This is a genomic window from Kribbella sp. NPDC048915, from assembly GCF_040649595.1.
In the GTDB taxonomy this organism is placed as follows: domain Bacteria; phylum Actinomycetota; class Actinomycetes; order Propionibacteriales; family Kribbellaceae; genus Kribbella.
In genome coordinates, this window is sequence record NZ_JBEZFT010000065.1 from 1 (window position 1) to 41,149 (window position 41,149).

General features: G+C 68.5%; 40 protein-coding genes, 2 tRNA genes and 1 riboswitch. Of the genes, 13 read left to right on the forward strand and 29 right to left on the reverse strand.

The window, feature by feature from the left end; translation table 11 throughout:
- Positions 1-596 precede the first annotated feature (596 nt).
- From AB0B82_RS26385 to AB0B82_RS26395, 3 genes are read right to left on the reverse strand one after another with little or no spacing between them, the layout of a single operon-like run.
- Entirely contained in the window at positions 597-1,523 is a 927-nt protein-coding gene (locus AB0B82_RS26385) for an aminoglycoside phosphotransferase family protein (RefSeq protein WP_360173890.1), read from the reverse strand.
- Complete coding sequence (locus tag AB0B82_RS26390; protein ID WP_360173893.1) at positions 1,520-2,521, reverse strand: NAD(P)H-dependent glycerol-3-phosphate dehydrogenase; 1,002 nt, start codon at positions 2,519-2,521, stop codon at positions 1,520-1,522. The genes AB0B82_RS26385 and AB0B82_RS26390 overlap by 4 nt, the downstream gene beginning before the upstream one ends.
- Positions 2,518-3,303, reverse strand: coding sequence for a lysophospholipid acyltransferase family protein (locus tag AB0B82_RS26395; protein ID WP_360173896.1), 786 nt, complete (start codon positions 3,301-3,303; stop codon positions 2,518-2,520). Before AB0B82_RS26395 ends, AB0B82_RS26390 begins: the two co-directional genes overlap by 4 nt.
- Before the next feature lie 16 nt (positions 3,304-3,319).
- Here AB0B82_RS26395 and cofC point away from each other — a divergent pair, with 16 nt between their 5' ends.
- Both cofC and AB0B82_RS26405 read left to right on the forward strand, forming a co-directional pair.
- Positions 3,320-3,991, forward strand: coding sequence for a 2-phospho-L-lactate guanylyltransferase (cofC, locus tag AB0B82_RS26400; RefSeq protein WP_360173898.1), 672 nt, complete (start codon positions 3,320-3,322; stop codon positions 3,989-3,991).
- Between the two features lies 1 nt (position 3,992).
- The gene (locus AB0B82_RS26405; RefSeq protein WP_360173901.1) at positions 3,993-4,199 is read left to right on the forward strand and encodes a hypothetical protein; all 207 of its coding nucleotides are present in this window, start codon (positions 3,993-3,995) and stop codon (positions 4,197-4,199) included.
- Between the two features lie 122 nt (positions 4,200-4,321).
- Here AB0B82_RS26405 and AB0B82_RS26410 read toward each other — a convergent pair whose 3' ends face one another.
- From AB0B82_RS26410 to leuC, 4 genes are all read right to left on the reverse strand, one after another.
- Complete coding sequence (locus AB0B82_RS26410) at positions 4,322-4,894, reverse strand: HU family DNA-binding protein (RefSeq protein WP_360173904.1); 573 nt, start codon at positions 4,892-4,894, stop codon at positions 4,322-4,324.
- A gap of 181 nt (positions 4,895-5,075) precedes the next feature.
- On the reverse strand, positions 5,076-6,257 hold the full coding sequence (corA, locus tag AB0B82_RS26415; protein ID WP_360173907.1) for a magnesium/cobalt transporter CorA: 1,182 nt from the start codon (positions 6,255-6,257) through the stop codon (positions 5,076-5,078).
- Between the two features lie 310 nt (positions 6,258-6,567).
- Positions 6,568-7,167 (reverse strand): 3-isopropylmalate dehydratase small subunit, encoded by a 600-nt coding sequence (gene leuD / locus AB0B82_RS26420; protein WP_360173910.1) that lies wholly within the window; start codon positions 7,165-7,167, stop codon positions 6,568-6,570.
- Between the two features lie 14 nt (positions 7,168-7,181).
- Complete coding sequence (gene leuC / locus AB0B82_RS26425) at positions 7,182-8,606, reverse strand: 3-isopropylmalate dehydratase large subunit (protein ID WP_360173913.1); 1,425 nt, start codon at positions 8,604-8,606, stop codon at positions 7,182-7,184.
- A gap of 167 nt (positions 8,607-8,773) precedes the next feature.
- On the opposite strand from leuC, the gene AB0B82_RS26430 reads away from it, so the two are divergent.
- Both AB0B82_RS26430 and AB0B82_RS26435 read left to right on the forward strand, forming a co-directional pair.
- Entirely contained in the window at positions 8,774-9,493 is a 720-nt protein-coding gene (locus AB0B82_RS26430; protein WP_360173916.1) for an IclR family transcriptional regulator, read from the forward strand.
- Positions 9,494-9,644: 151 nt separating this feature from the next.
- On the forward strand, positions 9,645-10,208 hold the full coding sequence (locus AB0B82_RS26435) for an HdeD family acid-resistance protein (protein WP_360173919.1): 564 nt from the start codon (positions 9,645-9,647) through the stop codon (positions 10,206-10,208).
- A 3-nt stretch (positions 10,209-10,211) separates the two neighbouring features.
- On the opposite strand, the gene AB0B82_RS26440 is transcribed toward AB0B82_RS26435, so the two are convergent.
- The 16 genes from AB0B82_RS26440 to AB0B82_RS26515 all read right to left on the reverse strand — a co-directional run bounded on the left by AB0B82_RS26440 (position 10,212) and on the right by AB0B82_RS26515 (position 24,653).
- A complete protein-coding gene (locus tag AB0B82_RS26440) occupies positions 10,212-10,592 on the reverse strand; it encodes a VOC family protein (protein ID WP_360173921.1) in 381 nt (126 codons plus the stop codon).
- Between the two features lie 4 nt (positions 10,593-10,596).
- Entirely contained in the window at positions 10,597-11,667 is a 1,071-nt protein-coding gene (locus AB0B82_RS26445) for an SGNH/GDSL hydrolase family protein (protein ID WP_360173923.1), read from the reverse strand.
- The gene (locus AB0B82_RS26450; RefSeq protein WP_360173925.1) at positions 11,668-12,546 is read right to left on the reverse strand and encodes a carbohydrate ABC transporter permease; all 879 of its coding nucleotides are present in this window, start codon (positions 12,544-12,546) and stop codon (positions 11,668-11,670) included.
- Entirely contained in the window at positions 12,543-13,481 is a 939-nt protein-coding gene (locus AB0B82_RS26455) for a sugar ABC transporter permease (protein WP_360173928.1), read from the reverse strand. Before AB0B82_RS26455 ends, AB0B82_RS26450 begins: the two co-directional genes overlap by 4 nt.
- A complete protein-coding gene (locus AB0B82_RS26460) occupies positions 13,478-14,800 on the reverse strand; it encodes an ABC transporter substrate-binding protein (RefSeq protein WP_360173931.1) in 1,323 nt (440 codons plus the stop codon). The genes AB0B82_RS26455 and AB0B82_RS26460 overlap by 4 nt, the downstream gene beginning before the upstream one ends.
- Positions 14,801-14,864: 64 nt before the next feature.
- Entirely contained in the window at positions 14,865-15,626 is a 762-nt protein-coding gene (locus AB0B82_RS26465) for a helix-turn-helix domain-containing protein (protein WP_360173934.1), read from the reverse strand.
- A 107-nt stretch (positions 15,627-15,733) separates the two neighbouring features.
- A complete protein-coding gene (locus AB0B82_RS26470; RefSeq protein ID WP_360173937.1) occupies positions 15,734-16,720 on the reverse strand; it encodes a LacI family DNA-binding transcriptional regulator in 987 nt (328 codons plus the stop codon).
- Entirely contained in the window at positions 16,704-17,633 is a 930-nt protein-coding gene (locus tag AB0B82_RS26475) for a nucleoside hydrolase (protein WP_360173940.1), read from the reverse strand. Before AB0B82_RS26475 ends, AB0B82_RS26470 begins: the two co-directional genes overlap by 17 nt.
- A gap of 8 nt (positions 17,634-17,641) precedes the next feature.
- Positions 17,642-18,460, reverse strand: coding sequence for a carbohydrate ABC transporter permease (locus tag AB0B82_RS26480; RefSeq protein ID WP_360173943.1), 819 nt, complete (start codon positions 18,458-18,460; stop codon positions 17,642-17,644).
- A complete protein-coding gene (locus tag AB0B82_RS26485; protein WP_360173946.1) occupies positions 18,457-19,317 on the reverse strand; it encodes a sugar ABC transporter permease in 861 nt (286 codons plus the stop codon). The genes AB0B82_RS26480 and AB0B82_RS26485 overlap by 4 nt, the downstream gene beginning before the upstream one ends.
- Before the next feature lie 22 nt (positions 19,318-19,339).
- Positions 19,340-20,647: a sugar ABC transporter substrate-binding protein gene (locus AB0B82_RS26490; RefSeq protein WP_360173949.1), complete on the reverse strand. Its 1,308-nt coding sequence runs from the start codon at positions 20,645-20,647 to the stop codon at positions 19,340-19,342.
- A gap of 434 nt (positions 20,648-21,081) precedes the next feature.
- Positions 21,082-21,157, reverse strand: a tRNA-Glu gene (locus tag AB0B82_RS26495).
- Positions 21,158-21,236: 79 nt separating this feature from the next.
- Positions 21,237-21,308, reverse strand: a tRNA-Gln gene (locus tag AB0B82_RS26500).
- Between the two features lie 129 nt (positions 21,309-21,437).
- A complete protein-coding gene (locus AB0B82_RS26505; protein ID WP_360173952.1) occupies positions 21,438-22,355 on the reverse strand; it encodes a type II CAAX endopeptidase family protein in 918 nt (305 codons plus the stop codon).
- Entirely contained in the window at positions 22,352-23,872 is a 1,521-nt protein-coding gene (gene gltX, locus AB0B82_RS26510) for a glutamate--tRNA ligase (RefSeq protein WP_360173955.1), read from the reverse strand. The genes AB0B82_RS26505 and gltX overlap by 4 nt, the downstream gene beginning before the upstream one ends.
- Complete coding sequence (locus AB0B82_RS26515) at positions 23,865-24,653, reverse strand: fumarylacetoacetate hydrolase family protein (protein WP_360173958.1); 789 nt, start codon at positions 24,651-24,653, stop codon at positions 23,865-23,867. The genes gltX and AB0B82_RS26515 overlap by 8 nt, the downstream gene beginning before the upstream one ends.
- Positions 24,654-24,694: 41 nt before the next feature.
- On the opposite strand from AB0B82_RS26515, the gene AB0B82_RS26520 reads away from it, so the two are divergent.
- The 3 genes from AB0B82_RS26520 to AB0B82_RS26530 are packed head-to-tail and all read left to right on the forward strand — an operon-like array spanning position 24,695 to position 26,232.
- Positions 24,695-25,177, forward strand: coding sequence for a GNAT family N-acetyltransferase (locus tag AB0B82_RS26520; protein ID WP_360173961.1), 483 nt, complete (start codon positions 24,695-24,697; stop codon positions 25,175-25,177).
- Positions 25,174-26,025: a 3-methyladenine DNA glycosylase gene (locus AB0B82_RS26525; protein ID WP_360173964.1), complete on the forward strand. Its 852-nt coding sequence runs from the start codon at positions 25,174-25,176 to the stop codon at positions 26,023-26,025. The genes AB0B82_RS26520 and AB0B82_RS26525 overlap by 4 nt, the downstream gene beginning before the upstream one ends.
- A 9-nt stretch (positions 26,026-26,034) precedes the next feature.
- Entirely contained in the window at positions 26,035-26,232 is a 198-nt protein-coding gene (locus AB0B82_RS26530) for a hypothetical protein (protein WP_360173967.1), read from the forward strand.
- On the opposite strand, the gene AB0B82_RS26535 is transcribed toward AB0B82_RS26530, so the two are convergent.
- Genes AB0B82_RS26535 through AB0B82_RS26545 form a run of 3 tightly spaced genes read right to left on the reverse strand, consistent with a single transcriptional unit; the run spans position 26,226 to position 28,683 of the window.
- Positions 26,226-27,302: a hypothetical protein gene (locus AB0B82_RS26535; protein ID WP_360173970.1), complete on the reverse strand. Its 1,077-nt coding sequence runs from the start codon at positions 27,300-27,302 to the stop codon at positions 26,226-26,228. The two genes, AB0B82_RS26530 and AB0B82_RS26535, sit on opposite strands and share 7 nt — an antisense overlap.
- Positions 27,299-27,814 carry a sigma-70 family RNA polymerase sigma factor gene (locus tag AB0B82_RS26540; RefSeq protein WP_360173973.1) on the reverse strand — a complete coding sequence of 172 codons (516 nt, stop codon included), beginning with the start codon at positions 27,812-27,814 and terminating at the stop codon, positions 27,299-27,301. The genes AB0B82_RS26535 and AB0B82_RS26540 overlap by 4 nt, the downstream gene beginning before the upstream one ends.
- A gap of 44 nt (positions 27,815-27,858) precedes the next feature.
- On the reverse strand, positions 27,859-28,683 hold the full coding sequence (locus tag AB0B82_RS26545; RefSeq protein ID WP_360173976.1) for a class I SAM-dependent methyltransferase: 825 nt from the start codon (positions 28,681-28,683) through the stop codon (positions 27,859-27,861).
- Positions 28,684-28,771: 88 nt separating this feature from the next.
- Here AB0B82_RS26545 and AB0B82_RS26550 point away from each other — a divergent pair, with 88 nt between their 5' ends.
- The 4 genes from AB0B82_RS26550 to AB0B82_RS26565 all read left to right on the forward strand — a co-directional run bounded on the left by AB0B82_RS26550 (position 28,772) and on the right by AB0B82_RS26565 (position 34,962).
- On the forward strand, positions 28,772-30,037 hold the full coding sequence (locus tag AB0B82_RS26550) for a Fic family protein (protein ID WP_360173979.1): 1,266 nt from the start codon (positions 28,772-28,774) through the stop codon (positions 30,035-30,037).
- Positions 30,038-30,106: 69 nt separating this feature from the next.
- Positions 30,107-30,688: a DinB family protein gene (locus AB0B82_RS26555; RefSeq protein WP_360173981.1), complete on the forward strand. Its 582-nt coding sequence runs from the start codon at positions 30,107-30,109 to the stop codon at positions 30,686-30,688.
- A 62-nt stretch (positions 30,689-30,750) separates the two neighbouring features.
- A riboswitch (cobalamin riboswitch) is annotated at positions 30,751-30,916 on the forward strand.
- Positions 30,917-31,072: 156 nt separating this feature from the next.
- The gene (locus AB0B82_RS26560; protein ID WP_360173984.1) at positions 31,073-33,925 is read left to right on the forward strand and encodes a ribonucleoside-diphosphate reductase subunit alpha; all 2,853 of its coding nucleotides are present in this window, start codon (positions 31,073-31,075) and stop codon (positions 33,923-33,925) included.
- Complete coding sequence (locus AB0B82_RS26565) at positions 33,886-34,962, forward strand: ribonucleotide-diphosphate reductase subunit beta (protein ID WP_360173986.1); 1,077 nt, start codon at positions 33,886-33,888, stop codon at positions 34,960-34,962. The genes AB0B82_RS26560 and AB0B82_RS26565 overlap by 40 nt, the downstream gene beginning before the upstream one ends.
- A 729-nt stretch (positions 34,963-35,691) precedes the next feature.
- Here the strand turns inward: AB0B82_RS26565 and AB0B82_RS26570 are convergent.
- Complete coding sequence (locus AB0B82_RS26570; RefSeq protein ID WP_360173989.1) at positions 35,692-36,792, reverse strand: amidohydrolase family protein; 1,101 nt, start codon at positions 36,790-36,792, stop codon at positions 35,692-35,694.
- A gap of 101 nt (positions 36,793-36,893) precedes the next feature.
- Here AB0B82_RS26570 and AB0B82_RS26575 point away from each other — a divergent pair, with 101 nt between their 5' ends.
- Positions 36,894-37,991: a histidine kinase gene (locus tag AB0B82_RS26575; protein WP_360173992.1), complete on the forward strand. Its 1,098-nt coding sequence runs from the start codon at positions 36,894-36,896 to the stop codon at positions 37,989-37,991.
- Positions 37,988-38,635 (forward strand): response regulator transcription factor, encoded by a 648-nt coding sequence (locus AB0B82_RS26580; RefSeq protein WP_360173995.1) that lies wholly within the window; start codon positions 37,988-37,990, stop codon positions 38,633-38,635. The genes AB0B82_RS26575 and AB0B82_RS26580 overlap by 4 nt, the downstream gene beginning before the upstream one ends.
- An 89-nt stretch (positions 38,636-38,724) precedes the next feature.
- Here AB0B82_RS26580 and AB0B82_RS26585 read toward each other — a convergent pair whose 3' ends face one another.
- Together AB0B82_RS26585 and cimA are read right to left on the reverse strand one after the other, a co-directional pair.
- Positions 38,725-38,961 (reverse strand): hypothetical protein, encoded by a 237-nt coding sequence (locus AB0B82_RS26585; protein ID WP_360173998.1) that lies wholly within the window; start codon positions 38,959-38,961, stop codon positions 38,725-38,727.
- Positions 38,958-40,547, reverse strand: a complete 1,590-nt coding sequence (gene cimA, locus AB0B82_RS26590) for a citramalate synthase (protein ID WP_360174001.1) — start codon at positions 40,545-40,547, stop codon at positions 38,958-38,960. Before cimA ends, AB0B82_RS26585 begins: the two co-directional genes overlap by 4 nt.
- Positions 40,548-41,149: the final 602 nt, after the last annotated feature.

Below are 41,149 nucleotides of genomic sequence, written 5' to 3' on the forward strand. Positions count from 1 at the left end.
GTGGGTTCCTGACCCGTGTGAAGGGTACGGAACCCACAACACGATGGGTGAACCCACCGTGTTGTGGAAACCCGGTAGCGCCGACGACCACGCCATCACCCTCGCGCCGTACCACTACCCCGCGTGTTGGGGATTCTTCGTCGGTACACGAGCAGAGAACCCCAACTGGCGCGGATATCCGGGGGTGAACCGCGCTGGGGCACCCGTTCTCGGTTCCATCACCGCCTACGACCACCGAGAATCCAGACCAGGCCGTGCGTCAATCATCTAGGAGAGTTATCGCCACGACACTGGAGGCTTTTGCATCACCAGGAGGGTAAAACCCTCCACTGTCGCCACGCGACCTCACCACAGTCGCCACGCGACCTCACCACAGTCGCCACGAGAACTCGCCACAGTCCCCGCACGCCACAGTTCCCGCACGCCACAGTCCCCGCACGCCACAGTCCCCGCACGCCACAGTCCCCGCACGCCACAGTCCCCGCACGCCACAGTTCCCGCACGCCACAGTTCCCGCACCCGACCGTCCCCACAGTCTCCGCGCCCCACAGTGCCCGCGCGCCCACAGTGACGAACCCAACGCATAAGGCCTGGGGTTACGCGGTCCAGGTGGTGGCGATTTTGTCGACCAGCGTGATGAGTTCGTCCAGGTGGTCGCCGGTGCGGGCGCGGCCGAAGCCGTGGCGGCGGGCCCAGAACGCCGACTGGACGATGATCAGGTGCGTCCAGCGGCGGATGTGGTCCGCCTCGATCCCAGACGCCTCGGCGAACTGGTGCAGCTCGGTCTCCACCGTCGACAGGAGGTCGTCCAGAGCGCGCCCGCCGAGGTGGAGGTAGTACGCCCGGGTCCGCAGAAAGAACGCCGCGTCGTACGCCGGATCGCCGACGTACCCCTTCGGGTCGACGACCAGCCACGGCTCGCGGTCGGCGCGCAGGATGTTGAGCGCGTGGAAATCACCGTGGATCAAGGTCTCTGGCTGCTCACGGCAGTGGTCCTCGACCACTCCCAGGGCCGCGTCCACGACCGCGGACGGCAGTGGGTGGTCCAGTTCGGCGGCGTCCTTGCGTAACTGTTCGGCCCATTCGCCGGCGCGCTCCGACATTCTCGGTAGGCCGTTCGGTGCCGGAATCGCCAACTGGCGGAGCAGGTTCCCGGCGATCGGGGCGCGGTCTCCGGAGTACTCGGCGAGGCTCGTGGTGTGCACTCGCTCCAGCAGCAGCGCGTACCGTGCGTCGTCGCGTTCGTACAGCTCGACAGCGCAGCGCCCGTCCCAGGCGTCGAACGCATCCGGCTCGTGCACGTTGCCCGGATGCGGAAACGACACCTTCAGCACGGCCGGCCGTTCGCCGGAGCCACGAACCGGGACGATGACGCCGACCTGGCCGTGTAGCCAGGGCCCTTCGCGCTCGAGATTCCAGCGCTGCACCAACTCGTCGACGATCGCCGGGAGCTCCGCGAGCCAGGCCTCGCCCGCGGCACCCTCCCGTTCGACCGTGGTCCGGACGAACGCCTCCGGGATCACCCCCAGCGCTCCGATTTCGCCGAACGCGACACCAGGCTGAACAGCATGTCCTTCGGCGTCAGCTCTCCGGCAACCACCTTGGTCACGTGCTCGGCGATCGGCATCTCTACGTCATGCCGGTGCGCGAGCTCGCTGATCGACGCGCACGACTTCACACCCTCGGCGACCTGCCGGGTACCGCTCGCGATCTCCGCGACGCTCATCCCCTGGCCGAGCTTCTCGCCGAAGGTCCGGTTCCGCGACAACGGCGAGGAGCAGGTCGCCACCAGGTCGCCGAGTCCGGCCAGTCCGGAGAAAGTGTGCTCGTTCGCGCCCAGCGCCGTACCCAGGCGGGCGATCTCGGCCAGGCCGCGGGTGATCACCGACGCCCGCGCGTTGTCGCCGAAGCCGAGCCCGATCGCCATCCCGACCGCAAGCGCGATCACGTTCTTGCAGGCACCGCCGAGCTCGCAGCCGACGACGTCGTTGTTGGTGTACGGGCGGAACGTCGGCGAATGGCAGAGCTTCTGCAACCGCTCCGCGGTGCCTTCGTCCGCGCAGGCGACGACCGCCGCGGCCGGTTGCCCTTCGGCGATCTCCCGCGCGAGGTTCGGCCCGGAGACGACCGCGATCCGTTCCGGCCCGGCGTCGGTCAGCTCGGCGATCACCTCGCTCATGCGCTTCGTCGTACCGAGCTCGACGCCTTTCATCAGGCTGACCAGCGGTACGGCGTTCGGCAGGACGCCGGCCCACTCGGCGAGGTTGTCCCGCAACGACTGCGACGGCACCGCCAGTACGACGGCTTCCGCCCCGTCGACCGCCACGGACGGGTCATGGGTGGCCGTGATCGCTTCGTGCAGGCGGATTCCGGGCAGGTACTCGGCGTTCTCGTGGCTGTCGTTGATCGCCGCGCACACCGACTCCCGCCGGGCCCACAGCGACACCTGGTTCCCGGCGTTCGCCAGCACCGTCGCGAACGCCGTACCCCACGATCCGGCACCGAACACAGCCACCTTCATGCGTTCTCCTCACCTTTGCGGGCCTTGCGGAGGTCGTACAGCTCAGCGGGCGGGGTCTCGCCGCGCAGCTCGCCGAGCGTCTCGGCGACGCGGTGCATGATCACCGCCGTTGCCTCGTGCAACAGCTCGTTGGTCAGCGGCTTGCCCTGGAACGCGCTCAGATCGACCGGCGCACCGGCCCGCACCTGCAGCGTCTTGCGCGGCAGCAGCCGGATCCGCAGCTTGCCCGTGTAGGACTGGAAGACCTCCTGCGCACCCCAGTTCGCGATCGGGATCACCGGGCAGCCGGTCATCAGCGCGATCCGGGCGGCGCCGGTCTTGCCGGTCATCGGCCACAGGTTCGGGTCACGGGTGATGGTGCCTTCGGGGTACACGCCCACGCACTCACCGCGTTCGACCGCCGCCACCGCGTCGCGGAACGCGTCCGCGGCCTGGGCGGAGCCGCGGTGCACCGGTATCTGGCCGGCGCTGGTGATGATCCGGCCGAGCACCGGGATCTTGAACAGCGACGCCTTGCCGAGGAACCGGGGAATCCGCCGGCACTCCCAGATGAAGTACCCGAGCACGACCGGGTCGAAGTGCGAGATGTGGTTGGTCACCCACACCACGCCGCCGGTGCGCGGCATGTTCTCCCGGCCGCTGAACCGGCACTTGGTGAACACGATCATGAACGGCTTGACGATCGCGACGATCAGGCCGAACCAGAACCCACGCGGCGGCCGGGGATCCGCGTGCCTCGTGTCCACTGTTGCCTCCTGCTGCTCGTGCCGGCCGTCGCTCATGGGAGAATCCTGCCTGATGGCAGACCTACAGGTCGCTCCCTGGACCCTGGTGATCCCGGTGAAGCGTACGGCGATCGCGAAGAGCCGGCTCGCTCCGGCCTACCCTCAGCACCGTCCCGAACTGGCCCGCGCGTTCGCTGTCGACACTACTGCGGCCGCGGTCACCTCCCCGCTGGTGCAGGCCGTTCTGGTGGTCACCGACGACCCGCTGGTCGCCGCGGACGTCACCGCCGCCGGCGCCCGCGTCGTACCGGACCTGCCGGCCGCCGGGCTCAACGAGGCCTTGCTGCACGGCGCAACTGTGGCTGCTGCCGAGTTCGCGGGCAACGGCATCGCGGCGTTGTCCGCCGACCTGCCCGCGCTGCGCCCGGCCGAGCTGACCGCCGTACTCGCCGCCTGTACGGCGCCGCGCTCGTTCGTCGTCGACCTGCCCGGGACCGGTACGACGCTGCTCGCCGCAGCCCCTGGCGTACCGCTGGATCCGCACTTCGGCGTCGGATCCGCGCTGGCCCACCAGACGTCCGGCGCAGTACCGATCGAACTGACCGCGATCGACTCGGTACGGCGGGACGTCGACACCGCTGCCGATCTCGCGCGCGCCGTCCAGCTCGGGGTCGGACCGGCGACCGCGGACGTGCTGTCACTCGTGCTCGGCGCCGCCACCGGCACCGAAGGTCTAGCCTGCTGACATGCAAGCGACAGTGAGCCGGTACGACGGCGAAACGTTCTCCGGCGCCGTGCTGACCGACACCGGCATCGAGCTTCCGTTCACCGTGCACGCCGTCGCCGACACCCAGGTGCTGCATCTGCGTGTCGGCCAGCGGGTGCGGATCCAAACCAGCGGGTCGGGCGCCGACACCGTGGTCAGCAAGCTCGAGTTCGCCACCAACCTCTGACCGCGCTGCTGGTCACCTCCAGGCGGCCGAAAGCCTTGCGGACACGGCGAAGGCCGGTCAACCCTGGAGTGGGGTGACCGGCCTTCGCTGAGGTGGTGCTTGCTGGTGCCGCGATGCGACGATCAGCGCGCGGTGCGCTTCGCCGCGGTCTTCTTCGCCGGCGCCTTCTTGGCCGGCGCCTTCTTCGCGACGGTCTTCTTGGCCGGGGCCTTCTTCGCCGGCGCCTTCTTGGCCACGGTCTTCGTCGCCGTCGCCTTCTTGGCGGCCGTCTTGGCCGGGGCCTTCTTCGCGGCCGTCTTCTTCGCAGCGGCGGTCTTCGTCGCGGCGGCCTTGGCCGGAGCAGCCTTCTTCGCCGGGGCGGCGGCCTTGGTGGCGGTCGCGGCCGGCTTCGGGACTACCAGCTTCGGCAGCTTCTTCGCACCGGAGACAACGGCCTTCAGCTCCGCACCCGCGCGGAACTTCGGAACCGTGGTCTTCTTGGCACGCTTGGTCTCACCGGTCCGCGGGTTGCGCACGATGCGCGCGCCACGCTCGATGGCCTCGAAGGCACCGAAACCGGTGATGGCGACCTTGCCACCCTTCTTGGTCAGCTCACGCTGGACGGTGTCGATCACCGACTCCAACGCGTGCTGGGCCTGGCGGCGGTTTCCGTCGAAGTGCACTGCGAGCGCTTCGACCAACTGGCTCTTGTTCACTGCTTCCCTCCGTGAACACTAGGCGTCGAGCACAGCGCTCGATCTCACAGGAACGTTATGGACTCAACACGCCGTTCACAAACACCAACGCGGCAATTCGGCCTTGTTTTGGGCGATTCGGGCCACAATTTCACCCGATTCGGGGCCTTTCGGGGGTCGAAGCGGTGCCGGAGCACGGTTTTCAGAGCCAGCCGCGACGCTTGAAAATCTGGTGCAGACCCCCACAGACCAAGGCCATCAGGCCGATCGCGAAGGGGTAGCCGTACTGCCAGTGCAGCTCCGGCATGTGGTCGAAGTTCATCCCGTAGACGGTGCCGATCAGCGTCGGGGCGAACAGGATCGCCGCCCAGGCAGAGATCCGCTTCACCTCTTCGTTCTGCTCGCTGCTGGCGATCGCGAGGCTCTTCATCTCCTCGTTCTGCTGCTGGGCGACCAGGGTCGCGTTCACCGTCAGGATGTCGCGGAGCAGTTCGCGGAAGCCGTCGACCTTCTCCACCACCTCGGTGACGTGGTCGGCGACGTCTCGCAGTGAACGTTGCAGTTCCTCGTCCACGCGGTACTTCTGGAAGCCGCCGCGCAGCTGCTCGAGCATCCCGACCAGCGGCCGGGTCGCGCGCTGGAACTCGATCACCTCACGGGACAGTTCGTAGATCCGTCGCGACACCTTGGGATCACCGCGGAACACCTCGGTCTCGATCTCGTCGATGTCGTTCTCCAGACCGGCGACCACCGGCGCGTACCCGTCCACGACCTTGTCCATGATCGCGTACAGCACGGCCTCGGCACCGCGGTTCAGCAGCTCGGGATCGCGCTCGACGCGGCGCCGTACCGCGGCCAGATTGGGTGCTTCGGCATGCCGGACCGTCACCACGAAGTCCGGGCCGACGAACACATGCACCTCACCGAACTCGACCTGCTCGGTCGCGTCCCGGTAGCGCGCGGCCTTCAGGACGACGAACAAGGTGTCGCCGTACCGCTCCAGCTTCGGCCGCTGGTGCGCCTCGTTGGCGTCCTCGATCGCGAGCTCGTGCAGGTCGAACTCCTGCGCCAGCGAGTCCAGTTCGCGGCGGTCCGGGCGGTACAACCCGATCCAGGCCAGGCTCTGCGGGGACTCGTGCAGCGCTGCATAGGTCTCGGCGAGCGAGTGCGGGGACGCGATCCGCCGGCCGCCGCAGTAGATCGCGGAGTCGACGACGCTGTGTCCCTTGGGCTTCTGCTGATCGCGATGCTGCTTGTCGGCAGGTTCCAGTGCCGCGGTCGAGGCCGCGTGCTTGCGCGCGGACGCGGCGTGCTTGCGGGCGGCGGCACGCAGTGACGAGGAACGGCTGAACGCACGGATCGTGCGCAGGCGCAGGTCGGACATGAGTCATCCTCCAGCAGTGAAGCAGTGGTACGGGCGAGTGATGAGCGCACGTCTGCCCGACCCCTGCACTGTGCTGGGAGCGCCGCTGTTGCGTCGTCAGCAGTGCTGGAGAAAGAACGCCTCCGAGGGCCGGGCGAGACCGGTATGTCTGGAGGGATCGCTGCTGCTGGTCATGAGCGCCTCACCTCCCCGATCTCGCATTCCTCGAAACGGCAACCCCAGAAGGGTAACACCGAAGTTATCGCCCCCGACCCACTGCTCGTGACGGCAGGGATCCGGGGGCGACAAGTCCGCGACGTTCAGTACGTGTTCAGGCCTTGGCCGGAAGGGTGGCCGGCTTGAAGGACGGGCGGGTCGCTTCGTAGGCAGCGATCTCGTCCTCGTGGGACAGCGTGATGCCGACGTCGTCCAGACCGTTCAGCAGCCGGTAGCGGGTGTAGTCGTCGATGTCGAACGGCGCCGAGACGTCGCCGGCCGAGATCGTCTTGTGCTCCAGGTCGACCGTGACCTTGGTGCCCGGGTCGGACTCGATCGCCGTCCAGAGTTGCTCGACGACGTCCTGCTCCACCAGGGCCGCGAGCAGACCGGCCTTGCCGGCATTGCCGCGGAAGATGTCGCCGAACCGCGACGACACCACGACCCGGAACCCGTAGTCGAGCAGCGCCCAGACGGCGTGCTCACGCGACGATCCGGTGCCGAAGTCCGGTCCCGCGACGAGCACCGAGACGCCCTCGTACTCCGGCTGGTTGAGGACGAACGACGGGTCGTTGCGCCACGCCGCGAACAGCCCGTCCTCGAAGCCGGTCCGGGTGACCCGCTTCAGGTAGACGGCCGGGATGATCTGGTCGGTGTCGACGTTGCTGCGGCGCAGCGGAGCCGCCGTACCGATGTGCTGGGTGAAGGCTTCCATGATTGCGTTGCTCCTCAGGCGTTCGCGGGGACGGCGACGGGCGGCAGGTCGGCCGGCGCGGCCAGCGTTCCGGTGACAGCGGTCGCGGCGGCAACCAGCGGCGACACCAGGTGGGTCCGGCCGCCCTTGCCCTGGCGACCCTCGAAGTTGCGGTTCGACGTGGAGGCGCTGCGCTCGCCCGGCGCCAACTGGTCCGGGTTCATCCCCAGGCACATCGAGCATCCGGCACCACGCCACTCGGCGCCTGCTTCGGTGAAGATCTTGTCCAGTCCCTCGGCCTCGGCCTGCAGCCGGACCCGCCCGGAACCGGGGACGACCAGCATCCGGGTGCCCTCGGCAACCTTCCGGCCGGCCAGCACACTCGCCGCGGCCCGCAGGTCCTCGATCCGGCCGTTGGTGCAGGACCCCAGGAACACGGTGTCGACGTGGATCTCGCGCATCGGCGTACCGGCGGTCAGGCCCATGTACTCCAGCGCCCGCTCGGCGGCGACCCGGTCGTTGTCGTTGCTGAAGTCGTCGGGCGACGGGACGGTGGCGGCCAGCGGCACGCCCTGGCCGGGGTTCGTACCCCAGGTGACGAACGGCGTGATCTCGGCGGCGTCCAGCACAACCTCACGGTCGAAGGTCGCGTCCTCGTCGGTGGCCAGGCTCTTCCAGTACTCGACGGCCGCTTCCCAGTCCAGGCCCTGCGGCGCGTGCGGCTTGTCCTTCAGGTACGCGAACGTGGTCTCGTCGGGCGCGATCATGCCGGCCTTCGCGCCCCACTCGATCGACATGTTGCAGATCGTCATCCGGGCTTCCATGCTCAGTGCGCGGATCGCCTCGCCGCGGTACTCGACGATGTAGCCCTGGCCGCCGCCGGTGCCGACCTTCGCGATCAGCGTCAGCACCAGGTCCTTGGCCGAGACGCCCTCGGGCAGCGTGCCGTTGACGGTCACTGCCATCGTCTTCGGCCGGGCCTGCATCAGCGTCTGGGTGGCCAGCACGTGCTCGACCTCGCTGGTACCGATGCCGAAGGCAATCGCTCCGAACGCGCCATGGGTCGAGGTGTGGCTGTCACCGCAGACCACGGTCATCCCCGGCTGGGTCAGCCCGAGCTGCGGGCCGATCACGTGCACGACGCCCTGGTCGGGGTCGCCGAGGGTGTGGATCCGGATGCCGAACTCCTCGGCGTTCTTCCGCAGGGTGTCGACCTGCGTACGCGAGACCGGGTCGGCGATCGGCTTGTCGACGTCGTACGTCGGGACGTTGTGGTCCTCGGTGGCGATCGTCAGATCGGGCCGGCGGACCTTCCGACCGGCCAGGCGCAGGCCGTCGAACGCCTGCGGACTGGTCACCTCGTGGACCAGGTGGAGGTCGATGTAGAGGAGGTCGGGTTCTCCGTCGGCATGGCGCACCACGTGCGCATCCCAGACCTTTTCCGACAACGTCCTACCCATCAGACTTCTCCTCCTTGGATACTTGGGCCACCCCACCTGAGCGCTGCGGATCCGTGGACGGGTCCGGGGTTCAGGGCGTGTGCGGTGAGGTGCTTTCGCTCACAGTGCTCCCGATTGGGCTGCTGAAGCGACTTGCGTTCCACGATTCGAGACGGCAATATCGTCTCATGGACAACTCTAGCGGAGTCGGTGTTCTCGACAAAGCGGCCCTGGTTCTGTCCGCCCTCGAGTCCGGGCCCGCGACGCTCGCCGGTCTGGTGGCCGCCACCGGACTGGCCCGCCCGACGGCGCACCGGCTGGCGGTCGCCCTCGAGCACCACAGGCTGGTCGGCCGCGACATGCAGGGACGCTTCGTGCTCGGGCCGCGACTCAGCGAGTTGGCCTCGGCCGCGGGTGAGGACCGGCTGCTCGCGACCGCGGGCCCGGTGCTGGCGCGACTGCGGGACATCACCGGTGAGTCGGCCCAGCTGTTCCGCCGCCAGGGTGAGTACCGGGTCTGTGTCGCCGCCGCCGAGCGTCCGTCCGGTCTGCGCGACACTGTGCCGGTCGGCAGCCAGCTGACCATGTCCGCGGGCTCGGCCGCCCAAATACTGCTTGCGTGGGAGGACCCGGAGCGGATGCACCGCGGTCTGCACAACGCCTCGTTCAACGCCGCCGCCCTGGCCGGCGTCCGCCGCCGTGGCTGGGCGCATTCGGTCGGCGAGCGCGAGCAGGGCGTCGCGTCCGTGTCCGCCCCGGTCCGCTCCCCCAGCGGCAAGGTGATCGCCGCGGTGTCGGTCTCCGGCCCGATCGAGCGCCTGTCCCGGCAACCCGGCCGGATGCACGCCCCCGCGGTCATGGCTGCCGCCGAACGCCTCTCGGAGGCGCTGCGCCGCGCCTCCGAGTAACTGTCAGAGCTGCCAGACCTGCCCCATCCCGCTGTCGACCAGTGCGGCCCGGTCCGTGGCCGCCTCGTACTCACAGTAGGCCGGTCATTGCCGAGACGTGCATCACAGGATCACCATGAGGGAAAGATGGAGCCTTCAAGGGAGGTCCGACATGGCGCAGGACTGGCTGACTCTCGGGTGGAAGATGTTGCTCGTGCGCGGTGCGCTCGGCATCGTGTTCGGCATCATCGCGATCGCCTGGCCGATCTCCACGGCGATTGCGCTGGCCCTGCTCTGGGGCTTCTGGGCCCTGGTCGACGGGATCGGCTCGATCGTTCAGGCGTTCCAGCCGGACTACCAGGGCAGCCGGCTGTGGCTGATCCTGCTCGGCGTGATCGCGCTGATCGCGGCGTTCTTCGCGATCACCAGCCCGGGACTGACCGCGAAGGCGCTGACCTGGATCCTCGGGATCTGGCTGATCATCCGCGGCGTCTTCGAGATCGTGGGGGCCTTCGGCAGCCGGCAGGTGATGCCACGGTGGTTGCTGGTCGTCAGCGGTCTGCTGTCGTTGCTCATCGGCGTGCTGTTCGCGGCCAATCCAGGCGCCGGAGCGGTGAGCATCGCCGTACTGCTGGGCGTCACGGCACTCGTCTGGGGCGTCGTCCTGATCGCGGTCGCGCTGTCGGTCCGCCGTACCCACTCGGGGCCCGCGCACCCCAGTCCGTCGCCGGCGTGAGGGTCAGGCGCCGCCGTACGGCACGGTGATGATCTCGAGGTTGTGCCCGTCAGGATCGTCCCAGTACAGACCGCGCCCGCCGTCGTTGGTGTTGATCTGGCCCTCGTGCCGGTGGAACGGATCGGCCCAGTAGGTGAGTCCGCGCTCGACGATCCGGGCGTGGATCTGGTCGAACTCGTCCTCGCTCACCAGGAAGGCGTAGTGCTGCCGATGCGGCCGGCCGTGGTCGTCGGCGAAATCCAGCGTGGTCCCGTTCGCCAGCTGCACCACGGCGAACGGCCCGTAGCTCGACGGCTCACCGAGGCCGAGAATCTCGGTCAGAAAGCGCGCGGACGCCTCCTTGTCGGTGCAGCTCACGATCGTGTGATTGAACTCGACAGCCATGTGCTCAGGCTACGGGTTCTGTGCCGGGTGCTGCCTGGTGAAGGTGGGCGGAGGCGATCGCGGTGAGTTCGGTGGCCATGTGGATGTTGCCGGGGCCGTCGGGGTGCAGACCGTCCGGGAGGTGGTGGGCTTGGGCGGGGCCGAGGATGTCGAGGCCGTTGATCGGGTGCACGTCGGGATCACCGGAGTCGTGCAGGATCTGGACAGCTTCGAGGACCTCCGCGCGCATCTGGGCGAGCGTCATGCCGGTGGCACCGACCTGATCCTCCCGGCTCGGCGAGAAGATCGGCGCCATGACCAGGATCGGTACGCCGGGATGCCCGTCGCGGATCGTACTCACGAACCCGAGGATCGCCGGCAGGAACGACCGCCGGCTGAAGCTGCCCTGACCGTAGATGTTGATGCCCAGGCAGGCGATGATCAGCTCGGCAGGCAGATCCCGGATGAGCCGCGCGATCATCGGGTCCAGGTGACACTGTCCGCCGAACCCGAGGCAGGTCAGATCCATCTCGAGCTCGCGCGCGACGAGTGCCGGCCACGTGCGCGCCGGCGATTCGGCTCCGCCCGCATGTGTGATCGAACTGCCGTAGGTGACGAGCCGCGGCCGGTGCGACGGCGGCGCCACTGCGACCCGGGCCGAGTGGTCGACGGCCAGCTCCACGAGCCGGACGTCACCGGTCTGCGGAAGCCACAGTTCGGCCAGCTTCACGCCGTCGGCCAAACCCTCGAACGCGAAGGAGCCGTCGACCGCGACGACCGTGGAACCGAACAGTACGTCGTCGATCACCAGATCGACCACCAACTCGACCGCGGCCACGTCCGCGCCGGACTCGTCGACCGGCACGAAGCGGCCGGCCAGTGTTGTCGTATCGGTCTGAACAGCGATCCTGATCCCTGCCTGAGCGCGTGCCTGGGTCTGCAGGCGCTCGCCGGGAAAGAGCCGCAGCCGGCTGAGCGGCAACCGCCACCCCCGTGACCAGTCGGCCGTGTGCTCGACCTCGACGGCCCCACGCCAGGTGAGGACAGGATCGGCGGCCGGGATCGCTCGCAGCGGCCCGGTGCTGGAAAAGGTCATCTACTTGATCCCCGAATGCGCGAGAGCTTCCATGAACTGCCGCTGGAAAATCACGAACGCCGTCGCGACCGGGATCAGCGCCGAGACCGCCGCGGCCATCGCGATGCCGGCCGAGATACCGCCCTCGGCATCGGCGAACGTCGTCAGCCCCAACGGAATCGTGAAGTTCTCCGGGTTCGTCAGCATCACCAGTGGTGTCTCGTAGTCGTTCCAGCTGCTGACGAAGCTGATGATCGCCAGCGCGGCGAGCATCGGCCGGACCAGCGGCAGATAGACCCGCCAGAACACCTGCCACTCGTTGGCGCCGTCGATCCGGGCCGCTTCGCCGAGCGCCTCGGGCGCGGTGACGAAGGCCTGCCGGAGCAGGAAGGTGCCGTACACCGTGAACATGCCCGGCAGGATCAGCGCCCACAGCGTGTCGTACAGCCCCAGCTGCTGGAAGAACATGAACCGCGGAACCAGCAGCAGCTGGGACGGAATGATCGCCGTCGCCAGGTACAGCAGGAAGATCTTGTCCCGGCCGCGGAACCGCAACCGGGCGAACGCGTACCCGGCCATCGCGGACGTCGTCAGGTCCCCGACCACTCCGGTGAGCGTCACGATCAGCGAGTTGCCGTAGTACGTGATCATCGACTTCTCGCCGATCCACACGTCGGCGTAGTTCGCCCAGTGCACCGGGTCCGGGATCCATCGGATCGGCAAGGTGAACACGTCGATGTTGCGCTTGAGCGACGACGAGAGCATCCACAGGAACGGGACGACGAACAGCACCGCCAGTCCCCAGCCGAGGACCGTGTTGCCCACGGTCCGGGTGGCGCGGCGTCGGCGAACGACGGCCGAATGCAGTGCCCTCGTGGAGGTGGTGGTCGAGGTGGTCATGTGTACAGCCCCCGTCCCTTCTGGAACCGCCAGAGGAACGCCGTCAGCACCAGGACGCCGACGAAGCTGATCATGCCGATCGCCGCCGCATAGCCGAACCGGTAGAACTGGAACCCTTGCTGGTACATGTAGTACGACAGTGTGGTCGTGGAGTCGCCCGGTCCGCCCTGAGTGAGGAACGCGATCAGCCCGAAGCCCTGCGACTGACCGATCGTCATCGTGATCGCCAGGAACGTCGTCGTCGGCATCAGCGCCGGCCAGGTCACGGTCGTGAACTTGCGGAAGGCACCCGCGCCGTCCAGCGCGGCCGCCTCGTACAGGTCGACCGGCATGCCCTGCAGGGCCGACAGGTAGAGCACCGCGTTGTAACCGACCGCCGACCAAATGGCGATCAGCACCAGTGACGGCAGGCCCCAGGTCTGGGAGATCAGCCAGTCCGGCGGTGAGCCGACACCGACCGCCCGGAGACCGCTGTTGACGAGCCCGGAGTCAGGGTTGAGCAGCAACAGCCAGACCAGGCCGATCGCGACCGAGGTGACCACGTGCGGCAGGAAGAACAGCACCCGCAGCACCGTGCGGCCGGGGATGTCGCGGTTCAGCAGCAACGCCAGTCCGAGACCGCCCAGCATGGTCAACGGGACCGCCGTACCGGCGTAGAACACCGTGCGCGCGGCAGCCGACCACAACGCGCCGCTGCCGAGCGCCTGGGTGAAGTTCGACAGACCAGCGAAGCTGATGCCGTCGAGACCCGACACCACGTTCCAGTTCGTGAAGGCGATCGCGATCGCCGCGAGCAGTGGCACCAAGGTGAAGCACAGGAACCCGATCAGGTTCGGCGCGATGAACAGCCAGGCCGACCGGTTCGCCCGGCCGGTCGGCTGCGGTCGGCGTCGAGTGCCACTGAGGGCGCGGACCGCGCTCGTGGTCGCGGTCACCCGGCCGCCTTGATCGCCTTGTCGGCCTCACGGGTCGCCTGGGTCACGAAGTCGTCGACCGAGCGCTGACCGAGCAACACCTCGTCGTGCAGCTTCGTGTACATCGTGTCGATCTCGACCGCGCCGGTGGTGACCGTGTCGATCGGGATCTTCGGCGCGCTCTGAAACAGCGCCTTCTCGAAGGACGCGACGTCGTACAGCTTGTCGCGGTCCGGGCCGAGCAGGTCGGCGACCGCCTGCGATTGCTTGGCGGGATCGAGCAGCGACGGCAACCGGCCGCCCTTGATCATGTAGTTGCCGTTCATCATGCAGTACTTCACGAAGGTCCAGGCCGCCTCCTGGTTCTCGGACTTGGCGCTGATCGAGATGTGGTCGCCGATCGCGCCGTCGTTCCAGGCTTCCTTGCCCTTGACCGGCACCGGGTTCGGTACGGCGCGGATCTTGAAGTCGTGCGGGAATTCCTTGAGGTCGCTGGCGTAGCGCAGCACGAACAGCTGCGCCGGCAGCATCGCCACCCGGCCGGTCAGCAGCGGGCCGTGGACGAACGTCTCCAGCTTCTCGGCCTTGATCGTGCGTTGCGGCAGCGCGCTGCCGTCGGCCTGCATCGCGAGCGCCAACTCGAGGTACTGCCGCCAGATCGGCTGACCGAACGACGACGACTTCCCGTCCTCGCTGTAGAAGTAGTTCGGGCCGATGGTGTAGCGGTGGATCGGCGGCGTCTTGAACGAGCCGAACACCTTGCCGGCCTTGCTGAGCCGGCGCGCCACGTCGTGGTACTCGTTGACGTCCCAGCCATCCGGAATCGTGATTCCGGCCGCGGACAGCATGCTGTCGTTGACGAAGATGACGGTCGGCGACGTCTGCGCGGGGACGGAGTACACCTTGCCGCCGATGGCGACGTTCGTCGCGGGCGATTTGTCCGCGGCGAACTTGGCCAGGTCGGAGTCACCCGCCACCTTCTCCGACAGGTCGACCGCCAGCCCGGCGTTGACCCGCTTGGTCAACGTGGGCGTGTCGTAGGTGTAGAAGACGTCGATCGGCACGCCGCCCTGCAGCGAGGTGTCGAGCTTCAGCTTGCCCTGGTCGTCGTTGACGTACCGCGTATAGGTGACCTTGATGTCGGGATGCTCCTTCTGGAACGCCGCGATCAGGTCGTTGGGGCCACTCTCGGGCGGCACCCCGCCCCACACGTTGAGGACTCCGCCGCCACCGCCACCGCCGGCACCGTTGCTCTTGCCGCACGCGGCCAGGAATGCGGCGCCGGTGGCACCCGCCGCCATTTTCAGCGCTGTACGCCGAGAAAAACTTGTTGTGGTCACACCGGGCTCCTTGGAGACGTACTGCTCGGACGAAACGTTCGGGAGTGCGTGGGTGGTGCGGTGCTCAGGGCGCGTCGAGTGCTGACTCGACACTGCGGCGGCCGTCGTGCAGCCACAGCCGGAGCGTCGCCGGATCCGCGGCCTCGACCGGACCGGTCAGGGCGAGCGCGACCGGGTGGTCCTCATCGGTCTTGATCGGGATCGCCGCGCCGACGCGGCCCTCGTAGCCCCATTCGGGCAGGACCAGGACGTCGTGTTCGACATGGGCCCGCGCCCAGTCGAGGACCTCCTCCTCCGTCTGCGGCACCACATCCGTGCCGGGCCAGCCGTACCGGCCGCGCGACTGCCGGAGGACCTCCAGCGCCTGCTCCTCGGGAAGATCGACGAGCATGCGCAGACCGGGGGCGGACAGATGGACCGGGAACCCCATGCTGAAGTCGATCGACCCGCTGTGGTGCCTGGTCCGCAGGAAATAGATCATCTCGCCACGCCAGATCATGCAGAGCGTGACCTCGACGTCCGGGTGCGCCGCCGCGATCGCCTCCATCGCCGCCCGGGGTTTCCGGATCATCGGAAACCATGTCGTCGCGGAGGCCAGCGACAGGACACCGAAGTCGGGCGCGAAGCGCCGGTCCGGCGTCTTGCGGACATACCCGACCTGGGTCAGCGTCGCGAGGATCCGCGACACCGAACTCTGATGCACCCCGATCCGCCGGGCGATTTCGGTCGCGGTCATCGGCGACCCCTCGTCGACCAGCAAGCGCAGCACATGAAGCCCTCGCGCCAACGCCGACGCGTTCTCGGTGCCTAGGGCATCATTCTGCATGCCCGGAAGCTAGCATGCACCTGATGCATGGACAAGAGCTCGTTTGCATATAACTCATAACCGCCTCGGCGGCATGCCAGGCGGGAGTCGTGAGCGGGTCCTGGTCGTCAGGTGGTGCAGCCGCAGGAGGCGCCGGGGATCAGTTCGTGCGAGAGGACATGGCGGGCCGCCGGTGGGTTGGTGGGGTCGAGGAGGAGTTCGACGGCCCGGTGGGCGGTTTCCTCGATCGGCTGGCGCACGCTGGCCAAGGGCGGGATCGTCACCGAGCACTCGGTGGTGCCGTCGAAGCCCATCACAGCGACGTCTTCCGGCACGCGCAGACCGGCCTCCCATGCGGCGTACAGCACGCCGAACGCCTGCTCGTCCGTCGAACAGTAGATCGCGCGCGGCGGTCGCTTCTGCGTGAGCCACGGCCGTACGGCGTCACGCGCCGCGAACCGCGAGACGGGCGAGGCGATGTACCGCGCGGACGCTCGTGGATGCGCCTTCAATGCGCGCTCGATACCGCGTCGGTGTTCCGCCGTACCGGGTGATTCCTCCGGCCCGGTGACGACGCCGAGCGTGCGGTAGCCGTGCGACAGCAAGTGATCCGCCGACGCTTCGGCCCCGGCGACGTAGTCGATCGACAGCGTCGACACGGTCACGCCGTCGGGTACCGGGTGCAGCGCGACGACGGGTACGCCGGCAGTCTCGAACCGCTGGATCGCCGGTTCGACGAGCAAGGAGACCAGGACGACGCCGTCGACCTTGCGCTCGATGAACGAGCCGATGTGCGCCGACTCCTGCTCCGGATCGCCGGCCGAGTCGCCGATCAGCAGCAGGTGGTCGTGCCGGCGCGCGTAGTTCTCCAGGTGCTCCGCGAGCGTGGCGAAGTACGGGTTGCGGATCTGCGGGATCAGCAGGCCGAGCGAGTACGTGCGGCCTGCGCTCAGCGCCCGGGCGAGGATGTTCGGCCGGTAGTCGAGTGCGGCCGCGGCCTCCAGCACCCGGCGGCGAGTCTCCGCCGACACGGGCCGAGGGCCGTTGTTGAAGACGTAGCTGACGACCGCGGTCGACGTACCGGCGCGCTCGGCGACGTCACGCGCCGTCGCCATCGATCTCCCCACGCCTGTCCCCACGCACGACAGCGTATGACGTGCCGGCGGCCACGATCCGGGACGTGATCTCCTCGGCGACGCGTTCGGCGTCCACCGCGGTGACGATGCGAACGGTGCCGGCGGGATCCGGGACGAAGGTACTGCGTCCCGCGCCGGCACCGCCGAGCTCGATCGACACCGTGCCGGGCTCGGAGAAGCCGAACAGCTCCGGCCGGCTGAGGGCGAGCACGGCCACGGGGTCGTGCGGCACGTTCCAGGTCTCGCTCCAGAACGCCCACCACTGCTCGATGTCGGCCCCGAGCGCCGCACCGAGCGGACCGGCGGCGCGGATGCGTTCCAGCCGGGCACTTTCGATCGTCACCTGCTGGGTGATCTCCAGACCGGTGATCGTGGTCGGGATGCCCGCGGTCAGCACGGACTGCGCGGCGACGTCGTCGGACCTGAAGTTGTGCTCGGCCTTCTCGTCGCCGAACGATCCGCCCATCACCCACAGGTGCCGGATCCAGCGCGCGGCCTCGGGTTCGAGAGCGAGCGCGGCGGCCAGGTTGGTCAGCGGGCCGATCGCGGCGACGTCGAGCTCACCAGGTTGCTCGCGGAGCCGCGCGACCAGCCGTTCGGGTGCGCTGCCGGTGCTGATCGTCTCCTGTTCCAGCGCGTCGTGCAGCGTGCCCTCGTGGCCGGCCCACCACACCTTCCGGCCGGACAGCGGTTCGGCGCGCCCCGGTACGACGTGCAGCTCGCGGCCCGCCAGTACGCCGTACCGCCGGGCGAGCTGCGCCCGCAGCCGCGTGTCGCCGTACACCGTGTGCACCTCGACGAGGCCGAGCTCCGGGCTGCCCATGATCTGGGCGAGCGCCATCGCGTCGTCGACGTCGGAGCCGATATCGGTATCCAGGATGAGCGATCGCACGAATCTCCTTATTTGAGTCCGGTACCCGACACGGACTGGACGAAGTACCGCTGGAAGCCGGCGATGACGACCAGCGGGATGACGGTGAGCACGACGGCGCCCGCGAACACCAGACCGTAGTCGGTGAAGTTCTGGCCTTGCAGGTTGGCGAGGGCGATCGGGCCGAGGATGTGGCGCGCGTCGGTGCCGATCAGCAGCGGCCAGACGTAGGCCTGCCACTGGAAGAGGAACAGCATCAGCCCGGCGCCGATCAGCGCGGGTTTCGACAACGGCAGGTAGATCCACCGGAACACGCCGAACCAGCCGAGCCCGTCGAGCCGTCCGGCCTCGACCAATTCGCCCGGGATGCCGAGAAAGAACTGCCGGAGCAGGAAGATCGCCATCCCGTTGCCGATCCCCGGCAGCACCAGCCCGGCGAACGTGTTGGTCAGGTGCCAGTCCCGGAACATCGTCGACAGCGGAATCGCGATCGCGTCGAACGGCACCAAGAAGCTCAGGACGACGACCGCGAACACCAGCCCGCGCCCGCGGAACCGGAACGCCGCGAGCCCGAACGCCGCGGACGCACACACGGCGAGCCCGACGACCACCGTGATCGCACTGACCAGGATCGAATTCACGGTCGCTCGGCCGATCTCGCCGCCCAGCAAGGCGGAGTAGTTCGTGAGCGTCGGGCGGAGCTCGAGGAACGTCCGCCAGGACAGCGGGCTGAGCTGCGCGAACGTCTCCGATCCGGGCCGCAGCGAGTTCGTCACGACCCACAGCAGCGGCAGAAAGAACAACAGCCCGATGACGGCGCCCAGGACCGACAGGCTGACCCGCTTCATTCACCACCTCGCAGGAGGCGGAACTGCGCCGCCACGATCACCAGCGTCAGCGCGACCAGGATGACCACCTCGGCCTGCGCCACGTTGAGATCGCCGATCGCATACGCGCGGCTGTAAACGTCGTACATCAGCAGGTTGCTGTTGCCGTTCGGGCCGCCCTTGGTCAGGATCTGCACCGGCGCGAACACGAGCAGGTTCGACACCGTGTCCGCGACCAGGACGAACGCAAGCGGACGTCGGACCAGGGGCAGGATCACCGACACCATGCGGCGCCAGGCGCTCGCACCGTCGAGCAGGGCGGCTTCGCGAACCTCGACCGGGACCTCCTGGATGCCGGCGATCAGGAACAGCATCCAGTACCCGACTCCGATCCAGGACAGCAGCACGATCAGCGACGGCAGCACCTGGCTCGACGATGTCAGGAACGGTTGCGCCGGGAGACCCAGCCGTTCGAGGACCCCGTTCGCGAGACCGTCAGGGCGGTAGATGACGCTCCAGATCACCGCCGACACCGCGGGCGGAGTAGCGATCGGGAGAATCACCAGGGTCCGCCACAGCTTGGCGCCGGCGGCCCGCTGGGTGAACAGCACCGCGAGCAGGAACGAGACCGCGACCTGGATCGGGTTCACCAGCAGCGTGAACAGCAGCGTCACGCCGACCGACTGCCGGAAGTCCTTGTTCGCCAGCAGATCCGTGTAGTTGCCGAGGCCCGCGAACACCCGCCCGCCGCGCAGCAAACTCTCGGTGTAGAAGCTCTCGACCACCGCCGAGATCGCCGGGACGATCCGCAGCACGGCCAGGCAGATCAGCGCCGGAGCGAGGAAGGCGAGGGCGATCAGGCCTTGCCGCTGCCTCATCGCGCGGACCTCGACCGATGGCTCACTTGATGGACTTCCAGGCATCGGTGAGCTGGCGGGTCGCCTCCTGCAGCCGGGTGTCCGGGTCGGTGCCGTTGCGGATGTCCGCGAAGGCCTTGCCCATGACTTCCTCGAACTGGATGTACCCGACGCTCACCGGCCGCGACACCGCGGTGTGCTCACTCTCGTACGTCGTGATCGCCGCCGCACCGGCCGTCTTCGCGCCGGAGAACGTGTCCATCTGCGGGGTGTACTGGCGCTGCGCCTCGAGGTTCGCCGGGATGATCGTGGTGGTGCTGGTGGTGGCCAGGTTGCCGGCCGGGTCCAGGGTCGCGAACTCGACGAACTTGCGCGCCATCCCCTGCTGCTTCGACGCCGGGTTGATGCCGAGCGACCAGGAACCGGTCGGGGTGACCGGCCTGCCGCCCGCGAAGTACGGCAGTGCGGCGACACCCCAGTCGAACTTCGCGCTGCCGAAAATCTTCAGGTCCCACGGACCGCCGACGAAGAACGCGACGTTGCCGGCGGAGAACACCGGCCCGGTCTGGAAGCCGCCGATCCCGCGCGGCGACAGTCCGCTCCGGTACGTAGCGCCGTACCACTGCATGGCCTTCTTCCAGCCGTCGGTCTCGACCGCCGGCGTCAGCATGTCGTCACCTTCGACACCGGATCCGCCGCCGAGCGACTCGGCCAGCGGCTGCAGCTGGTAGTACGCCTCGGGCTGCTCCATGAACAGGCCGTACTTCGTGGCGCCCGCCTGCATCGCCTTCCGGCCGGCGGCCTCGACCTGCTCCCACGTCCAGCGCTGCTGCGGATCCGCGGTCGGCGGCGTCACATCGGCCTTGGCCAGCGCGGTCTTGTTGTAGAAGAGAAACTGCGTCGAGTTCCACATCGGCAACGACCAGAGCTTGTCGCGGAAGTGGTTGGTCTTGTACGCCGCCTCGCTGACCTTCCCCTTCACCTGGGCGTCGAGGTCGCTCAGGTCGACCAGGAAGCCCTTGGCGGCGAGCTGCGAAACGCGCGGCTCGTCCACGGTGTAGACGTCGATCCCGGCGTCCTTCGCACTCAGCCGCTGCTGCATGGTCGCGTTGAACTGGTCGAAGGGGATCTGCGTGTAGGTGACCTTGATCCCGGGGTTCTTCGCCTCGAACGCCTTGATCACCGGCTGGTAGGTCTCGGCGTTGTCGGTCCCGGTGAACGTGATCGTGCCCGTCTCCGGGCCGGGGTCGGCCGCCGCCTGACCGGCACTCGGGTCCGTGCCGCCACACGCCGTCAGGACCAGGGCCGCGGCCACCGCCACGGCCGGAAGTACGAAGAGGTTCCGCCGCACAGCGTTCCCCTTTCCAGGAGCAGGAGAGGTCTAAGCGCTTAGACTCTAAGCGCTTAGACTCGCCCCTGTCCACCGCCGCCGGCGGCCCGGCGACACGCGGTACGCGACTTTGTGCACCAGATCCGTACCCGCGCGCCGATTCCGTACGGATCCCATGCACAAAGTGCCCACCAGCCGCAGCCACGCCCCGCCCGGCCACGCCCCGCCCGGCGACGTACGGCGCGGCGACGTACGGCGCGGCGACGTACGGCCCGGCGACGTACGGATGGCGACTTTGTGCACCAGATCCGTACCCGCGCGCCGATTCCGTACGGATCCCATGCACAAAGTGCCCCACCGGCCGCGGCGAGCGCTAGGTGGGCGTGGGTGGGTGCGGCGCGACGTGGGCGTAACGCACGAGCGCCTCCCACCGGGTGGTGGGAGGCGCTCGGCTCTGGTAGCCCCGACGGGATTCGAACCCGCGCTACCGCCTTGAGAGGGCGGCGTGCTAGGCCGCTACACAACGGGGCCAGAGTTTGTCGACCGGGCCATTTCGGACCCGGGCAACGAGGTTGAACTGTACCGATTTTCAGCGGTGCGGTCCAATCCGCTGGGGTACTAGGACTCGAACCTAGACTAACTGAACCAGAATCAGTCGGGCTGCCAATTACCCCATACCCCAAAGGCATTTCACTGCGCCGGTGAGTTTGTTTCCGCCCTCATCGACCCGGCTCGGAGAGCTTACCCGAGGCACCGTCCGGACACCAAAACGGGGCCCCTCGGGCGCGTTGTCACTCCCGTCACACTGGTGTCACACCTGTCTCGGGCCGGCCACCGGAAGCGCGCTCAACGGCAACTCGGATCGCTCCTGCAGCTGCATCCGCTTGCTCAGCCACAACGCGATCACGCCGAACGCCGCGAACTTCAGTACGTCGATCGTCACCAACGGCCAGGGGGCGTCCTTCACCCCGAGGCTGGCACCGACTGTGTCGGTGAACGCTGCGAACACGAAGGTCACCACGTTGTTCATCGCGTGCGACGCGATCCCGGCCTCCAGCCCGCCGGTCCGTACGGCGAGTACGCCCGCGACCAGCCCGAACGCCAGGCGGTCGACGAACAGCGCCGGACTCTGCCACGGCCAGATCCCGTGTGCGGCGGTGAACAGCACGCCGGTCACGATCACCGCGACCACCCAGCTCCGCGCGTACGCCCCGACCGCCTGCAGGAGATAGCCGCGGAAGTAGTACTCCTCCCCCGCGGCCTGGATCGGCGACGTGAGCAACGTGACCGCGATCACCGCGACGACGTCCGGCGCCATCCCGCCGCTGTGCCGCTCTCCGGTCGCGAGCTGGACGTCACCGAGCTGGATGATCAGGAACGAGATCAGCTCGAGCGCCAGAGCGACCAGCGCGAACCACAGCAGCGGCCGCCAGCGCAGCCGGCCGATCACCGAGGACAGCAGTCCGGGGGTCTGCTTGTTCAGCCCGCGGGCGACGTACACCGACAGCGGGATGAGCGGGATCAGCGTGAGGTTGGTCGCCAGCAGCCCGAACCAGGACAGCGTCCCGGGCGGATCCTCCCGGATCGCCATCTGCACGCTCAGCACGACGACGCCGGTGAGCATCCAGCCGACGAGGATCGTGAACGCGCCGAGCACGACGTACGTGCGCGGCGTGGCTTCGTTGCGGAGCAGCCGGTGGTACGGCGTCAGCGCGGTCTGCCGACTCATGACGCCGTACTGCGCGCCCGGTCGAGCCGGTGCAGCGCCTTCTCGCGGCCGAGCAGTTCCAGCGACTCGAACAGCGGAGGTGAGATCCGGCGGCCGGAGATCGCCACCCGGACCGGACCGAACGCGTTCTTCGGCTTCAGGCCGAGCCCGTCGATCAGCGACGCTCGCAGCGCCGCTTCGATCGCCTCGGTGGTCCAGTCCACGTCGGCGAGCGCCTTCGCGGCGGCGTCCAGGACGGCGCCCGCGTCCCCGGTGAGCACCTTCACGGCGGCATCCGGGTCGACCGCGAACGCGTCCTCGTCGACGAACAGGAACCCGAGCATCTCGTCGGCCTCCGACAGCGTGTTCATCCGCTCCTGCACCAGCGGTACGGCGGCCCGCAGTACGGCGAACTGCTCCGCGGACGGCACCGCCGGCAGCGCACCGGACGCAGCCAGGAACGGAACCATCCGTTCGGCGAACTCGTCCTGGGGCAGCAGCCGCATGTGCGCGGCGTTGATCGCCTCGCACTTCTTCGGGTCGAAGCGGGCCGCGTTGGAGTTCACCTTGCGGATGTCGAACGCGTCGACCATCTCCGCCATCGTGAACACGTCCCGGTCCTCGGCGATCGACCAGCCGAGCAGCGCCAGGTAGTTCAGCAGGCCCTCGGGCAGGAACCCGCGCTCGACGTACTCGGTCAGCCCGGAGCCCTTGTCGCGCTTGGACAGCCGCTTGTTGCCCTCGCCCGTCACGAACGGCAGGTGCCCGAACCGCGGCGTCCGGCCGGTACCGATGCCGATGTCGGCGAGCGCCTCGTAGAGCGCGATCTGGCGCGGCGTCGACGACAGCAGATCCTCGCCGCGCAGCACGTGGGTGATCTCCATCAACGCGTCGTCGACCGGGTTCACCAACGGGTACAGCGGGTAGCCGTTCGCGCGCACCAGCACGTAGTCGCCGAGGTTCTCCGGCAGGAACGTGATCTCGCCGCGGACCAGGTCGTCGAACACGATCGGCCGATCCGGCATCCGCAGCCGCACCACGGGACGCCGGCCTTCGTCGACGTACGCCTGCACCTGATCGGCGGTGAGCTCGCGGCAGTGGCCGTCGTACCCGCTGTGCTGGCCGGCGGTGCGCGCGGCCTCGCGACGCTGGTCGAGCTCCTCCTGCGAGCAGTAGCAGTGGTACGCCCGCCCCGCCGCCATCAGCTTCGCGACGACGTCGGCGTACACGTCCATCCGCTCGGACTGCAGGTACGGCCCGAAGTCGCCACCGGCCTCGGGGCCCTCGTCCCAGGTCAGGCCGAGCCAGCGCAGCGCCTCGTAGGTGTACCGGTAGCCTTCCTCGGTGTTCCGGGAGGTGTCGGTGTCCTCGATCCGGAGCACCAGCGTGCCGCCGAAGTGCCGGGCGAAGGCCCAGTTGAACAGCGCGCTGCGGATGTTGCCGACGGTCAGCAGACCCGTCGGCGACGGTGGGAAGCGAACCCGTACCTGCTGCGGTTCGAGATCACCCAGCACGTCCTTGACGGACTGGTCAGTCACGCACGATCACCTTGTTCGTCAGGGTTCCGATGCCATCGACAGTGACCGAGACCTCGTCGCCCGGCAGCATCGGGCCGACGCCGGCCGGTGTGCCGGTGAGCACCACGTCGCCGGGCAGCAGCGTGGTGAACGAGGTGATGTAGGCCAGCACCTCGGGGATGTCGAAGATGAACTGCGAGGTGCGCCCGTCCTGCTTGGGCTCACCGTTCAGCTCGGTGCTGACCCGCAGGTCGGACACGTCGAGCTCGGTGCTGATCCACGGGCCGAGCGGGCAGAACGTGTCGAAGCCCTTGGCCCGTGCCCACTGCCCGTCGCTCTTCTGCAGGTCACGCGCGGTCACGTCGTTGGCGACCGTGTAGCCGAAGATCACCTCGTTGACCCGCTCCTTGGGCAGGTCCCGGCAGATCCGGCCGATCACGATCGCCAGCTCGCCCTCGAACTGCAGGTCGTTGGTCTGCTCGGGATAGACGATGCCGTCCCGCGGGCCGATCACGCTGGTGTTCGGCTTCAGGAAGATCAGCGGCTCCTTCGGCACCTCGTTGCCGAGTTCCTCGGCATGCGCCGCGTAGTTGCGGCCGACGCAGACCACCTTGCTGCGCGGGATGACCGGGGCCAGCAGCCGGACGTCCGCGAGCTGCAGCTTCTCCCCGGTGAACTGCGCCGACCGGTAGAGCGGGTCCGAGTCGAGAACGTTGACAGTACCGACGAGTCCCTCGGGGTCGTCGGTCTCGACGACGCCGTACTTGGGCTCGTCGTCCACGGAGAATCTGGCGATACGCACGGGGCGAGCCTACCGTCGGGTGCGGATGAGACAGTTGTGCGGTGACATTCGAGATCCGTTTGGCTGTTCCGGAGGAGTACGACGCGGTCGGCGAGCTGACCGTCGAGGCGTACTCGCACGACGGTTTCGTCCGTGGTGACTACGCGATGACGCTGCGTGCCGCCGGCGACCGGGCCGCGAAGGCCGAGCTGTGGGTCGCGGCCGACGCGGCCGGCCTGCTGGGGACCGTGACGTACTGTCCCGTCGGCTCCGTCTACCGTGAGATCGGCCTCGCTGACGAGGGCGAGTTCCGGATGCTCGGCGTGGCCGGCCGCGCCCGCGGGCTCGGCATCGGTACCGCGCTCACCGAGCGCTGCATCGAGCGCACCCGCGAGCTCGGCCACCGTCGCATCGTGATGAGCAGTGCCGTGTACATGACCGCGGCGCACCGTATCTACGAGCGGCTCGGCTTCATCCGGCTCCCCGAACGCGATTGGAGCCCGGTCCCGGGCATCGACCTGTACGCCTTCGCGCTCGACCTATGACCGTCACGCTCACCCGCTCCGAGTGGTCGTCGTACGCCGAGGACCACGCGCGCCGCGTCGACGCGCTGCTGGCCGATCACCTTGCCCGGCGGCAGCGGCGCGAGGCGCATCCGGTCGAGGACTTCCTCTTCACCTATTACCCGACGCGTCCGAACCAGCTGCGCGTCTGGCATCCCGGTCCGGGCATCCGCCTGCTCGACGCGGCGTCGTACGAGGGTCGTCGCGGGTACGTCGTGGTGGACGGCGCCGCCACGCTGAACCCTGATGAGATCGCGCGCCGGGCGGACAGCATCGCGTGGATCCGCCGCCTGCTCGCCGCCACGCTGGACCGCCAGCCCCAGTTCGGGTGTTTCGGTCTGCACGAGTGGGCGATGGTGTACCGGACTCCCGAGGTACGGCACGCGTCCTGGCCGCTCCGGCTAGGTGCCGAGGGCACCGATCAGGTCGTCGAGTCACACAAGATCGGGTGCTCGCACTTCGACGCGTTCCGGTTCTTCACCGACTCCGCGCGTCCGCTGAACACACTGCAGCCGACCCGTGAGCTACAGCCCGCACTGGAGCAGGGCGGCTGCCTGCACGCGAACATGGACCTCTACAAGTGGGCGTGCAAGCTGATGCCGTTCACCCCGAGCGCCCTGGTCCTGTCCTGCTTCGAACTGGCCCGCGACATCCGCACCCTCGACATGCGCGCCTCGCCGTACGACCTCCAGGCCCTCGGCTACTCCCCCGTCCGCATCGAAACCCCCGATGGCAAAGCCGAGTACACCGCCGCCCAACGCACTTTCGCCGAGCGCGCCCGTCCGCTCCGCCGGCGGCTGGTGGACCTCTGCGACGAGTTGCTCCGCTAACCTCGCTGCATGGGAAAGATCGTCGCTGTCGCGTTGGCTGTTCTGCTTGTTGCGGTGGGCGGCGTGTGGACGTTGCAGGGGCTTGGGTATCTCGAGGGGAGTTCGATGACCGGCAGTACGTTGTGGGCGACTGTCGGGCCGATCGTCGCGGCCTTCGGGGTGGCGCTCGGGTACGTCGCGATTCGGGGGCCGCGGAAGCGTCAGTAGCGGTGGGGCGGGTCGTCGCCGGTGGTGCGGTGGACGGTGACCGCCGTACTGCCGGGAGCCGCCGGGGTGGGGACGACGGTGTAGAGGGTGCGTCCGTCGGGGAAGGCGAACTGCTGAGCCACGCCTGACGCGTTCGTCGCGGTGTTGCGCGCTGACAGTCCCTCGACGGTCGGCTGCTTGGTGAGGTAGCCGAGCACCGCGCCCAGGTTGTCGTGGGTGCCGTAGATGTAGGTGTCGTTGGTACCGGCGGCCGGCGCGAGGCCGACGGCGACGATCGTGTCCTCCTTGCGTCCACCGGTCAAGGACGAACTGTCGCCCGGCATGCTCGCGAATTCGTAGCCGTCCTCGGTCGCGAAGACGTAGAGGCTGCGATGCCGGAGCATCCCGGCGGCGTCGTAGTACGTACGGTCGTCGAGCAGGATCGGGTCGCTGACCGGCGGATTCGCCTTGACCTGCGCGGCCTTCGGGTCGAGCGGCAGCGGCTCCGGCGTGTGCCGGCCGAGCGCGACCGGACTCGGCGACGGGCGTCCCGCCGGGCCCGAGCACACGGTCCGCCGCCCGACGAGCCAGCCGGTGGCGGTCCGGGTCAGCTCGGTGCGCGCGATCCGGCGACCAGAGGCGTCGCCGTAGTCCAGCGTTCCGGTCGTCGCGGTGAACGAGAACTGGTACTGCGGGACGCCGTACGCCACAGCCTCCGCAGGCGCGGTCGAGGGATCGAGGACAGCGCGGACCGGTCGGCCGGTCACCGAGTTTGTGCCCGGCTCGATCGTTCGTTGGTACCGGCAGGCCCAGCCGCCGATCACCGCCTGCCGCGGGCCCTGCTGGGTCGGGCTGACGTCCGGTGTGGTCACCGGTCCGGACGTGCGGTTGCCGTCAGCAAGGAGGGCGGCGGTGACGACGAGGACGAGGGCCACCGCGGCGGCGGCCAGATACGGAGCCAGTCTCCGGCGGCTTCGCGCACCGGTACCGGTTCGCTCTTGGACCTGTTCCCACAGTTGGTCGAGATCGACGGTCTTCGCCGCGGCGGCCCGGTCGAGCTCCCTGGTCAGGCGGCGTTCGGTGTCGTTCATCGGTGATCCTCGAGTTCGGCCGCGAGCCTCGCCAGACCGCGGCTGACCAATGACTTGACCGTGCCGACGCGGACCTGCATGACGTCGGCGATCTCCGCCAGCGGCAGGTCGAGCCAGTACCGCAGTACCAGGGCTTCGCGCTGGCGAGGCGCGAGCCGATCCAGCGCGTGCAGCATGCTGCGGACGGACTCGGTCAGAACGACGTGCTCGTCGGCCGGCGCCGCGGTGACTCCGTGCAGGATCCTGCGGTCGGCGAGCAGTTTCCGGCGCCCGCGCGTCCGGACCTCGTTGACGACGATCCGGTTCAGGTACGCCGTCGGGTTGGCGAGGGTACGTCGCTGCCGCGCGTCGTACAGCCGGCAGAACGCCTCCTGGACCACGTCCTCGGGGTCCTCGGCGCCGAGCAGATGGGCCAACCGCACCAGCCGGCCGGCCTCCGCGCGGAACAGCGCCTCGAACGCCGCCCTCGCCGTACCGCTGCCCGCCATCGCGTCTCCCACGATCGGCCCCATACCTGATAGACGATCGTAGAGACGAAAGGTTGAGCCACGTCGATTCAGCGGCGTTCGGCCTTGAGCGCGAAGAGCAGCGGGATGCGCGGGGACTCGTCCGGAAGCCGCCACCAGCCGTTCGCGGTCTGCCGCATGTGCGGCCAGCGTGGCCACGGCAGTACTTCGGATTCGCGCAGGCTGCTGATCCGGAAACCGGCGGCGGCCAGCAGGGTGACGATCTCGCCGAGGCCGTGCCGCCATTCGTAGCTGGTCTGCCGGCCCGGGACCTCGTCGCCGGTGTAGGTGACCGTGGAGTCGTGCGCGATCGGACCGCGCCCCTCCAGGTAGTCGGCCCGCAGGACCAACTCGTCGGACTCGCCCGGGAGCGACACCTCGCGGAGAGAGTTGAGCAACGGGTGGAACTCGACGATGTACAGCAGGCCACCCGGCTTCAGCAGCTCGCGGACGACGTCGGCCCATTGCTTCAGATCAGGCAGATAGCAGAGCGCACCCTTGCCGGTGTAGACGATGTCGAAGTGTCGGCCCTCGACCGCGGCCACGGCGTCGTACACGTTGGCGTGCAGGTACTCGACTGCGACGCCGGCCCCGGCCGCGATCTCCCGGGCGGCCTCGAGCGACTTCTCCGACAGGTCGAGACCACTGGTGCGCGCGCCCCGGCGAGCGAACTCGATCGTCTCGGTGCCCAGATGGCACTGCAGGTGCAGTACGTCGCGTCCGTCCAGCGGGCCGAGGTCGGTCCACTCGTAGTCGGCGAACCAGAACTCGACCGGCCGATCGTAGAAGTCGCTCGCCGCGTGCAGAGGTGCGCGGGCGTTCCAGTCGGCTCGGTTGGCGGCCACCATCTGCTGCGTCTGCGCGTCCAGGCTCACGGTCAGCAGTCTGCCGATCCGGAGGGCCACCTAAAGTTATGCAGCCGACACTCTTGTTCAAGGTTTCCGGATAAGCTTGAATAAGAGTATGGCACGGGTCGAGTTGCATCGTTGGCCTGGGCACCCCGACGGCTTCACCCGGGCGGAGCGCCTGGGCGGTCCGTACGAGCTCTACCTCCCGGACCCGCTGGGCGGGCGCGAGTTCGACCTGAGTGACGATGTACTGGCGGCACTCGAAGATGCAGCGGGTGATCTGGCGCGCCTCGACGCCACCGCCGCTGTCTTGACCAACAGCGAAGCGCTGGCACGGTTACTGCTGCGAGCGGAGGCCGTCGGGTCCTCGCACATCGAAGGTCTCGTCGTCGGCGCCCGCCGACTGCTGAAGGCCGACGTGCTGCGGGACCGTGTCCACGACGTGACGGCCGAGGAGGTGCTCGGCGCGGTCGACGCGATGACCTGGGTGACCGAGTCCGTGCAGGCCGGCGACAAACTCGAGGTCGACCATCTCCTCCAGGCGCATCGACTACTGATGGCACAGTCGCCGAACCCGGAGTACGGCGGCGAAATCCGCTACCTGCAGAACTGGATCGGCGGGCGCTCCCCCGCCGAGGCGTACTACGTCCCGCCGCCGGCGCAGCTACTCCCCGAACTGCTCGCCGACCTGATGACCTTCGTCCGCGAGTCACCGCTGCCGGTGCTTGCCAAAACCGCGATCGCCCACGCCCAGTTCGAGACGATTCACCCGTTCGCCGACGGCAACGGCCGGACCGGACGCGCACTGATCCACATGATCCTGCGCGCCGACGGCCTGGTCACGCGCACCGTCCCGCCCGTCTCGCTCGCCCTGGCCACCCATGCGGTGGAGTACGTCGACGCGCTGACCGCGTTCCGGTACGTCGGACGCGCGACGACCGCGAAGGCCCGCGCGGCGGCGAACCCGTGGTTGCGGATGTTCGCGATGTCCTGCTCGCACGCGACGGCAGAGGCGGCGCGCTTCGAGGAGACCGCGGCGGACCTCAAGGATGCATGGCGGGAGCGGGCCGCTCCCGTGCGCGCCGGCTCGGCGGTCGAGCTCTTGATCGAGGCGCTGCCGGCCGCGCCGGTCCTGACGCTCGCGGCCGCGGCGCAGCTGATCGGCCGGTCACAGCAGGCCGCGAACCAGGCCCTCGCCCGGCTGGTCGAGGTCGGGGTCCTGCGCGAAATCACCGATGGGCGCCGCAACCGCGTCTACGAAGCGCCGGAACTGATCGACGCCTTCACCCTGCTGGAACGCCGCTTCGCCAGCCCAGCCGCGGACACCAGGATCGCGCCACCTAGCAGACCCGTCCCGTCGAAGCCAGGACCGACACGCTGAGCTGTTTGACTTTCCGGTGGCGATCGAGCAAGAATTCGAACACATGTTCGATCGTACACGGGAGTTGTGATGCCGGAGGCATTCGACTGGGACATCCTGCACCGGCCGTCGGCGATGGCGATGGTGCGCGGCCAGCTCGGCTTCAGCTGGATGGTGCTGTCCGGCCGGCTTGCCCAGTTGACCGACGCGCAGTACTTCTGGCAACCGAGCGGCGAGGCGCTGACGGTGGTCCGGCGGCACTACGCCGGTCGCTTCCGGGCGCACGGCTCCGGCGAGTGGGTCGCGCAGTGGCCGAATGAGCCCGACCATCGCGGACCGCGCACGATCGCGTGGCTGATCGCCCACTTGACCGAGTTGTTCTTCGAGCGTTGGGAGTGGACGTTCGGGGAGAGTCGCCAGGGGCGGGACGACATCACGCTGCACGGTAACGCGCGGGATGCGGTGGCCTGGCTGACCTACTGGGTCGAGGCCTGGCAGCAAGCGATCGCCGACCTGGACGAGGAGGCGGCGATGACCGTCGGCCTGAGCCAGGCGAACGAGCTGGACGCCTCCGAGCCTTTCGGGCACGTCGTTCTGCGCCTCAACCGCGAGCTGATCCATCACGGCTCCGAGATCATGACCCTGCAGGACCTCTACGCGGCGGCAGCGTGAGAGGACCACAAGATGTGCGACACGCGGCGTGGCGCTACCACAAGATCTAGATCGCTCCACTTAGCATCACTACTGCTGGTGGTTCGAGGCGATCGGCATCACAAGATGTTGACCATCCCGACGCAAGAGGGGAATCCGGTGCGAGTCCGGAGCTGCCCCGCAACGGTGAGCTGGCGCGCTGTCGCGCGTCCGCGAGTCCGGATACCTGCCACCAGTGCGTGCACCGCCGGTGCACGCGGTCCGAGATCTCGCGGGTGGATCGCAGGACGTGACGGCAGTGTTCCCGGCCGGTGCTGCCTGTCCCGTCATGCGTCCGCCCGCGCGGTCCCGGCTCTCCGATCACTTCTGGAGCGCACACCTGTGACTCTTGCTTCCTCATCAACCGTGGCAGTTCCCGAGCTCCACCCAGAGCTCACCGTCATCCGCCGGGACGGCAGCCGTGCGCCGTTCGACGCCACCAAGATCTCCGTCGCCATGACGAAGGCGTTCCTCGCCGTCGAGGGGCCTGAGGCCGGCGCCACCCACCGGGTCCGCGACCTGGTGTCCGAGCTGACCGGCCAGGTCGTGACGGCGCTGACCCGTCGCGGCGGCGCCCGCCCGAGCGTCCACGTCGAAGATGTCCAGGACCAGGTCGAGCTGGTGCTGATGCGCGCCGGCGAGCACCAGGTCGCCCGCGCCTACGTCCTGTATCGCGAGGAGCGCACGAAGGCGCGTACTCCTGACGACGCGGGCGCGATCACGTCACCCGCTCCGGCGTACACGGTCCGTGCGGCCGACGGCAGCCGAGCCCTCCTCGACGTCGAACGGCTGCGGGTGATCGTCGCCGAGGCGGCCGACGGGCTCGAGGCAGTCGATCCCGGGCGGATCCTCGACGAGACCCTCGCCTCCTGCTACGACGGCATGGCCGAGCACGAGGTCGAACTGGCGCTGGTGATGGCCGCCCGGGCGTACGTCGAGACCGAGCCGCAGTACAGCTTCGCCGCCGCGCGCCTGCTGCTGGACCAGATCCGCCGCGAGGCGCTCGGCCGCGTGCACGGCGAGCCGCGGCAGGCCGGCCAGGCCGACATGGCCTCGGCGTACGCCGACTACTTCCCGCGCTACATCCAGGTCGGCATCGAGGCCGGGCAGCTCGATCCGGAGCTCGCGCGTTTCGATCTCGATCGGCTGGCCGCGGCGATCACTCCCGATGCCGATCTGAACTTCACGTTCCTCGGTCTGCAGACGCTCTACGACCGGTACCTGCTGCATCTCGACAAGGTGCGGTACGAGTTGCCGCAGGCGTTCTTCCTCCGCGTCGCGATGGGTATGGCGCTGCGTGAGGACGATCGCGAGGCGCGGGCGATCGAGTTCTACGAGCTGCTCAGCTCGTTCCGCTTCATGTCCTCGACGCCCACCCTGTTCAACTCCGGCACCACGCGGCCGCAGTTGTCGTCGTGCTTCCTCACCACCGTCGACGACGACCTGTCCGCGATCTTCGCGGGCATCCGCAACAACGCTCTGCTCGCCAAGTACTCCGGCGGCCTCGGCAACGACTGGACTCCGGTCCGCGGCATCGGCGCCCACATCCGCGGCACCAACGGTGAGTCCCAAGGCGTCGTCCCCTTCCTCAAGATCGCCAACGACACCGCCGTCGCCGTGAATCAAGGAGGAAAACGGAAGGGCGCGGTGTGTGCGTACTTGGAGACGTGGCACATCGACGTCGAGGAGTTTCTCGACCTGCGGAAGAACACCGGCGATGAGCGGCGGCGTACGCATGACATGAACACGGCCAACTGGGTGCCGGACCTGTTCCTGCAGCGGGTCGAGGCCGGTGCCGACTGGACGTTGTTCTCGCCGGACGAGGTCCCGGACCTGCACGAGTTGTACGGGCCCGCGTTCGCCGAGGCGTATGTGCGGTACGAGGAGGCGGCCGACCGCGGCCAGATCCGGGTGTTCAAGCGGGTCAAGGCCGTGGAGCTGTGGCGGCGGATGCTGACCGTCCTGTTCGAGACCGGGCATCCGTGGATCACGTTCAAGGACGCCTGCAACCTGCGGTCGCCGCAGCAGCACGACGGCGTGGTCCACTCGTCGAACCTGTGCACCGAGATCACGCTCAACACGTCGATCGACGAAACCGCGGTGTGCAACCTCGGCTCGGTCAACCTGGTCGCGCATCTGACCGCGGACGGCCTCGACGCCGATCTCCTCCGCGACACGGTGCAGACCGCCGTACGGATGCTCGACAACGTCATCGACGTGAACTTCTACACCACCCCGGAAGCGGAGCGGTCGAACCTGCGCCACCGTCCGGTCGCGCTCGGGCTGATGGGCTTCGCGGACGCGTTGTTCACGTTGCGGATCCCGTACGCGTCGGACGCTGCGGTCGAGTTCGCGGACCGGTCGATGGAGCTGATCAGCTACCTGGCGATCGAGGCCTCGAGCGACCTCGCCGCCGAGCGCGGCAGCTACTCGTCGTACGACGGATCGCTGTGGAGCCGAGGGATTCTCCCGATCGACTCACTCGACCTGCTGGCCTCCGCGCGCGACGGCGACGTGCTCCTCGACCGCAGTACGACGCTGGACTGGGACGCGCTCCGAGCGAAGGTGCGCCGCGACGGCATGCGCAACTCGAACGTGATGGCGATCGCGCCGACCGCGACGATCTCCAACATCTGCGGCGTGAGTCAGTCGATCGAGCCGACGTACAGCAACCTGTTCGTGAAGTCCAACATGTCCGGCGAGTTCACCGTCGCGAACCCGCACCTGGTCGCCGACCTGAAGGCACGCGGGTTGTGGGACCAGGTGATGGTGTCCGACCTCAAGTACCACGACGGTGTGCTCGCGGGGATCGAGCGGATCCCGGCCGAGCTGCGCGAGCTGTACGCGACCGCGTTCGAGATCGATCCGCTGTGGCTGGTGAAGGCCGCGTCGCGACGGCAGAAGTGGATCGACCAGGCGCAGTCGCTGAACCTCTACCTGGCGAAACCGTCGGGGCGTGCGCTGGACGAGCTGTACCGGTCGGCTTGGCGCTATGGACTCAAGACGACTTATTACCTGCGTTCACAGTCAGCAACCCACGTCGAGAAGTCGACTCTGCGGGGCACCGACGGCCGGCTCAACGCCGTCCGCCCGACCTTGCCTTCGCCAGCGGCTCCCGAACCGGTCCTAGCTGAACCAGCCCTACCTGAACCAGCCCTACCTGAACCGACCGGCGCTGCGTGCGCGATCGACGACCCGGATTGCGAGGCCTGCCAGTGACCACGATCTCGATCGGAGCGGCCCGCGTCGAGGTCGCCGACAAGGCGATGATCAACGCGCGCGCGGACGTGAATCAGCTGCTGCCGCTCAAGTACACCTGGGCCTGGGAGAAATACCTTGCCGCCTGCAACAACCATTGGATGCCGACCGAGGTCTCGATGCAGGCCGACATCTCGTTGTGGAAGTCGCGCGACGGCCTGACCGACGACGAACGTCTGATGCTCAAGCGGAACCTGGGCTTCTTCGCCACCGCCGAATCCCTGGTCGCGAACAACATCGTCCTCGCCGTCTATCGTCAACTGAGCAACCCCGAGTGCCGCCAGTACCTGCTGCGCCAGGCTTTCGAGGAAGCGGTGCACACGCACACGTTCCAGTACATCTGTACGTCGCTGGGGCTCGACGAGGGCGAGCTGTTCAACATGTACCGCGAGGTGCCGTCGATCGCGGACAAGGATGCGTGGGCGCTGAAGTACACGCAGCACCTGGAGGATCCGGAGTTCCGGACCGGGACCCCCGCGGCGGACACCGCGTTCCTGCGCGATCTGATCGCGTTCTACGTGGTGTTCGAGGGGATGTGGTTCTACACCGGGTTCGCGCAGATCCTGTCGCTCGGCCGGCGCAACAAGATGGTCGGCATCGCGGAGCAGTACCAGTACATCCTCCGCGACGAGTCGATCCACCTGAACTTCGGCATCGACTGCATCAACCAGATCAAGCAGGAGAACCCGCACCTGTGGACACCGCAGTTCCAGGCCGAGGTCCGCCGGATGCTCACCGAGGCGTGCGAACTTGAGGTCGCCTACGGCCGCGCCACCCTCCCCCACGGCATGCTCGGCCTGACCGCGGACCTCTGCGAGCAGTACATGCACTTCATCACCGACCGCCGCGCCGAACAGATCGGCCTCCCGCCGATCTACCACGAGACCCGTAACCCCTTCACCTGGATGTCCGAACTCATGGATCTGAAGAAGGAAAAGAACTTCTTCGAAACCCGAGTCATCGAGTACCAGACCTCCTCCGGCCTCACCTGGGACTGACCCCACCGGAAGGCCCGCCACCCGGCGTGCCTTCCATTCCACTCACCCGAGCCCTGGGCCGGGCAACCACGAACGGGACGGCCCGCGGAGCAACTCGCCGCCCCGCGGGCCGTCCCCGAGCCACACGGAATGCTGACGGGCGCACCCACGCTCGAACGCCGGCGCTTGAACGCCCCGGCGGCGCATACACCCACGCGGCCGCCGACGCCCGCGTATCCGCACGCCAGCGCCAACGAACGCAACCCCCGCACGCCAAACGTCGACGCATGCAACGCCGAGTCGTGGCGAATGGCTCCCCGCCACCACCGAGTCGTGGATTCTGGTCGTCGGCCCCAGCCATTTCTCACGACTCGACGGGCGGACGAGAGCGACAGGCGAGGTTGGGTGGTCAGGAAAGGAGGGCGAGGAGGACGTCGGTGGTGGTAGCGGTTCACTGGGCAGTGCGGCGACGGCGTTCTGCAGGTCGATGGCGACCAAAGCGGACTTCGGGTCGAGGTCGGTAGCGGGCATCTGACCCTGCGGTACGCCGGCCACGACGCCGAGCGTCGCGAGGATTCAGATCGGTGTGTCACCGCCGACCACCAGCTGGCCCACGGCGGCCGCCACAAGAAAGAGGCTACCGGCAACGAGTTTGCCGCGAACGGCCGACCGCCGCCCGGTGATCGCGGTGACCGCCGCCGCCAGCGACTCGCACCCCCGCCATAGATCATCAGTCCAAACTGTTCAGTTTCACCTGCCCAATCGCCGCCGGAGCGTCGGCAGCAGGTCGAGGGCGTTCTCCCGGTTGATCCGTCGCCGCAGCCGGCCGTCAACGGCCGGGTCGCGGTCGAACGCACCGACCAGGTCACGAACCTCGTCGTCGGTGCGGGCCGGCCAGTCGGTGCCGAGGAGGAGGTGGCTAGGGTCGGCGACCGCGGCGAGCGTGCGGATCGAGTTCGGCGAGGTGGGCAGTGCGGTGTCGAAGTAGAAGCGGCGCATCGCCCGGTCGAAAGCCTCCGGGTCCGGGCCCCAGCCCTCCGCCCCGGCGCTGCGGATCCGGTTCGCGGCGTACGGCAGAAACCCGCCACCGTGCGACAGGATGATCTTCACGTTCCGGTACCGGTCAAGGGTGCCGCTCGCGATCAGGTTGAGCGCCATCGTGCTGGTCTCGTAGAGAAAGTCGAGCACAGCCGTGTCCACCCCGGCCGGGCTTCCCGGATCCCCCGGCAGACCTTGCGGATGTGTGAACACGACCGCCTTGCGCCGATCGAGTTCCCGGAACAGCGGCTCGAAGTCCGGGTGGCCCAAGTAGTTGCCTCGGGCATGCGTCATCAGGATCACCCCGTCCGCGCCGAGTTCGTCGAGCGCGTACTTCGCCTGGTCGACGGCGAGTGCGGGATGCTCGAGCGCGACCGTGGCGAAGAACCCGAAGCGCCGCGGAAACCGGCGGACGAGCCTCGCGGCCTCCTCGTTGAGCAGCTTCACCCCGGTCCGCGCGACTTCCTCGGACCGAAACACGAAGGCCGGGACCGGATACGACGCGACGCCGACGGCGATCCCGTTCGCATCCATCACCCCGAACGCGCGCTCGAGGTCGTACGTCGCCCACGCCGGCGGATCGTCCGGGTCGACCACGCCGGCCAGCACGGCCCAGTCGTACACGCCCTTGGTGAGGAAGTGGAAGTGGGTATCGATGCGTCCCGCCCGCGGGCCGGATGCCGCAGAGCTGCTGCGTTCGGTCGAGGCGACCGCGGAGCTGGTCCCGGCAACGGTGGTGGCAACGGTGGTGGCGGCCGCGGCGAGTCCGGCGTACTGGAGTGCCTGGCGTCTGCTGATTGCTGATCTGGTCATGCCCATGACGCTAGGAACAGCGGCCCGCCTCGCACATCGGCCGGACGATTGCATCGAAAGGATGAAGCCCTCGCCCGAGCGCCCCTCCTAAACTCGAGAACATGCGGCAGGTCGGGACCGGATGGCGAGCGCCGACCGTCCTCGTGGACGGGGCGCTGGCTGCGCTCTGCCTCGCCGCGACGATCTGGCCGGGACTGCAGTCCGGCCTGTTCGACGGCTACCTCCCCTGGTTCGAGTGGCGGGCGCCGGCAGCGCTCGAAGTGGGCGTCGGCGTCCTGACCGCGGCAACCGTCTTCGTCCGGCGGCGCCGACCGCTGCTCCTGTCCCTCGGCGCTTTGGTCTCCTGGGGGTTCGCTTCAGCCTGGCCGGCGTTGCTGATCGCGCAGTACGGCGTCGGCGCGTACGTCGGCGCGACGCGGTGGTCGGCGTGGATTCGCGGCGGCGTGACCGCGGTAACGGTGGCCGATGTGGCCTGGCCGTTGTGGCGGGAGGCCGGCCCGGACGGGAGCATGCCGGTGAGTGTTGTGCTGTGCGTGCTGCCGATGATGCTCGGCCTGTACCTCGTGTCGCATCGCCAGGTCGTCGCCAACCTCCAGGAGCAGGCGCGCACCGAAGAACGCGCCCAGATCGCCCGCGATCTGCACGACGTGGTCACCCATCGCGTCTCGCTGATGGTTCTGCACGCCACCGCACTCGAGGCCGATGGCAAGGATCCGGCCGGTACGGCGCGACGCATCCAGGAGATCGGCCGGACGGCGCTCGGCGAGCTGCGGACGGTCGTCGGCGTACTGCGTGACGGCACCGACGTACCGCTGCGCCCGCAACCGGGACTCGCGGATCTCGACGAACTGGTCGAGACGTCCCGCGAATTGGGGCTCGACGTCGGGTTGACAGTGGACAGGACGATCAGCGCGTCGTCCATGGTCGAGCAGGCGATCTACCGCGTCGTCCAGGAGGCGCTGACCAACGTCCACAAACACGCTCCCGGTGCCCGGGCGAACGTCGAGGTCAGTCGGGACGGCGACGGCGTCCGGCTCGTGGTCCGCAACCGCGGCGGGACCGGGATCTCCGAACGCCGGGCCGGCCACGGTCTGCTCGGCATCGCGGAACGCGTGCGTCTGGTCGGCGGCGCCCTCCACACCACCGCCTTCGCGGACGGCTTCGAACTCGTCGTATCGTTGCCCGGAGCCACCTCATGATCCGCGTCCTGGTGGTCGACGACGAGTGGATGGTCCGGTCGATGCTGCGGCGGATCCTCGATGCCCAGGACGACATCGAGGTCGTCGGCGAGGCCGAGGACGGGCGGCAGGCCGTCGACGAGGTCCGCCTGCACCGCCCGGACGTCGTCCTGCTCGACATCAGGATGCCGCGCGTCGACGGCCTCGCCGCGACCGCGGAACTGAATCGGTTGCCGCAGGCACCGAAGGTGGTCGTGCTGACGACGTTCGACCTCGACGAGTACGTGGAGACCGCGCTGCGTTACGGTGCGGTCGGATTTCTGCTCAAGGACGCCACCGCGGACCAGATGGTGCTCGCGGTGCGCAGCGCGGCCGCCGGAGACGCGATGCTTTCACCACAGGTGACGAGGCGCCTGCTGCGCCGGTTCACAGGGGCGGCGGATCCGCGGCACGAGGACGCCGTACGGCGGCTCGCGGTGCTGACCGCGAAGGAACGGGAGGTGCTCGCGGCGGTCGGTGCAGGCCTCGCCAACAGCGACATCGCCGAACGGCTGTACCTCAGCGAGGCGACCGTGAAGAGCCACGTCAGCCGGATCCTCGCGAAACTGCAGCTCACCAACCGAGTCCAGGCCGCGATCCTCGCCCACCACGCCGGCCTCAACTGACCGCGCGGCCTCAGTCGACCGGCTCAGTCGACCGCCTCAGTCGGACCGCCTCAGTCGGCCAGCTCGGTCGACCGGGTCAGTCGACCGGGTCAGTCGACCGTGACCTCGAGGACGCCGATCACCTTGGCGAGCCGCGCGGCGACCCGGCCGGCGTCGAAACCGTTGCCTTCGACGACAACCCGCAGTTCGCCGGCGTCCAGCGACAGCGCGAGCTCGCGGACGTCGTACGGATTCAGCAGGACGGCGATCCGCGCCAGCATGCCCTCGACCTCGACCACCCGCGCCGTGAACACCGTGACGGTGCGCTCGACCGCCAGCAGGCTCATCGCACGACCTCCTTGTGGCGCAGCAGACCGAACGTCACGCCGTCGACCAGCGCCTCCCACGACGCCTCGACGATGTTGTGCCCGACGCCGACCGTGACCCAGGATCCTTCGCCGTCCGAGGTTTGGATCAGGACTCTGATCACCGCGTCGGTGCCGTGCCCCTGGTCGAGGATGCGGACCTTGTAGTCGACCAGCTCGAACGACTTCACCACCGGGTACGCCCGCTCGATCGCGGCCCGCAGCGCGTGGTCGAGCGCGTTGACCGGGCCGTTGCCCTCGCCGGTGACGATCTCCCGCTCGCCGCCGGCGACCAGTTTCACGGTCGACTCCGAGACCGCCTCGCCGTCGGCGCGCGACTCGGTGATCACTCGCCACGATTCGACGTCGAAGAAGCTCGGCCGCTTGCCGTCGACCTCTTCGGTGAGCAGCAGCGAGAACGACGCGTCGGCCGCCTCGAACGTGTACCCGCGGGCCTCGAGTTCCTTCACCCGGTCGGCCACGCGGGTCACCAGCTCGCGGTCGTTGCCGAGGTCGAATCCGAGCTCGCGGCCCTTCAGCTCGACGCTCGCCCGGCCGGCCATCTCCGAGACCAGCATCCGCATGTCGTTGCCGACCTTCGCCGGATCCGTGTGCTGATAGAGGTCCGGGTCGACCTTGATCGCGCTGGCGTGCAGGCCGGCCTTGTGCGCGAACGCGGACAGCCCGACGTACGGCTGCCGCGTGGACGGCGGGACGTTCGTCACCTCGGCGATCGCGTGCGCGATCCGGAACGAGTCCGCGAGGTTGCCCGGCGGCAGCAGGTGCATGTCGCGCTTGAGCTCGAGGTTCGCGACGACGGCCAGCAGATCGGCGTTGCCCGTGCGTTCGCCGTACCCGTTGATGGTGCCCTGGACGTGCGTGGCGCCGGCCTCGACCGCGGCGATCGAGTTCGCCACCGCGCAGCCACCGTCGTTGTGGGCGTGGATGCCGAGCCGCGCGCCGGTCGTCTCGAGGACGTCGTGGACGATGTCCTGCAGCTCGCGTGGCAGCGTGCCGCCGTTGGTGTCGCACAACGCGATCACGTCGGCGCCCGCCTCCGCCGCCACGCGGACCACCTCGAGCGCATAGGCACGGTTCGTGCGGTAGCCGTCGAAGAAGTGCTCGGTGTCGAGGAATACCCGGCGGCCCTGCGCACGCAGGTGGCGCACGGTGTCGGCCACCATCCGGAGGTTCTCGTCGAGGGTCGTGCGCAGCGCCCGCTCGACGTGCGCGTCGTGGCTCTTGGCAACCAGCGTGATCACGTCGGCGCCGGACTCACGCAGCGCGGCGACCTGCGGGTCGTCCGCGGCCGCGGCCCCCGGCTTGCAGGTCGCGCCGAACGCCGCGAACGTCGCGTTCCGCAGGTGCAACTCGGTCTTCGCCCGCTCGAAGAACTCGGTGTCCTTCGGCACCGCCCCCGGCCAGCCGCCCTCGATGAATCCGACCCCCAGCTCGTCCAGGTGCTGCGCGATGGCGATCTTGTCGGCCACGGACAGCGCCAGACCCTCCTGCTGCGCCCCGTCGCGCAACGTCGTGTCGTAGACGTGGAACTCGTCCGAGATAGTCATGGGATCGGCCTTCCAGAGGGGGTGTCGGGCAAACAAAAAACCTCCCGCAAGGTGCGAGAGGTCTGCGCGCTCAGGTACTGCCTGCTGAGCGCGCCTAGCGAATAATCACCCGAAAGTGCTTCATGACGTTTCGCAGTCTGCCACACAAAGTCCGGACCGTGACGTCCCCGTCTCGCATCACGAACATTCAGTACTGCGCCCCGTACTGGAGTCCAGCCCCGCGCCAAGCACCCCCACCACCCCAACTCGCCACCCCACGCCCGAAACCACCCGCCCCGAATCCGCGCCCCGAAACCGGACCGAATCACCGCCCCGAACCACCCACCTCGAACCACCCCGCGCCGAACCACCCGCGCCGAATCCCCCACCCCGGATCGCCCGCGCGGATATCCGGCGCTTGTGACCGATCCGTGGGTGGGTCTGGGTGACCGAGTCAGCGCCCGGACTGGCCGACCGCGCGCGTCCCCGCCCGCCCGCGTCCCCGCACGGTGGGTTCACCCACGGTGTTGTGGGTTCCTGACCCGTGTGAAGGGTACGGAACCCACAACATCCGGATCCCCGGCTGGCGTACGGCCGTGCTGCTGTTCTCGTTCCTCGCCTTC

Bases quoted from the DNA above. Each gene is read 5' to 3' on its own strand.
- AB0B82_RS26505 (WP_360173952.1), bottom strand. From the start codon at position 22,355: ATGAGTCGGCAGACCGCGCTGACGCCGTACCACCGGCTGCTCCGCAAC.
- cofC (WP_360173898.1), top strand. From the start codon at position 3,320: ATGGCAGACCTACAGGTCGCTCCCTGGACCCTGGTGATCCCGGTGAAG.
- AB0B82_RS26440 (WP_360173921.1), bottom strand. From the start codon at position 10,592: ATGGCTGTCGAGTTCAATCACACGATCGTGAGCTGCACCGACAAGGAG.
- cimA (WP_360174001.1), bottom strand. From the start codon at position 40,547: ATGACTATCTCGGACGAGTTCCACGTCTACGACACGACGTTGCGCGAC.
- AB0B82_RS26575 (WP_360173992.1), top strand. From the start codon at position 36,894: ATGCGGCAGGTCGGGACCGGATGGCGAGCGCCGACCGTCCTCGTGGAC.
- AB0B82_RS26390 (WP_360173893.1), bottom strand. From the start codon at position 2,521: ATGAAGGTGGCTGTGTTCGGTGCCGGATCGTGGGGTACGGCGTTCGCG.
- AB0B82_RS26395 (WP_360173896.1), bottom strand. From the start codon at position 3,303: ATGAGCGACGGCCGGCACGAGCAGCAGGAGGCAACAGTGGACACGAGG.
- AB0B82_RS26580 (WP_360173995.1), top strand. From the start codon at position 37,988: ATGATCCGCGTCCTGGTGGTCGACGACGAGTGGATGGTCCGGTCGATG.
- AB0B82_RS26585 (WP_360173998.1), bottom strand. From the start codon at position 38,961: ATGAGCCTGCTGGCGGTCGAGCGCACCGTCACGGTGTTCACGGCGCGG.
- AB0B82_RS26535 (WP_360173970.1), bottom strand. From the start codon at position 27,302: ATGAACGACACCGAACGCCGCCTGACCAGGGAGCTCGACCGGGCCGCC.
- AB0B82_RS26485 (WP_360173946.1), bottom strand. From the start codon at position 19,317: ATGAGGCAGCGGCAAGGCCTGATCGCCCTCGCCTTCCTCGCTCCGGCG.
- AB0B82_RS26450 (WP_360173925.1), bottom strand. From the start codon at position 12,546: ATGACCACCTCGACCACCACCTCCACGAGGGCACTGCATTCGGCCGTC.
- AB0B82_RS26550 (WP_360173979.1), top strand. From the start codon at position 28,772: ATGGCACGGGTCGAGTTGCATCGTTGGCCTGGGCACCCCGACGGCTTC.
- AB0B82_RS26555 (WP_360173981.1), top strand. From the start codon at position 30,107: ATGCCGGAGGCATTCGACTGGGACATCCTGCACCGGCCGTCGGCGATG.
- AB0B82_RS26570 (WP_360173989.1), bottom strand. From the start codon at position 36,792: ATGACCAGATCAGCAATCAGCAGACGCCAGGCACTCCAGTACGCCGGA.
- AB0B82_RS26405 (WP_360173901.1), top strand. From the start codon at position 3,993: ATGCAAGCGACAGTGAGCCGGTACGACGGCGAAACGTTCTCCGGCGCC.
- AB0B82_RS26470 (WP_360173937.1), bottom strand. From the start codon at position 16,720: ATGGCGACGGCGCGTGACGTCGCCGAGCGCGCCGGTACGTCGACCGCG.
- AB0B82_RS26430 (WP_360173916.1), top strand. From the start codon at position 8,774: ATGGACAACTCTAGCGGAGTCGGTGTTCTCGACAAAGCGGCCCTGGTT.
- AB0B82_RS26525 (WP_360173964.1), top strand. From the start codon at position 25,174: ATGACCGTCACGCTCACCCGCTCCGAGTGGTCGTCGTACGCCGAGGAC.
- AB0B82_RS26465 (WP_360173934.1), bottom strand. From the start codon at position 15,626: ATGCAGAATGATGCCCTAGGCACCGAGAACGCGTCGGCGTTGGCGCGA.
- AB0B82_RS26540 (WP_360173973.1), bottom strand. From the start codon at position 27,814: ATGGGGCCGATCGTGGGAGACGCGATGGCGGGCAGCGGTACGGCGAGG.
- leuD (WP_360173910.1), bottom strand. From the start codon at position 7,167: ATGGAAGCCTTCACCCAGCACATCGGTACGGCGGCTCCGCTGCGCCGC.
- leuC (WP_360173913.1), bottom strand. From the start codon at position 8,606: ATGGGTAGGACGTTGTCGGAAAAGGTCTGGGATGCGCACGTGGTGCGC.
- AB0B82_RS26445 (WP_360173923.1), bottom strand. From the start codon at position 11,667: ATGACCTTTTCCAGCACCGGGCCGCTGCGAGCGATCCCGGCCGCCGAT.
- AB0B82_RS26480 (WP_360173943.1), bottom strand. From the start codon at position 18,460: ATGAAGCGGGTCAGCCTGTCGGTCCTGGGCGCCGTCATCGGGCTGTTG.
- corA (WP_360173907.1), bottom strand. From the start codon at position 6,257: ATGTCCGACCTGCGCCTGCGCACGATCCGTGCGTTCAGCCGTTCCTCG.
- AB0B82_RS26435 (WP_360173919.1), top strand. From the start codon at position 9,645: ATGGCGCAGGACTGGCTGACTCTCGGGTGGAAGATGTTGCTCGTGCGC.
- AB0B82_RS26530 (WP_360173967.1), top strand. From the start codon at position 26,035: ATGGGAAAGATCGTCGCTGTCGCGTTGGCTGTTCTGCTTGTTGCGGTG.